The sequence below is a fragment of the Adlercreutzia sp. CNCM I-6215 genome (assembly GCF_977072315.1).
Genome location: NZ_CDRVMA010000016.1, coordinates 1 through 56,029, shown reverse-complemented (window position 1 = coordinate 56,029; position 56,029 = coordinate 1). Strand labels below are relative to the sequence as shown.

50 protein-coding genes and 1 riboswitch are annotated in these 56,029 nt (G+C 63.9%); of the genes, 27 read left to right on the top strand and 23 right to left on the bottom strand.

The genetic code is table 11. From position 1 onward, the window contains the following. Positions 1-271: 271 nt before the first annotated feature. Complete coding sequence (locus tag ACW4LP_RS11375; RefSeq protein WP_455803821.1) at positions 272-1,000, bottom strand: hypothetical protein; 729 nt, start codon at positions 998-1,000, stop codon at positions 272-274. Between the two features lie 610 nt (positions 1,001-1,610). Next, positions 1,611-1,820, bottom strand: a complete 210-nt coding sequence (locus tag ACW4LP_RS11370; RefSeq protein WP_114548885.1) for a hypothetical protein — start codon at positions 1,818-1,820, stop codon at positions 1,611-1,613. Between the two features lie 310 nt (positions 1,821-2,130). Next, positions 2,131-2,240, top strand: a riboswitch (glycine riboswitch). Between the two features lie 63 nt (positions 2,241-2,303). On the opposite strand from ACW4LP_RS11370, the gene ACW4LP_RS11365 reads away from it, so the two are divergent. Beyond that, positions 2,304-3,779 carry an alanine/glycine:cation symporter family protein gene (locus tag ACW4LP_RS11365; protein WP_225885490.1) on the top strand — a complete coding sequence of 492 codons (1,476 nt, stop codon included), beginning with the start codon at positions 2,304-2,306 and terminating at the stop codon, positions 3,777-3,779. Between the two features lie 252 nt (positions 3,780-4,031). Here the strand turns inward: ACW4LP_RS11365 and ACW4LP_RS11360 are convergent, their stop codons facing one another. Continuing rightward, on the bottom strand, positions 4,032-7,523 hold the full coding sequence (locus ACW4LP_RS11360) for an SNF2-related protein (RefSeq protein ID WP_161127621.1): 3,492 nt from the start codon (positions 7,521-7,523) through the stop codon (positions 4,032-4,034). Between the two features lie 464 nt (positions 7,524-7,987). Here ACW4LP_RS11360 and ACW4LP_RS11355 point away from each other — a divergent pair, with 464 nt between their 5' ends. Then, a complete protein-coding gene (locus ACW4LP_RS11355; RefSeq protein WP_161127620.1) occupies positions 7,988-8,458 on the top strand; it encodes a hypothetical protein in 471 nt (156 codons plus the stop codon). Between the two features lie 91 nt (positions 8,459-8,549). Here ACW4LP_RS11355 and ACW4LP_RS11350 read toward each other — a convergent pair whose 3' ends face one another. The 3 genes from ACW4LP_RS11350 to ACW4LP_RS11340 are packed head-to-tail and all read right to left on the bottom strand — an operon-like array spanning position 8,550 to position 13,016. After that, the gene (locus ACW4LP_RS11350; RefSeq protein WP_161127619.1) at positions 8,550-10,334 is read right to left on the bottom strand and encodes an ABC transporter ATP-binding protein; all 1,785 of its coding nucleotides are present in this window, start codon (positions 10,332-10,334) and stop codon (positions 8,550-8,552) included. A 2-nt stretch (positions 10,335-10,336) separates the two neighbouring features. Beyond that, positions 10,337-12,604, bottom strand: a complete 2,268-nt coding sequence (locus tag ACW4LP_RS11345) for a HelD family protein (RefSeq protein WP_161127618.1) — start codon at positions 12,602-12,604, stop codon at positions 10,337-10,339. Continuing rightward, positions 12,597-13,016, bottom strand: a complete 420-nt coding sequence (locus tag ACW4LP_RS11340) for a peptide deformylase (RefSeq protein WP_161127617.1) — start codon at positions 13,014-13,016, stop codon at positions 12,597-12,599. The genes ACW4LP_RS11345 and ACW4LP_RS11340 overlap by 8 nt, the downstream gene beginning before the upstream one ends. A 241-nt stretch (positions 13,017-13,257) precedes the next feature. Here ACW4LP_RS11340 and ACW4LP_RS11335 point away from each other — a divergent pair, with 241 nt between their 5' ends. Beyond that, positions 13,258-14,250 (top strand): hypothetical protein, encoded by a 993-nt coding sequence (locus ACW4LP_RS11335; RefSeq protein WP_237974487.1) that lies wholly within the window; start codon positions 13,258-13,260, stop codon positions 14,248-14,250. Between the two features lie 5 nt (positions 14,251-14,255). On the opposite strand, the gene ACW4LP_RS11330 is transcribed toward ACW4LP_RS11335, so the two are convergent. Then, positions 14,256-15,074 carry an MBL fold metallo-hydrolase gene (locus tag ACW4LP_RS11330; protein WP_161127615.1) on the bottom strand — a complete coding sequence of 273 codons (819 nt, stop codon included), beginning with the start codon at positions 15,072-15,074 and terminating at the stop codon, positions 14,256-14,258. 354 nt (positions 15,075-15,428) lie between these two features. On the opposite strand from ACW4LP_RS11330, the gene ACW4LP_RS11325 reads away from it, so the two are divergent. Beyond that, the gene (locus ACW4LP_RS11325; RefSeq protein ID WP_161127614.1) at positions 15,429-16,691 is read left to right on the top strand and encodes a RidA family protein; all 1,263 of its coding nucleotides are present in this window, start codon (positions 15,429-15,431) and stop codon (positions 16,689-16,691) included. A gap of 67 nt (positions 16,692-16,758) precedes the next feature. Here the strand turns inward: ACW4LP_RS11325 and ACW4LP_RS11320 are convergent, their stop codons facing one another. Together ACW4LP_RS11320 and ACW4LP_RS11315 are read right to left on the bottom strand one after the other, a co-directional pair. After that, positions 16,759-19,074, bottom strand: coding sequence for an ATP-binding response regulator (locus ACW4LP_RS11320; protein WP_161127613.1), 2,316 nt, complete (start codon positions 19,072-19,074; stop codon positions 16,759-16,761). Between the two features lie 219 nt (positions 19,075-19,293). Further along, positions 19,294-19,749, bottom strand: coding sequence for a hypothetical protein (locus tag ACW4LP_RS11315; RefSeq protein ID WP_161127612.1), 456 nt, complete (start codon positions 19,747-19,749; stop codon positions 19,294-19,296). Between the two features lie 193 nt (positions 19,750-19,942). On the opposite strand from ACW4LP_RS11315, the gene ACW4LP_RS11310 reads away from it, so the two are divergent. Together ACW4LP_RS11310 and ACW4LP_RS11305 are read left to right on the top strand one after the other, a co-directional pair. Next, positions 19,943-20,461, top strand: coding sequence for an MGMT family protein (locus tag ACW4LP_RS11310; RefSeq protein WP_114539542.1), 519 nt, complete (start codon positions 19,943-19,945; stop codon positions 20,459-20,461). A 208-nt stretch (positions 20,462-20,669) separates the two neighbouring features. Further along, on the top strand, positions 20,670-20,987 hold the full coding sequence (locus ACW4LP_RS11305; RefSeq protein ID WP_114539541.1) for a hypothetical protein: 318 nt from the start codon (positions 20,670-20,672) through the stop codon (positions 20,985-20,987). Between the two features lie 79 nt (positions 20,988-21,066). Here the strand turns inward: ACW4LP_RS11305 and ACW4LP_RS11300 are convergent, their stop codons facing one another. Beyond that, on the bottom strand, positions 21,067-21,396 hold the full coding sequence (locus ACW4LP_RS11300; protein ID WP_161127611.1) for a type II toxin-antitoxin system RelE/ParE family toxin: 330 nt from the start codon (positions 21,394-21,396) through the stop codon (positions 21,067-21,069). After that, entirely contained in the window at positions 21,396-21,683 is a 288-nt protein-coding gene (locus tag ACW4LP_RS11295) for a type II toxin-antitoxin system prevent-host-death family antitoxin (RefSeq protein ID WP_161127610.1), read from the bottom strand. Before ACW4LP_RS11295 ends, ACW4LP_RS11300 begins: the two co-directional genes overlap by 1 nt. Positions 21,684-21,959: 276 nt before the next feature. On the opposite strand from ACW4LP_RS11295, the gene ACW4LP_RS11290 reads away from it, so the two are divergent. From ACW4LP_RS11290 to ACW4LP_RS11280, 3 genes are all read left to right on the top strand, one after another. Further along, the gene (locus ACW4LP_RS11290; protein WP_452040645.1) at positions 21,960-23,672 is read left to right on the top strand and encodes an FAD-binding protein; all 1,713 of its coding nucleotides are present in this window, start codon (positions 21,960-21,962) and stop codon (positions 23,670-23,672) included. Next, entirely contained in the window at positions 23,672-24,079 is a 408-nt protein-coding gene (locus ACW4LP_RS11285; RefSeq protein WP_161127608.1) for a cytochrome c3 family protein, read from the top strand. The genes ACW4LP_RS11290 and ACW4LP_RS11285 overlap by 1 nt, the downstream gene beginning before the upstream one ends. A gap of 152 nt (positions 24,080-24,231) precedes the next feature. Beyond that, positions 24,232-25,044 (top strand): MerR family transcriptional regulator, encoded by an 813-nt coding sequence (locus tag ACW4LP_RS11280; protein ID WP_161127607.1) that lies wholly within the window; start codon positions 24,232-24,234, stop codon positions 25,042-25,044. Here ACW4LP_RS11280 and hypB read toward each other — a convergent pair. Further along, on the bottom strand, positions 25,041-25,721 hold the full coding sequence (hypB, locus tag ACW4LP_RS11275; RefSeq protein ID WP_288219413.1) for a hydrogenase nickel incorporation protein HypB: 681 nt from the start codon (positions 25,719-25,721) through the stop codon (positions 25,041-25,043). The two genes, ACW4LP_RS11280 and hypB, sit on opposite strands and share 4 nt — an antisense overlap. Before the next feature lie 345 nt (positions 25,722-26,066). On the opposite strand from hypB, the gene ACW4LP_RS11270 reads away from it, so the two are divergent. Then, on the top strand, positions 26,067-26,615 hold the full coding sequence (locus ACW4LP_RS11270) for a phosphatase PAP2 family protein (RefSeq protein ID WP_177720323.1): 549 nt from the start codon (positions 26,067-26,069) through the stop codon (positions 26,613-26,615). A 51-nt stretch (positions 26,616-26,666) separates the two neighbouring features. Here ACW4LP_RS11270 and ACW4LP_RS11265 read toward each other — a convergent pair whose 3' ends face one another. The 4 genes from ACW4LP_RS11265 to ACW4LP_RS11250 all read right to left on the bottom strand — a co-directional run bounded on the left by ACW4LP_RS11265 (position 26,667) and on the right by ACW4LP_RS11250 (position 30,300). Then, entirely contained in the window at positions 26,667-27,122 is a 456-nt protein-coding gene (locus ACW4LP_RS11265; RefSeq protein ID WP_161127605.1) for a hypothetical protein, read from the bottom strand. 258 nt (positions 27,123-27,380) lie between these two features. Continuing rightward, entirely contained in the window at positions 27,381-28,577 is a 1,197-nt protein-coding gene (locus ACW4LP_RS11260; protein WP_452039402.1) for a DNA-deoxyinosine glycosylase, read from the bottom strand. A gap of 68 nt (positions 28,578-28,645) precedes the next feature. Beyond that, entirely contained in the window at positions 28,646-29,773 is a 1,128-nt protein-coding gene (locus ACW4LP_RS11255) for a DUF5808 domain-containing protein (RefSeq protein WP_177720321.1), read from the bottom strand. Next, the gene (locus ACW4LP_RS11250; protein ID WP_177720319.1) at positions 29,770-30,300 is read right to left on the bottom strand and encodes a GntR family transcriptional regulator; all 531 of its coding nucleotides are present in this window, start codon (positions 30,298-30,300) and stop codon (positions 29,770-29,772) included. Before ACW4LP_RS11250 ends, ACW4LP_RS11255 begins: the two co-directional genes overlap by 4 nt. A gap of 192 nt (positions 30,301-30,492) precedes the next feature. On the opposite strand from ACW4LP_RS11250, the gene ACW4LP_RS11245 reads away from it, so the two are divergent. From ACW4LP_RS11245 to ACW4LP_RS11225, 5 genes are all read left to right on the top strand, one after another. Beyond that, on the top strand, positions 30,493-31,008 hold the full coding sequence (locus ACW4LP_RS11245; RefSeq protein ID WP_452039401.1) for a hypothetical protein: 516 nt from the start codon (positions 30,493-30,495) through the stop codon (positions 31,006-31,008). A gap of 87 nt (positions 31,009-31,095) precedes the next feature. Next, positions 31,096-31,476: a fluoride efflux transporter CrcB gene (gene crcB / locus ACW4LP_RS11240; protein WP_418389592.1), complete on the top strand. Its 381-nt coding sequence runs from the start codon at positions 31,096-31,098 to the stop codon at positions 31,474-31,476. Positions 31,477-31,716: 240 nt separating this feature from the next. Then, the gene (locus ACW4LP_RS11235; protein WP_114539533.1) at positions 31,717-32,145 is read left to right on the top strand and encodes an MOSC domain-containing protein; all 429 of its coding nucleotides are present in this window, start codon (positions 31,717-31,719) and stop codon (positions 32,143-32,145) included. A 630-nt stretch (positions 32,146-32,775) separates the two neighbouring features. Beyond that, positions 32,776-33,951: an SLC13 family permease gene (locus ACW4LP_RS11230; RefSeq protein WP_417000227.1), complete on the top strand. Its 1,176-nt coding sequence runs from the start codon at positions 32,776-32,778 to the stop codon at positions 33,949-33,951. Positions 33,952-34,037: 86 nt separating this feature from the next. After that, positions 34,038-35,369: a helix-turn-helix domain-containing protein gene (locus tag ACW4LP_RS11225; RefSeq protein WP_114539353.1), complete on the top strand. Its 1,332-nt coding sequence runs from the start codon at positions 34,038-34,040 to the stop codon at positions 35,367-35,369. Positions 35,370-35,470: 101 nt separating this feature from the next. On the opposite strand, the gene ACW4LP_RS11220 is transcribed toward ACW4LP_RS11225, so the two are convergent. Beyond that, the gene (locus tag ACW4LP_RS11220) at positions 35,471-37,012 is read right to left on the bottom strand and encodes a helix-turn-helix transcriptional regulator (protein WP_302222530.1); all 1,542 of its coding nucleotides are present in this window, start codon (positions 37,010-37,012) and stop codon (positions 35,471-35,473) included. Positions 37,013-37,266: 254 nt separating this feature from the next. Here ACW4LP_RS11220 and ACW4LP_RS11215 point away from each other — a divergent pair, with 254 nt between their 5' ends. The 3 genes from ACW4LP_RS11215 to ACW4LP_RS11205 all read left to right on the top strand — a co-directional run bounded on the left by ACW4LP_RS11215 (position 37,267) and on the right by ACW4LP_RS11205 (position 40,616). Beyond that, the gene (locus tag ACW4LP_RS11215; protein WP_452040648.1) at positions 37,267-38,979 is read left to right on the top strand and encodes an FAD-binding protein; all 1,713 of its coding nucleotides are present in this window, start codon (positions 37,267-37,269) and stop codon (positions 38,977-38,979) included. Between the two features lie 283 nt (positions 38,980-39,262). Next, positions 39,263-39,715: a hypothetical protein gene (locus ACW4LP_RS11210; protein WP_114548912.1), complete on the top strand. Its 453-nt coding sequence runs from the start codon at positions 39,263-39,265 to the stop codon at positions 39,713-39,715. A gap of 148 nt (positions 39,716-39,863) precedes the next feature. After that, positions 39,864-40,616 carry an SDR family NAD(P)-dependent oxidoreductase gene (locus ACW4LP_RS11205; protein WP_202427919.1) on the top strand — a complete coding sequence of 251 codons (753 nt, stop codon included), beginning with the start codon at positions 39,864-39,866 and terminating at the stop codon, positions 40,614-40,616. Positions 40,617-40,719: 103 nt separating this feature from the next. Here the strand turns inward: ACW4LP_RS11205 and ACW4LP_RS11200 are convergent, their stop codons facing one another. Together ACW4LP_RS11200 and ACW4LP_RS11195 are read right to left on the bottom strand one after the other, a co-directional pair. Continuing rightward, positions 40,720-42,204, bottom strand: coding sequence for a S10 family peptidase (locus ACW4LP_RS11200; protein ID WP_455803820.1), 1,485 nt, complete (start codon positions 42,202-42,204; stop codon positions 40,720-40,722). A gap of 215 nt (positions 42,205-42,419) precedes the next feature. Beyond that, positions 42,420-42,593 carry a hypothetical protein gene (locus tag ACW4LP_RS11195; RefSeq protein WP_181815541.1) on the bottom strand — a complete coding sequence of 58 codons (174 nt, stop codon included), beginning with the start codon at positions 42,591-42,593 and terminating at the stop codon, positions 42,420-42,422. A 20-nt stretch (positions 42,594-42,613) separates the two neighbouring features. Here ACW4LP_RS11195 and ACW4LP_RS11190 point away from each other — a divergent pair, with 20 nt between their 5' ends. Continuing rightward, positions 42,614-42,877, top strand: a complete 264-nt coding sequence (locus ACW4LP_RS11190) for a LysR substrate-binding domain-containing protein (protein WP_455803822.1) — start codon at positions 42,614-42,616, stop codon at positions 42,875-42,877. 97 nt (positions 42,878-42,974) lie between these two features. Then, positions 42,975-44,672 carry an FAD-dependent oxidoreductase gene (locus tag ACW4LP_RS11185; RefSeq protein WP_455803819.1) on the top strand — a complete coding sequence of 566 codons (1,698 nt, stop codon included), beginning with the start codon at positions 42,975-42,977 and terminating at the stop codon, positions 44,670-44,672. Between the two features lie 18 nt (positions 44,673-44,690). On the opposite strand, the gene ACW4LP_RS11180 is transcribed toward ACW4LP_RS11185, so the two are convergent. After that, positions 44,691-45,485, bottom strand: coding sequence for a ZIP family metal transporter (locus ACW4LP_RS11180; protein ID WP_181815542.1), 795 nt, complete (start codon positions 45,483-45,485; stop codon positions 44,691-44,693). A gap of 229 nt (positions 45,486-45,714) precedes the next feature. On the opposite strand from ACW4LP_RS11180, the gene ACW4LP_RS11175 reads away from it, so the two are divergent. After that, entirely contained in the window at positions 45,715-45,936 is a 222-nt protein-coding gene (locus ACW4LP_RS11175) for a 4Fe-4S binding protein (RefSeq protein WP_181815543.1), read from the top strand. Here the strand turns inward: ACW4LP_RS11175 and ACW4LP_RS11170 are convergent. Next, positions 45,933-46,976 (bottom strand): deoxyguanosinetriphosphate triphosphohydrolase, encoded by a 1,044-nt coding sequence (locus ACW4LP_RS11170; RefSeq protein WP_114548916.1) that lies wholly within the window; start codon positions 46,974-46,976, stop codon positions 45,933-45,935. The two genes, ACW4LP_RS11175 and ACW4LP_RS11170, sit on opposite strands and share 4 nt — an antisense overlap. A gap of 213 nt (positions 46,977-47,189) precedes the next feature. On the opposite strand from ACW4LP_RS11170, the gene ACW4LP_RS11165 reads away from it, so the two are divergent. From ACW4LP_RS11165 to ACW4LP_RS11155, 3 genes are all read left to right on the top strand, one after another. Further along, on the top strand, positions 47,190-47,816 hold the full coding sequence (locus ACW4LP_RS11165; protein WP_455803818.1) for a putative ABC transporter permease: 627 nt from the start codon (positions 47,190-47,192) through the stop codon (positions 47,814-47,816). Between the two features lie 132 nt (positions 47,817-47,948). Beyond that, the gene (locus ACW4LP_RS11160) at positions 47,949-49,859 is read left to right on the top strand and encodes a fructose-1,6-bisphosphatase (RefSeq protein ID WP_114548918.1); all 1,911 of its coding nucleotides are present in this window, start codon (positions 47,949-47,951) and stop codon (positions 49,857-49,859) included. A 225-nt stretch (positions 49,860-50,084) separates the two neighbouring features. Then, positions 50,085-51,629, top strand: a complete 1,545-nt coding sequence (locus ACW4LP_RS11155) for an APC family permease (protein WP_161128329.1) — start codon at positions 50,085-50,087, stop codon at positions 51,627-51,629. A gap of 79 nt (positions 51,630-51,708) precedes the next feature. Here the strand turns inward: ACW4LP_RS11155 and ACW4LP_RS11150 are convergent, their stop codons facing one another. Then, positions 51,709-52,236, bottom strand: a complete 528-nt coding sequence (locus ACW4LP_RS11150) for an adenine phosphoribosyltransferase (RefSeq protein ID WP_114548920.1) — start codon at positions 52,234-52,236, stop codon at positions 51,709-51,711. Between the two features lie 129 nt (positions 52,237-52,365). Beyond that, positions 52,366-52,677 carry a rhodanese-like domain-containing protein gene (locus ACW4LP_RS11145; RefSeq protein ID WP_206604146.1) on the bottom strand — a complete coding sequence of 104 codons (312 nt, stop codon included), beginning with the start codon at positions 52,675-52,677 and terminating at the stop codon, positions 52,366-52,368. Positions 52,678-52,799: 122 nt separating this feature from the next. On the opposite strand from ACW4LP_RS11145, the gene ACW4LP_RS11140 reads away from it, so the two are divergent. The 3 genes from ACW4LP_RS11140 (at position 52,800) to ACW4LP_RS11130 (ending at position 55,781) form a co-directional block, all read left to right on the top strand. After that, on the top strand, positions 52,800-53,153 hold the full coding sequence (locus ACW4LP_RS11140) for a GIY-YIG nuclease family protein (protein WP_114548922.1): 354 nt from the start codon (positions 52,800-52,802) through the stop codon (positions 53,151-53,153). A 156-nt stretch (positions 53,154-53,309) separates the two neighbouring features. After that, on the top strand, positions 53,310-55,088 hold the full coding sequence (locus ACW4LP_RS11135; protein ID WP_455803817.1) for a bifunctional aspartate transaminase/aspartate 4-decarboxylase: 1,779 nt from the start codon (positions 53,310-53,312) through the stop codon (positions 55,086-55,088). 285 nt (positions 55,089-55,373) lie between these two features. After that, entirely contained in the window at positions 55,374-55,781 is a 408-nt protein-coding gene (locus ACW4LP_RS11130; protein WP_114548924.1) for a DUF2442 domain-containing protein, read from the top strand. Positions 55,782-56,029 lie beyond the last annotated feature (248 nt).

Here is a 56,029-nt window from a genome sequence, read left to right as displayed (position 1 = left end):
GGGAGGGCGGCAGGACCGTCTACGATACGATAGACAACCGCAGGAGGCGGTTGGGGCTGGCGGCGTAGGCCGCTGTCCAAGTAACTGTCCGCACCCCCTCGGGGGTGCGGAATCGGCGAACCGGCAAGTTTTCATTTCGCACGCAACGTTCTGACCAGGCACTTTCCAAGCGCTCCTCCGACCAGCTTCCTTCGGTGCACGATTCAGACGCTTACAACTCAAGATCTCATGCAAAAAACGACCCGGATGCTGCCTAACCGCGCAAGAGGACCTAGCCTTCATCCACCAGGTAGTCGCGGATCATGGGCATGTCGAAATCTACGAAGCCCCTTCGCCTGGCTCCGATTACTTCCTGCTCGATGAGGCGCGCGCGGATTTTGGTCGCGTTGTTCTCGGTGATACCCATGCGGCCGGCTATGTCGGAAACGCGGTGGGGACCTTCGCCTTCCGTCATCGCGACGAGGAATTCCAACTCCCGCTCACTCAAGCTGTTCACCGTCGGCTCGAGCACCATGCGGTACATGTCGTTTCGGGCGAGAACCACAGCCTGCTCCATATCTTCTAAGGTGATGGTTTCCCTCTCGGGATGCTGCCGCCAGGCATGGTAGCCAAGAAGCTGTATGAGGAAGGCATAGCCCTCCGAAGCATCGGCAGCCACCTTGAGCGCAGGGGCGGCGATTCCCCTTCCGGCACCTTCCACCGTCTCCTTAATGGCGTAAGAAGTGTCGGTTGCAGAAATCTGGTCCATCGTATGCTTGAACGCCCTGCGCAGAAACGAGATCGCATCCACATCGATAAGCGTCGAGACGTTGTGCGGCAGACCAGCCAAAAGCAATGCGACGTCCCGGCGCTCGCGAACGAAATGTTGGAACGAATCGATGAGAACCGGAAGCTCATCGGATTGTGCCGATGCCTCGTCGACGGTGATGAGAAGGCCGGCATCCTTCTCGTTGAGCTCGCTGACGGCCTTCGTCATGTCCGCGCGCCACGTAGAAGGCACTTCCTCCCTCGTTCGCGTGAACCCTACGCCATGGACATGTATTTCTGAGAGCCACGAGTTCGTCTCAGGGGCAAGGATGTGCGACGCCTTCTGACGAAGTTGGACGATTATCTCCGAGAGCATCCCATCGCGATCGGTCACATTGACGCTAATCCATCCCCTCATCTCAGCCCGTTCGGCAATGGCCGTGAGGAGCACCGTCTTGCCCGTTCCTCAAGCACCCACAAAGATAGTTGCCCTGTTAGGGTCGCCCGGCGCGTTATCCAGCCCCTCGAGAATGTCAGCGATGAGCCCGTCTCGTCCAGCAAGTTTGGGGGGCACACATCCGAAGGTCGGGGTGAATGGGTTGCATGTAGATGTCGCCTTATCCCGCTTCATTTCACAATCTTTCACTTCGTTTCACAAGTTTTCACTTTCATAGCATACAGCACGAGAGAAAGTTTCTTGGCATTCATGCGAGTCTTCTGCCAAGCACAAGACTATGCTCAAGCGCAAAACAGACGAGCCCCTCGTCAACGAAAAGGGCAATTTGCGCACGAGATCTTGAGTTATAAGCGCCAGCGAAAGTCCGTTTCGCCAGCCGCCGGCCACCTTTTCCGTCGATCTTGGCCTATTCCGCCAGTCGCTTGAAGCGGACGGTTTGCTGTTTCATGGATATCTTGCCCACTTCCCACCCGTGGGGCACAAGCTCCTTCTTGTAGTTGAGGAACGAATGATCCAAAGGAACGCCGGCGATGGTGCCAATCTCGTCGAATGTGAGCACCAGCTCGTCGCCTTCTTGCTTTTCCACGTATTCCCACAGCTTATCGTACTTGCTCATGGCGATCTCTTTCCTTGGCTTTGCCGCTTTCGTCGCCCCAGTCTAACACGGGCACCGCGGCCGGATCCCGTTCGTAGGCATCTCGCAACCACCGCGAGGACACCACCTTTCGCGGGCGCTACGGAGCATTGCGGGGGCAACGCGTAACGTTGAGCGAAATAGTTGTTGATCGACGCCGCGTCAGGGCGTATAGTGGCCGAGTCAATATTTCTGTGAGGCCTTCGGAATGCTGTGGCGCTCGCGCGATGAGGCAAAGCGGCTCGCCCGCAACGCCGCAACAGCACAAGCGCAGCATAAGCAAACCGGGGGCGGAGAAAACTCTGGAGAACTCTTAAGTGAGTGCCGAAGGTGCAAGGCTTGCGCGCGGACGACCTCCGCAGGCAAGCTGAATCTCTCAGGCAAACGGACAGAGCGATGACGCGACCTCTTCGGCCGCCCACGCATGAGCTCCCCCGAGTTTTCTCGCGAGAAGAAGGGAATGCCGTGGAAGAGGCGCTGCTTGGTATCGTTACCACCATCAACAACTACCTGTCCAACTACATCCTGATCATCCTGCTGCTCGGCATGGGCATCTGGTTCACCGTGCGCACCAAGGCGATCCAGTTCCGCTGCTTCGGCGAGGGCTGGCGCCGCGTGTTCGGCAACTTCAGCCTGCGCGGCGGCAACCAGGGCGGCGGCATGACGTCGTTCCAGGCGCTGTCCACCGCTATCGCGGCCCAGGTGGGCACGGGCAACATCGTGGGCGCCTGCGGTGCCATCATCGTGGGCGGCCCGGGCGCCATCTTCTGGATGTGGATCATCGCCCTGCTCGGCATGGCCACCAACTACGCCGAGGCGGTCATGGCCCAGAAGACCCGCGTAGTCGACGAGGACGGTACCGTGCACGGCGGTCCAGTCTACTACATCACCACGGCCTTCAAGGGCAACGGGGGCAAGTTCCTCGCCGGGTTCTTCGCCGTGGCCATCATTCTGGCGCTCGGCTTCATGGGCTGCATGGTGCAAAGCAACTCCATCGCCGAGACCATGAACACCGCCTTCGGCATCCCCACCTGGGTCATGGGCCTCATCGTGGTCATCCTGGCCGGCACCGTGTTCATCGGCGGCGTGTCGCGTTTGGCCGCCGTCACCGAAAAGATCGTGCCCATCATGGCCGTGCTCTACGTGCTCGGGTCGCTCGTCGTGCTCATCATGAACGCCGCCAACATTCCGGCCACCTTCGCGCTCATCTTCCAGTGCGCCTTCAACCCCGACGCCACCGTGGGCGGCGCCACCTTCGGCATCATCGCCGCCATCAGCCAGGGCGCCAAGCGCGGCCTGTTCTCCAACGAGGCCGGCATGGGCTCCACTCCGCACGCTCACGCGCTCGCTGAGGTGAAGGATCCGCACGAGCAGGGCGTCGTGGCCATGATCGGCGTGTTCGTGGACACCATCATCGTCGTCACCATGACCGCGCTCGTGGTGCTGTCGGTGCTCTACGTGGGCGACGGCACGCTGGCCACCGGCGACTACGCGACGCTGACCGCCGAGACCATCACCAAGACCAACATCGCTCAGCTGGCCTTCGGGCAGTTCTTCGGCGCGAATGTGGGCGCCTGGTTCGTGGCCATCTGCCTGCTGTTCTTCGCCTTCTCTACCATCCTTTCGTGGAACCTCTTCGCGAAGCTGAACGTGGAATGGCTCTTCGGCAAGAAGGCGGTGCTGCCCTTCACCATCATCGCGCTGGCCTTCATCTTCATGGGCTCGCTGCTCTCCAACGACCTGGTGTGGGAGCTCGCTGACATGTTCAACCAGCTGATGGTCATTCCCAATGCCATCGCGCTGTTCGCGCTGTCCGGCGCGGTGCTCGCCATCGCCAACGCCAAGCACGACAAGCGCGCGCTGGACGCGGCCGAGGAGCGCCTGGAAGACCAGGAGCGCGCCGCCATCAATGCCATGGTGGAAGAGGACAAGCGGAAGTAGCGCTTTCCCGGCTGGCGCTTAGCCGAGACAAGGGATCTCATCCACACGGGGCGGCCTTCGGGCCGCCCCTTCTGGTTTGGCGGCCGCGAGGCGGCCAGACGCAAGTCGGCCGAACCTGCCAGAACGTGCAGGATTTTTCGATAGGAAGAGTCTTCGTGCTGGAATAGTGCAGGATTTTCCGATTGAGAGAGTCATTCTCGGGCTTTCCGAGCGAGCAGGCTCTCCCAATCGGAAAATCCTGCACGAAACCCGCTAGTCCGCCTCCCCGAGAAGCTCCGCAAGGCGCTCGCGGGTGAGTCCGGCGAGCGCCTCGCCGGCCGTGGCGGCGATCACGGAATCGGCCAGGTCGCGCTTGGCCTCCTGCAAGGCGACGATGCGCTCCTCGATGGTTCCCTTCGCCACCACCTTGTACACGTCCACCTCGCGGTTCTGCCCGATGCGATGGGCACGGTCGGTCGCCTGGTCGGTGGCGGCCGCGTTCCACCAGGGGTCGGCGTGCACTACCACCGAAGCGCCCGTGAGGTTCAGCCCCGTGCCGCCGGCCTTCAGCGACACAAGGAACACGGGTGTCTCATTGGCGTTGAACTCGTTCACAAGACGCACGCGCTCGCGCTTCGGCGTGGCGCCTGTTATGGCGAAATGCCCGATACCGCGACGATCAAGCTCGGCGGAAAGCACGTCCAAGTAGCTCGTGAACTGCGAGAATACGAGCACCTTGCGCCCGGCTTCCATGGCCTCGTCCACCAATTCCATGATGGCGCCCAGCTTCTCGGCGCCGCCCTTGTAGTTTTCGAACACGAGCGCCGGATCAAGCGCGATCTGGCGCAGGCGCGTCAGTTCGGCCAGCACCTCGACGGCGCTCTTCTCCGCATCGGGAATGTGCCCGCGGCGATTGGCCCGCGAGGCGTTCTGCCGCTTCTGGGCGTTCAGATCCTCGCGCAGGCGCTGCTCGGCGCCGTCGTAGAGCCGACGCTGCTCGCAGCCGAGCGGCACATAGCGGATACTCTCGAGCTTGGCGGGCAGATCGGTGAGCACGTCGGCCTTGCGGCGGCGCAGCACAAACGGCTCGATGAGCGCGCGCAGGCGAGCCGCCGCCTCTTCATCCTCGCCGATAATGCCCAGCTCGTAGCGCTCGCGGAACCGCTCGTAGCTGCCGAGGAACCCCGGCATGAGGAAGTCGAAAATGCTCCACAGCTCCGAGAGGCGGTTCTCCACCGGCGTGCCCGTGAGCGCGAAGCGCAAGGGCGCCCGCAAGCGCTTCACGGCCCGGGTGGTCTTGGTGGCGTGGTTCTTGATGTACTGGGCCTCGTCGAGCACCACCAAGCCCCATTCGACACGCGCGAGCTGCGCGCCATCGATGCGCACGCGGTCGTAGGAGGCCACGATCACGCACGGGACATCGGCGCTCGAAGCGCCAGCGATTCGCTCGCCAGCCGTTCGCGCGTCCTCGCCCGCATCGTCCCCGCACCCGAGAACGCGCCCTTCGTCTATCCCCTGCGTCGCACGGAATAGTAGCACCTCGCGGTGCGCTCGGGAGCCCTCCAACGCGCAGACCGGCACGTCGAGCGCGAACCGGGCGAACTCGTCGGCCCAGTTGAACACGAGCGAGGCGGGGCAGGCCACGAGCACCGGACCGCCCAGCTGCCCCGAATCGCGCAAGCTCTTCACCAGGGCAATCATCTGCAGCGTCTTGCCGAGGCCCATCTCGTCGGCCAGAATGCCGCCGAAGCCGAGCGATGCCAGGCGCGCCAGCCAGCGGAAACCCTCTACCTGGTAGGGCCGCAGCGTACCCGCGAGAGATGCGGGCGCCGCCACAGGCTCGCCCGGACCGTCCAGGCAGCGAAGGTAATCTTCGAAGGCGCGGTCCCGCACGGCGTCGCCATATTCCCGATCCAGGTAGAACGCCTGGTAGGTCGGTAGCTCGGCGCCGCCATCCAGCAACTCGTCGGCCGACACGCCCAAGTCCCGCATCATGTCGCCGAGCGCCGCCACGTCCCCCTCGCCCAAAGCGGCGATGCGCCCGTCGCTCATGCGGTGGAAGCGCTTGCGGCGCCGGTAGGCTGAAAGCATCGCCCGCAGCTCATCGGCGGAAAGATCGCTCTCGCGCACATCCATCTGAATGAGGTTCGCCCGCAGGGAAAGGCCCAATGACACCCGCGGCGGCCGCTCCACGATGAGCCGATCGAACGCCGGCGTGGTAAACACCTCGCCTAGGGCGCGGAACTGCACGAGACCGCCGTAGAGCAGATCGCCGGCCAATTCGGTCTGGCGCAGGGGCAAGGTCATGGACCCGTCGAAGAACTGCGCGGCCACGGCCACACCCGCATCTTCCAAATCCTGGTCGCGGAAGGCCTGACTCGAAGCCGGGCGCAGCTCCGGCTCCTCGGCGGAATCGGCGGGGCTTTCCAGCACTACCTCCCGCTCGCCGTAAAACGCCTTCACCACCAGGCGGATGAGCGCGGCCTCCTTCTTCCCCGTCACATCGAAGTAGAAGGCGAGTGTGCCGGCCACGGGACGCAGCGCCTCCCAGGTCTCGGGCAACTCCACCGAAAGCGTCTCCTCCAGCACCGGCAGCGCGCGCCGACAGAAAGCCTCGGCATCGCGCTCGGCGATGAAGACCGGGGCTTCCCCTGCGGAGCCGTCGGCGGTCAGGCCCGCCTCGCGCAACCAGGCAAAGGCCCGCGCGTCGGCGCCCGTCGCTCGCGCGGCCACGCCGTCGGACAGCACGAAGGCCTCCTCCAGCCCGCGCACCACGAGCACCCGTTCGGAAAGCGCCAGCTCAAAGCCGCCCTCGGCAGGGACGAACCGCAGTGTCAGCGCCGGAACATCCCTGGTGACAACCCAAAGGCCGTCTCCGTTGCCCTGCTTCTCATCGCCCTCCCTCGCACCAGGCTCCACCGTGCCCCGGTTCGCAACCGCTAGCGGCGCCTCCCATCCCCCAAACGTAAATTCAGCGCCCTCCCCCATGGCGCCGAGCATGCCGGCCAACTCCGCCTCGCGCAGGCGCACCTCGCGCTTGCTCCCCGCCGTGCGGAACATCGAGCCGCCGAACAGGCGCTCATCGGGAAACAGCTCCGCCACCTTGCGAGCCACGGCCCGGGAAGGCCCGTCGAAGGCTTCGAGCCGATGGGCGAAGGCGAGCTTCTTTCCGTAAGAGAAATGCTCCCCGCGCTGCACGCGATGGGCAAAGGCCTCGAGGTCGCGCACCACATAGGTTCCGCGAGGGCCTTCCACGGTCAGATCCATCGACCAGAAGCGCCCGTCGTAGGCAAGATGCACGGCGAGATGCACGGTGCCCGCAGCTGCGTCCACGGCGAGTGCGCCGACGCGCACGGGCGTCGCGTCGGATCGAGCCGCCAGGCACTGCGCCAGCGCCTCGCTCGTCGTCCGACCCGGCGAAACGGCGGCACGGACATCACCTATCTCTTCGAAAGACTTGGGTTGTGCAAAATAGGCGACCGTCAGCGCCACACAGTGCTTGCACATGCCGTCGAAGCGCGCGGCGGCAGGACAATCGCAATCGTAGTCGATAATGCGGGACTCGAAATCGGCGAACACGACATCAACGTTGAAGTAATCGGCAATGCCCGAGGCCGACGCCACCCGACCGGTGACCACCGACACGTCATCGCTGCGCCGAACGCGCCGATCCACGATAGATGCGGCATTGGCGGCAATGCCCACACCCCGCGACACGGCGCGTGGGTCAGCGTATTCAGCCAGCTTGATACCGCCCAGACCCACCGCACCTCCTTTTCCCAATTACCGAATGCAAAGTCTTGAGGGTACCACAACTCGCCCCCTCACACAGCGGACGCGAGGCCTTTGCTCTCGCGCATTCAAAAGCCACCCAGCAAAAAGAAAGCACGGATTCGCTCCCGCGTTCGCGTCATATCTTTTATCATGCGCGACTTCGAAATCCAGCAATCCTGGCTAGTTTTTCGAGGTTTTCGACAAGCGCTTCCCTCAGAGAGCCAGAAATGGCCCCATCTTCCTTGTTTGCTGACCATTTCCCAGCGAGAATTAGCACAATACGTTACTTTCGCAGAGGAGCCTTCAGGAGACACGTCGAAACCCTCGAAAAACTTGCCAGATTTACGCTTCGAAGCTTGCTCGCGGGAAATACGGCTCTGGGTATGAGGGGGATGACGCAACGAATGGTAGACTGCCTTTGTCACTCAATTCCCAACACCACCCCGAGGAGAGTCATGGGCCTTTTCATCCTGCCTCGCACCAACGCCGCCGCGCATCGGCATCCCCAACGCACGTGCCTTGCCGCGCTCGCCCTCGCCTGTCTCCTGACAGCGAACGCCGGCACTCTGGCCGGCTGCGCATCGAGCCACCCCATCACGAAGTCCGGCGAGCAGTGCGCTTCCTGCCACAGCGATGGCCGCGCCGCCGTGGAGGGCACCGGCTCGGCCAGTGCGACGGAGACGGGCCTCACCTTCGCCGTGGAAAGCGGAGCCGGGGAAGTCTACCTCTGCACCGCCGCCTTGACCGAGGACGGCACCGTCATCCCCTCCCGCGACCGCACGCTGTCTGCCGACGAGCTCGGCGCCGTCACGGTGAGCCGCCCGGGGCTCTATGCCCTGTGCACCGGGGATATCGCCTCCCCTTCCGCCACCGTCCTCATAAACGCCACCGGATCCGGCCCCGCCGACGCCGTCGTAAAGCTGTAGGCCCAGACTTCGGTGACAAAACAAGCCCCTTCCGCGCACGTTTTGTGTCACCAGCGCTCGGCAGGTCGAACCACTGGATGAAACCCGGCGCCTACTCCCCCGCGAAGGCGCCGGTTTGGCGGTTCCAGAGGCGGGCGTAGTCGCCGCCCTTGGCCACGAGCTCGGCGTGGGGGCCGTCCTCCACGATGCGCCCCTGGGACAGCACGACGATGCGGTCGAGGCTCGCCACCGTGGACAGGCGATGGGCGACCACGATGGCAGTGCGGCCTTCCATGAGGCGAGCGAGCGCCTCCTGCACGGCCGCCTCGCTTTCGGAATCAAGTGCGCTCGTGGCCTCGTCCAGCACGAGGATGGGGCAATTGGCGAGCATCGCCCGGGCGATGGCGATACGCTGGCGCTGACCGCCCGACAGCTTGATGCCGCGCTCGCCGGTGATGGTGTCGAACCCCTGGGGCAAATCCTCGATGAACTCGAGCGCGTTGGCCGCCCGGGCCGCCTCGCGAATCTCCTCTATCGTGGCGTCGGGCCGCCCGTAGGCGATGTTCTCGGCAATGGAGCGGTGGAACAGCAGCGCCTCCTGAGGCACATAGGCGATCTGCCGGCGCAATGACTGCTGGGTCACGTCGGCCACGTTCTGGCCGTCCACCAGAATCTCACCCTCCTGGATGTCGGCCAAGCGCAGCAGCAGCTTCGTGAGCGTGGTCTTCCCCGCCCCGCTCATGCCCACGAGCCCCACGCGCTGCCCGGCGGGAATCTGCAGGTTGAAATCGCAGAACACCTGGGTCTTCACATCGCCGTCGGTGTACCAGAAGTTGATGTCCTTGAAGTTGATGTCGCCCAGTTCCACATCGAGCGGTTGCGCGCCGGGCTTGTCGGCCACCAGGCGCGGCTCATCGAGCACCGCCGTCATGCCGCTCGCGTCGCCGAAGGCCTGGTTGATACGCTGCAGGCCCGTGTTGATGAAGTTGAACTGGTTCGTCACCGTGTTCGTGTAGGTGAACATGAGGATGACGGTGCCCGGCGTGATGCCGAACCAGGCGTTGCCGCCGGAGATGAACACCGTCACCACGGACATGATGACCACGGTGATGGCCGCCGTGGTGATGCCGCGGGCGAGCGAGGCCCGCATGCGCTTCGAATCGCGCGCCACCACCTCGCGATTCGCCGTGTCGAACAGCCCCCGCTCGTAGTCCTCGCGCCCGTAGGTCTTCACGGCCAGGATGTTCGTGACCGCATCCGATAGTTCGCCGGACAGCTGGTTCTGGGCGCTGGCGGCCTTCTCGTTCAGATGCAGGATGCGCTTGTACATGAGGTAGCTGATGACCGCGTACACCGTGAGCATCGCCATGAGCACCGCCGCATAGGCCGGCACCACCGGGAACAGGATGAGGCACGTGAAGGTGATAGAGCAGAGAATCGGCAAAAACGGGAAGTTCATCACCTGAAGCAGCTGGGTGTAGCCGGCCATGAATTTCGAGGTCTGGCTGACGAGCGTGCCACCGAAGCGGTTGGAATGGAACGACAGCGACTGGTTGCACAAACAATCGAAGGCCATGGTGGCCAAATCGTAGTTCACGGCGATCTGCAGCTTCCACAACGTGTAGTCCTGAAGCTTGCTGCAGGTCTGTCCCGCCAGATTGATGCCGATGAGCGCCGCGATGTAGGGGCCGAACACGTCGAACACGGCCTCGGGAGCCACCGGGTCGGCGCTGATGCGATCGACGATGAGGCTCATCACGTAGGGGTTGCCGTAGGTGAGAAAGCCGCAGAACCCGATCGTCGAGGCGACGAGCGCCACGAACAGTCCCAGATGATTGCGGGTTGCCAGCCAGTAGTAGTGCAAGCTGCGCATCGTAAGCGATTGCTTCTTCGACATAGCTATCCTAAAAGTTCCGTCAGGTCGCCGTTGGATAGTAGGGTGAGGTGGCGGGTGGCGCGGCTGATGGTGGTGTAGAGGCGGCGGCGGGCGATGTCGCTGTTCGGGAAGGTGCGGGCCGAGGCGTCGGGGATGATGACGCGGTCGAACTCGAGCCCCTTCGCCAGCTTCAGCGGCACCACGACGATCCCCGTTTCCGGCAGGCTGTCGCCCTCGCCGAGGACAACGACGCCCTGCCCCGCATTGGCATCACTTGCGGCCGAGGGGCGACCAAGGTCGCCCCCTACGGGGGGCTGGCCGCTCCCTGCGGTGACGCCGTCCAGCGCCTTCGCGAGGCGTTTGGCGTCGTTCTTCCAGGGGACGATCACCGCCGTTAAGCCGCCGGCGTCGCACGCGACGCGCACTGCTTCCACCAACGCGGCCTTCCACTCGTCGGCGTTCTCGCACACCACGATCTCCGGAGCCGGCGCCTCGCGCTGCACCGAGGCCACCTCCATGGCCTCGCCTTCGGGCAGAAGGCGCGCGAACAGGTCGGTGATGGCCGGGGTGGACCGGTAGCTCGTCATGAGGCGGCACTGCGACACCTCGCCGCGCATCTCCTCGAACACCGCCCGCATCTCGTCCCACGTGGCCGTGCCCTCGAAGATAGCCTGGTTCGGATCGCCCAGAAGCAGGAAGTGCGCCCGACGGAAGTAGCGGGCGAGCACCGCCAACTGGCCTTGGGAGTAGTCCTGGGCCTCGTCGATCATGACGTAGCGCGCCTCGGGGTTGCCAAGACCGGTCAGCGCCATCTTCAGGTAGACCCACTCCACCGAAGTCAGCCCCTCGCGGCCGAGCAGGCGCACGGCCACCCGATCGATGTCAAGCCACTCCATGGCGTCCATGGCGCGCAGGGCATCGGCGTGCTTCTCTTCCAAATACACGAGGGCCAGCGTGCGGGCCTCCTCGTCGCTCTGGGGGTCGAAGACCTCTCCGAACAGGCGCAGCTGCTCGTCCACGGGAAGCGAGGCGATCTCATCATGCGTATCCTCCAGCGCCGCCAGCGACTTCAGCCGCGCCGTCAAGCGAGCGGACAGCTCCTCGGCCATGAGCGTCGCGCGGTGCGGGCCGGCCGGCAGGTTCGCGAACTTCGCCGACACCTTCTCCACCGCATCCACGCCGAGCAGGCGCACGCCGGCGCTCGTGATGTCGCGGAAGTCGCTGCGTGCGAACTCGAAGGAGGCCACCGCCGCATCAATGGCCCGCAGGCGCTCAAGCGATACGTCGCTCTCACCCACGCCGCGCCCGGCGGGAAGAAGCGGCGCCAGGAACTCCTCCCAGGTGAAGATCTCCGGATTGCGCTCGCCGAGGTCGGGCAGCACGCGGTCGATGTAGCGGCCGAAGACCGGATTCGGCGAGATGAGGAAGACCTGAGTCGGGTCCAGGGCGCCGCGATGCTGGTAGAACAGATACGCGATGCGCTGCATGAGCACCGAGGTCTTGCCCGAGCCGGCGATACCCGCCACTTGAAGCACCGGCACGTCCTCGTGGCGCACGACGGCGTTCTGTTCACGCTGGATAGTGGCGGTGATGGCCTGCATATGGGCCGAGCGCCCGCGGGAAAGCGACGCGAGCAGCAGCTTGTCCTCGATGGCCACATCCGAATCGAAGTAGGTGATGAGACGGTCTTCTTCTATTTCGAACTGGCGGCGCAGCTGCAAGTCCACGTGGATGGTGCGCCCATCGGCCACATAGGAGGTGGGGCCCATGGTCTGGTTGTAGTACACCTCAGCCACGGGGCTGCGCCAGTCCACGACCAGGCGCCGATAGTTCTCGTCCGAGATACCGGCCGAGCCGATGTAGAGTTCTTTGGCCGGCGCCCCTTCCTTGAACTGCAGCGCGATCTTCGCGAAGTAGGGCTCGCGCAAGAGCACTTCCACGGCGCGCAGGCGCTCGGCCTGCACGGAGTTGGCCATGTCGTGGGCCTCGATGATGTTGTTCATGGCCACGATGTCGGCGTGGGTCTCCAGGATGTCGTCCCAGGTGGCGAAGTTCACGGCCAGCTCCTCGGCCATGGACTTCTTGTCCTCGGCGGCATCACGCGCCACGGCCTCCATGGCGGCTATCGCATCGCGGCCGATCTTCTCCAGCTTGCCGTAGGTCTCGCTCAGGTGCGCCTGTTCGGCGGCGAAGACGGGATCCGCGGCCTCCTGCCCGGTCGCGGCCGAGGGGCGACCAAGGTCGCCCCCTACGGAAGGGGCGCCGGCGCTCTGTTGCCCTTCCCTAGACAAGGATGCCCTCGCAGTGGTCGATCATGTGCTGCACGGCCTGGGCGGCGTTGCCCTCGATCTTCTTCTTGCGCTCCACAAGCTCGCCGTCGACCAGCACCTCGTAGCTCACGCGCACCCAGTCGTAGCGCGTGACGGCCGTCGGCTCATCGCGCGAGAGGCATGCCTCCACAGCGGTGTAGGGTTTCAGCTTCTGGGTGACGCGCGGGTTGTACATGACCTGCGGGCGGCCGGCCTCGTTCAGATAGGCGACAATGCGCTTTGTCTCGCCGATCTGGTTGGCGGCCAGGCACACGGCCTCGTCGCTGGCAAGCAGCGTCTCCACCAAATCGTCGGCAATGGCGGCGTCGGCGGCCGTGGCGGCATCGCAGGGCTTCGACAGGATTTCCTCGTCGGTGATAATCTCTCTGATCACAGGGGCTCCTTTGCGTTTGCGACGGCGCAGGCCTTGCGCCCGCATCGCCGCGCTCGTGAAAAATGCGACTAAAGAGTATACACCACCGACGGCGCTTCAAGGCAACCATCGGCCAGACGAAGCGATCTGAAACAAACTCATGACGTAGCGCCCACGAGCCGGCGCGCGAAGCGCGGGCATAAGGTATGCTGAAACCGAGCCATCGTCGCTCGCCGAACCGCCAACGCTTAAGGAGGTCGCCATGGCCGCGAAAAGCCATCGGGCGCTGAAAATCACCAGCATCGTCATCGGCGCCATCGTCGCCGTCGCGCTTATCGCGGTGGTCGCCCTGAACATTTATATGCGCGTCGCCTTCGCCCCCTTCTTCGACCGCGCGGAATCCCCCTTCGACATCCCGGGCATCAACACCGGTTTCGTCCCCCAGGACCTCGACCACGTGGAAGCCGACGACTCGTGGCTGTTCAGCGGGTATATGGCCGACCACTCGCCCTCGCCGATTTACCGCCGCGCCGCCGACGGCACCATCACGAAGTTCTACGTCACCCTGCCCGACGGCTCGGCCTACGACGGCCACGGCTCGGCCATCACCACCAACGAGCAGTACGCCTATCTGGCCTGCGAGGAGGGCTACCTCGTCATCCCCATGGATAGCCTGCTGTTCGCCGAAGACGGCGCCTGCGTGCAAGCCGCCGAGAAAGTGGGCGTCGATTTCTCCCCCGCCTTCATGAACATCGAGCAGGGTCAGCTCTTGCTCGGGAACTTCTACTACCCGAACGACTACGAGACACCTGAGAACCACCACATCACCACGCCGGACGGTACCGAGAACCCCGCCGTCATGTACGCCTTCGCCGCCGATCCCACCCGTCCAGGCCGCTTCGCCACGGTGCCCGACAACGTGTTCTCCATCCCCGGCATGGTCCAGGGCACCTGCACGACCGACGACGGGCGCATCGTGCTGTCGGTCTCCTACGGCATCGCGCCCTCGCACCTGCTCGCTTACAACGTGAACCTCGCCGCACCGGACGGCACCTTCACGACGAACGCCGGCGACGAGGTGGAGCTGTTCTGTCTGGATTCTCGCAACCTGACAGACGACCTCGTCGGATCGCCCATGCAGGAGGGCATCGAATCCCATGACGGGCGCATCTACACCACCGACGAGTCGGCCTCCAACAAGTATATCTTCGGCAAACTCTGCGGCGCCGGCCGCGTGTACGCCGTGCAGCTGTAGAAACGCTACCCGATGGTCACGAGGCGGTTTTGGAAGGCGACGGAGACGGTCGTGGAAAGGCCGTGCTCGGCGATGACGGCCTCGAAGGTCTCGCGCGGGAGCCGGTAGGTGTTGTTCTCCTGGGAGACGTGCATGGCCGCCACCGCGCGCAGGTTCTCGTGGGCCAGGTTGTCCAGAGCCTCGCGGGCCTGATCGTTGGAGAGGTGTCCGCGCGCCGACGCGATGCGCTGCTTGATGACGTAAGGGTAGGGGCCCACCTCCAGCATGCGGGCGTCATGGTTGCTCTCCAGCGCCAGAAGGCGCACGCCGGAAAGCGCCTCCCAGGCCTTATCGGTCACGATGCCGGTATCGGTCATGTAGCCGAGGGAATCGCAACCTTCCGATGCACCCGTCAACTCGTCGAACCGGAACCCGTAGGAGTCGGCCGCATCGTGGGACGTGCGGAAGGGACGCACGGCCAGGCCGGCCGCCTCCAGCACATCGCCCCCGCCGAAGGGCTCGAACGCGGCGCCCACGCTAGCCACAGCATCGCGCAGCGGCGCCGAGGCCGCGAACACCGCCTCGCTGGCATGCACCGCAGGACGCGCCCCCGCCTTCGCCAGCCCCCGTAGAACCACGCCAAGTCCCTTGGTATGATCGCCGTGATCGTGGGTGACCACCACCGCGCGCAGCCGGCCCAAATCGAACCCAGCCTCCTCAGCCCGGGCGAAGAAATCGCGCTTACAAATGCCGCAGTCGATAAGCACCCCCTCGCCCGTCGCCGCGTTCTCCACAATAGCAGCGTTCCCACCGCTGCCGCTGGCCAGTATGTGCAGTCGAAGCATTAAGGATTTCTTTCATTTGAATTGCCATTGAAATGAAAGGTAATTCTAAACATCCTCCCTTTTCAATTCAAGGATTCGGCCCCAGGGAGCCTCTTATCCCAAACACCGTCCTTCAATGCTTCGTCGCACCTCCATCGCCAAAAACCCACAACTGGCATATTTTTGTTCACATGCTCAAATTTTACATACATGACCAGAGCTTTCGAAAAAGTTCTATTTGTCAAGATCATCGCAATTTCCCATCGACACCGTAGCAATAAGCCTTTTCTGTTGACAACGACTCTTTTCGTCATGTTTAATGCACTTGCACAATTTGTGCATCGCTGCTGATTCTTACCTTTGAAAGGGGTACCAATGAGCGATCCGAACGTGGTAGTGGCCCGCAACACCGACCAGGCGCCCGTGAGCGACCTGTATTCCCAGACGGTGGCGTTCTCCCACTACAACAACCTCTCCGCCCAGCTGCCCATCGACCCGGCGACGGGCGCCATCGTGGCGGGAGGGGCCGCCGAGCAGGCCGAGCAGTGCTTCAAGAACATCCAGGCCGTCGTGGAGAGCATCGGCCACGACATGAACGACATCATCCGTGTGTCCATCTTCCTGGCCGACATCATGGATCTGAACGCGGTGGAGAAGGTGCAGGCCTCCTTCTTCCCCACCTATCAGCCCGCCCGCACCGTGGTGGCCGTCGACGCCCTGCCCCAGGGCGCGCTCGTGTTCATCGAGGCGCTCGTCGATAACGGCGAGGGCACCCAGTCGGTGCCGCAGGCCGGCGACTTGGTGAAGCTCACCAACAACACCCACGCTGCCCCCTACGACGCCGGCTCCACCCAGACCGTGGCGTTCTCCCACTACAACAACATCACCATGCAGCTGCCGCTCGATCCCGGCACGGGCCGCCCCATCCTGGGCGACGTGGCCGCCCAGACCGCGCAGTGCTTGCGCAACGTGAAGGCCATCCTCACTTCCGTGGACGTGCCCTTCGACGACATCGTGAAGGTGACCATCTTCGTGAAGAACCTGGCCGACGCAAGCGTGGTTGACGAGGTGTACAAGACCTTCTTCCCCGATTCCGGCATCGCCCGCGCTGTGAACTACCTGCCGGCCCGTACCGTGGTGCCGGTGAAGGATCTGCCTTACCACTGCGACGTAGCCGTCGAGGCCGTGGTCTCCCATGGCGACGGCACGCCGCCCCAGGCCATCGAGGACCGTCACGGCCTCATCATCGAGGCGTGCAACACCGACGCCGCCCCGAAGTGCCCGTACGCCACCCAGTCTGTGGCCTTCTCGCACTACAACAACATCTCCGGTCAGCTGCCCCTCGACCTTGACGGCAAGCTCATCGCCGGCGGCGTGGCCGAGCAGACCGCCCAGTGCCTGGCCTACGTGAAGGCCATCATCGAGTCGGTGGATCACGCGGTGGAAGACATCGTGAAGGTGAACGTGTATCTGGCCGACATCGCCGACCTCGCCGCCATGAATGAGGCCTACGTCGCCTTCTTCGGCGACCACAAACCGGCCCGCAAAGTCGTGGGATGCGGCGAGCTGCCCTTCGGCGCCCGCGTCATGATCGACGCCATCGCCGGCAACTGGGAGGGCACCCCGCCGGTGGCCTAAGCCCCCGGCGAGCTCGCAAAAAGATCGCACGCAAAAACGGCCCGGGGAATTCTCCGGGCCGTTTTTGCTATTTCTCCGGGATGTGCTCGGCCAGAAGCGCCATCAGCTCGTGGATGTTCAGCGGCTTGGTGGTCAGCGCTGTCATGCCGGCGTCGCGGGCGCGGCGCTGGCCCTCCTCGAAGGCGTCGGCCGTCTCGGCGATGATGGGCAGCGTGGCCGCGTCCGGTCGATCCAGGGCGCGAATCTCGCGGGTGGCCTCGTCGCCGTCCATGCGGGGCATGCGCATGTCCATGAGCACGGCGTCGTAGTAGAACGGCTCCACCGAGGCCACCTTGCGCACGGCCGCATCGCCGTCGCGGGCCTCTTCGGGCTTAAAGCCGTAATCTTTAAGGATCTCCACCAGAATCTCGCGGGACAGATCGTCGTCGTCCACCACGAGCACCTTGCACCCGGTAAAGTCGCGCTGGCACCGCTCGGCCGCCTCGGCCTTCTCGCGGGCCTCGGCCAGCTCGTCGGCGTCGGCCACGCGCAAAGGTAGCGTGATCGCGAACGTCGAGCCGCGGCCCACGACGCTTTCCACCGCTATCTCGCCGCCCATAAGGTCGACGAGACTCTTGGTGATGGTCATGCCCAGGCCCGTGCCCTCGGTCTTGTTGGCATAGCCGAGGCCATCGCGCTCGAAGGGCAAAAAGATTCGATCGAGGAATTCCGGCGTCATGCCGCAGCCGGTGTCGCTTACCGTCATCCGGTAGGAGCCGAAACCGCGGGGCGCGTCGGGAAGCTCGGTGAGCGTCACGGTGACGAGTCCCCCAGCGGGCGTGAACTTCACCGCATTGCCCACGGTGTTCACGAGGATCTGGTTCAGGCGCAAGGGATCAGTGACCACCTGCGGATGGGCCAGGCTGTCCACGTCGATGGTCAGATCGATGCCGACGGCCTCCGCCTTCTCGTCGAACATGTCCTGCACCTCGATCACGGCATCCGGCAGGCTGACGATGTCCTCGTTGAAGGACATCTTGCCGCTCTCGATGCGGCTCACATCCAGAATGTCGTTCACCAGGCTCAACAAGTGGTCGCTGGACAACATGATCTTGCGCAGGCAGTCGCGCACGCGATCAGTGTCGTTCAGGTGGTCCAGCGCGATGGACGCGAAGCCCGAGATGGAATTCATGGGCGTGCGGAAATCGTGGGACATGTTGGTGAGGAAGGTCGATTTCGCCTGGCTCGCATGCTCGGCCAGATCGAGCGCGTTCTGCAGCGCCACCTTCTGGCGCAGCTGCTCGCGCATCTCGCCGGTGACGTTGCGGGCGGCCAAGATGACCTTCGAGTCGCGCTGGGGCAGACGGATGATGCGCAGCTCCACGTACTGCTCCTCGTCGCCGAACAGCCGCCGATAGCCCACGGAGAAATCAGTCTCCCCCGCCTCCAGCCGACGCCACAAGGCCTCGCCGCCGATTTCCGCGCGCACCCGGGCGCGGTCCTCGACTACCACGAAGGTGTCGACGTAGCGCTCCATGGCGGCGGGATAATCGCCCTCCGCGACACTGGCCAGGGCGAATTCCGCCGTCGTGTCCTCGCCGCGCCGGTATACCTCAAGCTCCTGCGTCTCCAAATCGACCAAGTACAGCGCGAAGTTCTCCGCTCCCAAGCTGTCGATGACATCGATGTACTGCTCGCTGCGCTCCTCCGCCAACTTCGTGCGTGTGAAATCCTCCAGAAAGCCGAAGGCGAATCGCTCGGAGCGGTCAGTGTGATCGAGGCTCATGCGCAGCCACCGGCCGTTGGGAAGGCGCCCCTCCTGATAGAAGGCCTCGCGTCGCTCGAGGAAGGCCTCCATCTTCTGGCGCACCTCGTCGCTCAAGGTACTGCCGAAGGTGAGGCCGACGAACTCGGTCAGGCTGATATAGTTGCTGTCCACGCCGCTTTGCTCGCGGGCCTGCTCCGTCAAAAGCATCTGGCGGTAGCGCATGTCGTAGAAGAACAGGCCGGCGGCGGCCTTCTCCATGGAACGCTGGGCGGGCAGGATCCAGTCCGTCACATCGTGGATGGTGAACCCGCACAGCCCCTCGGAAATGGGGAACACCTCGGCGCGGAAGAACTGCTGGAGCATCTCGGAGGGTGCCTCGAACTCCGAAGCGCGGCCCTTGTACGCCGCCTCGTAGAAGTGGTCGAGCCAGATGGGATCGCCGCCCCATAGGGCGTAGGCCTCCTCGCCGAGCAGGTCCTCCGTCACATGGCCGGTCAGAGCGGCCGCCGCGGCGTTGATATAGCGATAGGCGAAATCATAGGGACGCCCCTGATCGTCAAGCAGCACTTCGGCGACACCGAAAGGCAGCGTGCTGCGCCCGAATGTCGTCTCCCAGGCTCTCAACAGTTCATCCACGGCAAAACTCCCCTTGACCGACTTGTTGAAAAAATCCCATACGTTGCACGATTACAGTGTACCACTTTCTGAGCCAAAAGGTCATTTTATAGGAAATCTTACCCGTATAAAGATGGTTTCGCAAAACTCCCTTTCTTTGGTCACGTGCACAAAAAGGCCCTCCGCAACTGGCGAAGGACCTTACGATGGTCGTTATTGACAGACGTTTCAGCAGGTCGTCTAAGCCTCTGGCTCGGCTGCCTGGTTCTCGTCGCGCTGAACCTCGCTGGCCGCAGGCGGAATCTCGCCGCGCTTGAAGCGCATGACGTCGCCGTCCTGCTGCATCACGAGCTCCTCGCCTTCGAGCGTCGCCTCAGCCGAGCTGCCGTCGAAGGTGAGTTCCACCGTGGTGGCGTCCTTGGCGGTCCAGGAGCCGTCCATGTTGGTGCCCAGCGCGCTGAGCACGGCAGAACCGCCCTCGTTCAATTGCAGGTAAACGGAAAGTCCCATCTCCTGGGCCTGGGCCAGCGTCTCCTCGGTGGCCTCCTGGCCATCGACGGTGCCACTCGTCAAAATCCAATCCCCCTGGAAGTTCGCGGCATCGTTGCCCGCCGGCGCACCGGCACATCCTGCCAGCGCCACGCACAGCGCGAAGGCGCATGCTGCCGCCCCGATGATCTTCGCCTTAAGCTTCATTCCCGCTCCTTTGATCGCATTCTTCGACGCCCATCGCGTCCCTTGCAGCCAGCGCGGTCATCTTATACGTAAGCGGCAGCATCAGCAATACTCATCTCCCATACGTTGGGCAACTGAGAAGAAGGGCTTTTACATCGCCCGCTCGTCTGCTATGGTGGCCCCAATCAGCGAAGAGCGCACCGAAGGAGACCTCATGGGAGACTACGCCAACCGGGTGTTCGCCGTCGTGCGGCGCATACCGCGCGGAAAGGTGGCCACCTACGGACAGGTGGCACGGCTCATCGGCGCCCCGCGCACGGCGCGCTACGTCGGTTATGCCCTGCACGCCAACCCAGAGCCCGGCACCGATCCGGGCTGCATCCCCTGCCATCGGGTCGTATTCAAGGACGGACGCATGGCCACCGGTTTCGCGTTCGGAGGCCCCGACGAGCAGCGAGGCATGCTCGCCGCCGAGGGGATCGCCTTCGACGAAGAGGGCCGCGTGCTCATGGAAGAGTTCCAGTGGGACGGCCGTCCGGAAAGCGCAGGGGCGCCAGGAAATGCACACGTGACCGGCGACTCGGGCGCGGCCGACACCGCCGATGCGACCGATTACCCCACCGCGCCGCCCCCGGACTTCGACTGGGAAGCCGAACTGGCCGAGCACCCGCTGCACCATTGCGAGACCTGCGCCGCGCCGCGCCCCGACTGCAAAAAGGAACGCCACGCCTAGGTTCCCATTCGTTCCGAGGCGGGCGCCGGTGCGCACATTCGCCATTTGGCAACGGGTCTCCCCTGGCTCGATGACCGTTTCCTGCCAAAAGGTGCCACCGTGCCCGGCGCGGATTACCATGGGTCTTCGGAACCGCCGACTCCTTCGCCTTCCCGAAAGAACCGACGGCATCCTGTCGCACATCCCAACGCATCAAGGAGGCGTCATCATGGAAGATAAAGAGTTGCTCGAGAAGATCATCGCGAAGCAGAGCGTCATCATTCCGGCCATGGAAAAGACCGGCGAGACGAAGGACATCCCCGAGAAGTTGCGCCACGCCATGGCCGCGGCCGAGGAATGGGCCGACGTCATCGAGAAGAAAGAGGGCCGCGACAAGGAAGCCCGTCGCTGGCCGGTGAAGCAGTTCGCCGAAGAGGCCCACGAGCACATCGCCCTGTTCGATCACGAGACGCGCCAGCAGATCCAAGAGTACTGCGAGCTGGTGGCCCGCCTCCCCTACGATGACGACGCCCCGCTCGGGGTGTAACTGCGCAGTGTCAGCTATTGTCGAGGAGGCCGCTCGATATCGAGAGGCCTCTTCGCATTTTGCACCTTTACGGATCCAACTAATCCTCGTCTTCCTCCCAATCGATAAGGGCGAAGTCGTCGATGTCCTGCCGCGTGTGGATGACGCGGCGAACCGTGAGGAATTCCTCGTCGTAGGTGTAGAACACCCGATAGTTGCCGACAAGCCATGAGCGAATATCTCGGCGGCCCAGCGCCTCATCGATGAAGGGGCGGCCAAGCGTGGGCATGGCGCACAGTTCTTTTACGGCCGCCTTGATGCTCGTGTAGGTTTGCCGCGCAGCGGCAGGATTTCGACACACTTCGCCCACGTAGATGATGATCGATTCCAGATCGAAGGCCGCGCGGGGGCGGTAAATCGGCTCCCGCATCAGACGCCCCAAACTTCGAAGATTCGCTCCATGGTCTCATCGAGGGATGCCTGGGAGATCGTCTCCTTGCGATACTTCTCCTCTATCTCCGCCTCACGGAGCTTCTGGACGTAGCGCTCATGCTGACGCTGCTCCTCGTAGGCAACGCAATCGATCACGACAAGGCTCGCCTTCCCGTTCTTCGTCATGAAAATGGGCTGCTGCGTTTCTTGAGCCTGGGCACAGACGTCGTTGAGATCGGTTCGCAGATCGCTAATAGGGCGAATAAGGGGCACGGCAGCGGGCATAGAATCACCTCTATAAATAAGTAACTTATTTATAGAGGTTTTTACCACAGATGAGTATCGAATTCAACGCCATTCCAAAAGCGTTATCCAACTTACTCATTCCCGTATCCCCATGACACCAATTCCGCTTCATATCTTGAGCAGGCAAAACTATCTTTTTGGAAAAATCCTCTTGACCCTCAACTAGGTTGAGGGTTTAACCTCGGGTTGTGTCGATTTTGTGCATGGTATTAGGAGAAGATGCGCAAAATACCAATCGCGAGAAGGAGGGAATCTATGACCCTAAGCAAGCTATCGCGGCGCGACTTCCTCAAAGGCGCGGGAGCCACCGGCATGGTCGGGGCCCTGGCGCTCGGCGGGGCCGGCGTGGCCTTCGCCGAGGAAGGCACAGCATCTGGCGAGGCAGCCGCAACGGCCAACCCGTACTCCCAGGCCTTGGGAGAGGACGCATCGCTTTTGCCGATGCGCCACGCCGAATGCCCCGGCCCCCACGGACCGGTGGCCTTCGAAGACCGCACCATCGGCGATGACGAAATCGTATCCACCGCCGACACCGAGGTGCTCGTCATCGGCGCCGGCATCGGCGGCATCATGGCGAGTCTCAAAGCCGCCGAGGAGGGTGCGAAGGTCCTCATGATCGAGAAGATGACCGAGGGCCGCTCCGCCTGGGAGAGCTTCGGTGCCACCCAGGCCACCTTCCAGAAGGAGCAGGGCATCGTCATCGATGACGCCCAGCTCATCGACGAGATCCTGCGGGCGAGCGACTGGCGCGCCGATCCGGAGGTCGTCACGTCCTACGTGAAGCACTCCGGCGAGGTGGCCGATTTCTGGCAGGCCATGTTCGACAAGACGGGCACCGGCTGGCAGATCTACAAGTTCGACCAGGCGCCGAACTACAACGGCTTCCCCGTGATCGACTCCTACGTCAACTTCAAGATGCCGGAGGGCATCTCGAAGACGTGGCTCTTCGGCCTGCACGTGTGCGAGGATCTGCTGAAGGCGCTGTCGATGTACGACAACGCCGAGGTGCGCTACGAATGCCCCGCCGTGCAGCTGGTGAAAGAGGCCAACCGCGTGACGGGTGCCATTGCGAAAACCGCCGACGGCTACATCCGCATCAACGCGAGCAAAGGCGCCCTTCTGGCCACCGGCGGCTACGATGCCAACCCCGAGATGATGCAGGCCTGGGTGCGCCCCGAGGACTACGAGTACTCCTCCTGGTGGAATCCTTCCTGGGGAACCACCGGCGACGGCCACATGATGGGCCTGGCCGTAGGCGCCGAGATGGACTCGCTGCCCCAGCCGGTTATGAACTTCAGCAACGCCACGCCCTCCACCTTCGTGGAGAAGCGTGTGTACTTCCCCGGCGCGATGAACTGGGGCATCATGGTCACCGAAGAGGGCAAACGCTTCACCAACGAGAACAATCCGCGCCAGTATGCGGGCAACGCCATGAACTTGCAGATCCGCCGCGGGCACACCTGCTTCTGCATCTTCGATCAGGCCATGATCCAAAGCTCGCTGGACAAGGGCGGCGAGGCGGCCGCCGGACAGCTCGATCGCGATGAGGCCAAGGGGCACCTGTTCCGCGGTTCCTCCATCGCCGAGGTGGCGCAGAAGGCCGGCATCGACGGCGGCGCCCTGGAGACTACCATCAACGAGTACAACCAGCTGTTCGCCGATGCCGTCGAGCGCGATCCGGAGTACTACCGCTACACGGGCAACAACCAGGCCTTCACCGGTGGCACCTACTATGCGCTGCTCACGACGAACGTCATCTTGGCCACGGTGGGCGGCCTGGCCATCAACGGAAGCGCCCAGGTGCTCGACACGACGGGCGCCCCCATCGAGGGTCTTTACGCCACGGGCAACGCCTCGGGCAGCTTCTACTCGGGCAATTATCCGCGCCACATTCCCGGCACGTCCGTGGGACGCGCCGCCACCTTCGGATACGTGGCCGCCGATCATATGGTGAACGGAGGCAACTAATGGCTAAGAAGAATCTGAACGCAAAGGCGCTGATCGCGCTTTCCACCGTCGCCCTCGTGGCAGCCTTGGCCCAAGCAGGCTGCGCGCCGACCACCAATGCAGGCGGGACCGACATGGCCGATACGGGTGCTGCCACCGAGCAGACCGCGGCCGACCCGACCGATCCCACCGGCCCCTACGTGTCCGACGAGGCGTGTCTGGCCTGCCACGGCGGCTCCTTTGAGGCCAACGCGGCCAACACCGAGAAGTACGGGCAGTGGAATCCCCACTCTTCCATCCATGGAGGCTACAACTCCTGCGACAATTGCCATGAGAAGGGCCAGGAAGTCACGCGGAACTGGTGCGCCAACTGCCACACGTACTCGGCGGAAGGCTCCGACTACCACGAGGACTCTCTGTTCCTGTAAGCGCTCAATCCTTTGAGCCCCTCCGGAAAACCCCGGTCAGGCTTCTAGTCGGCCGGGGTTTTCCATGCCCTCGGTTTTTCCTGCGCCGCGCGCTCCCGAGGAAACGAGCTATCATAGAAATTCATCCACCAGCATCTTTGGGGAGGTAGACCATGTACCGGATGAAGCAATTCGCCGCCATGACCGGCATGACCCAATCGAAGATCCGCTTCTACGAGAAGCACGGGCTCGTGCTGTCCGACCGCATGGAGAACGGCTACCGCGTGTTCACCCCCGAGGACGCCTTTCGCTCGAACGCCTTCCGCGTGCTTTTGCAGTACGGTTTCAGCATCAGCGAGGCCATCGAGATGCTGGACGCCAAGCAGGACACCGCCGAGTTCCGTGAATCGCTGCAGGAGCAGCGCCAGAAGCTGGAACACGAGCGCATCCTGCTCGATTATCGCCAGCGGCGCATCGAAAGCGTGCTGGACGTGCTGGAGACCGACGGCAAGGTGGATTTCAAGCTCGTGCACATCCCCGATCAGCTGTACGTGAACGCCTCCCACGGCCGCGACTTCACCGTTTCCATGGAGAACGAGAAGGTGCTCGCCGAGTACTACGATCTGCTCAGCATCACGAGCTGCGCGCGCATCATCACGCGAGAAAATCTGCTGGACAGCAGCCCTTCGGTAGATCCTGATTACATCAACACCGTATCCGTGGGCGAGGAGCATTTCCTCTCCCCCTATGCCCGCGAGCACGTCAAGCGCCTGCGCCTCGGCCGGTGCCTGCGATTCCGCCGCATGGTCACCCGCGAGGAGTCTATTCAGAAGGAGACGTTCGACGGACTGTTCGAGCACCTCGACGCCCATGGCCTGACCATCTGCGGGGACATCCTCATCATGCCGACGTTCCTCAACCTAGACGGCGAGGGCAGCGACATCGAGGTTCTCTACGTGCCTGTTGAAGAGACCGCGGGCGCCTAACCCTGCACCTTCTCGGCGCGCTGGGCTTGCATCCAGTCGGCGAGCTCGGCCATGCCCTCGCCGGTGCGGGCGCTCGTGACGAAGATGTCGAGCGCGGGGTTCAAAAGGCGCGCCTGCTCTTTCAGGCGATCCATGTCGAAATCCTCGTTCAAGGGCAGGTAATCGCACTTCGTGACGATGAGCGCGTCCACAGCGGCGAACATGGGCGGGTACTTCATGACCTTGTCCCAGCCCTCGGGGACACTCAGCAGCATGACGCGGGTGTGGGCGCCGGTATCGAAGTCGGCTGGGCACACGAGGTTGCCGATGTTCTCAAGGAACAGGTAGTCGAAGCGGTCGCCGTCGAAGGCCTCGAAGGCCATGGTGACCATGCCCATCTCCACATGGCACACCCCGCGGGTGTTCAGCTCCACGGAGGCGACGCCGGCCTCCTTGATCTTGAGGGCGTCCACGTCGGATTCCAGGTCGGCCTCGATGACGCCGAGGGCCTCGACGCCCCGGGCACGCAGCTCGCGGATGAGCGCGAGCAAAAGCGTCGTCTTGCCGGCCCCTGGGCTCGCCATGACGTCCACGAAGAACGTGCCCTCCTGGGCGCGCTCGGCGCGGAAGGCGTCAGCCGCCTCGTCGTTGGCCGCCAGGATGTTCTTCTTCACTTCGATGACGCGCGTCTGATCCATGATGCCTCCTTCGCCGGCGCCGAGCCCTGCCGCCCGGCGCCTTCCAAATACTGTTCAGTTCCATAGTAACGGGCGCAGCGCCCTTTGGGCAATGCAGAAAGGGAATCGGCTATGCGGATTGCCGAATGCGCATCGCCGCGTTCGCGCATGGGCAAGCAAGCGCGCGGATTACCTGGAAAACCATGGATATCGCAGCCGGTGAAGCGCTTCGGGACGATCGGCATTGCGTTTTTGAGAGCGCGACGGGTTGCCCGCCGGCGCCGCTTCCTGTAGCCTTGTGCCTGAAAGGAGCGCGGGGCGAGCCTTTCCCGAATCCCTCTCTTTAAGACACTCGCCTCCCCTGCCGTGAACGAACTTGCCATCCTGGATGCCATCCAGCTCATCCACACACCCTGGCTCGACGCCCTTGTTGCCGCCTATACGAGCACGAGCGACGTCGGCCAGATTTGGATCCTGCTCGGCATCGTGCTCGCCATCATTCCAAAGACGCGCAAGCTGGGCGCGGCCGTCCTCGTCGCCGTTCTCATCGGCGCCATTGTCACGAGCGGCATTCTAAAGCCCCTGATCATACGCCCGCGACCGTGCGACGTGAACCCGCTCGTGCCCATGATCGTCGACCGACCCCACGGCTCGTCGTTCCCCTCGGGGCACGCCACCGCCGCCTTTGCCGCGTTCGGGGCGCTGCTGTTCTCGAAGGGGCCCAAGCCCCTCGTCATCGTCGTCGGCATCGGCGCGCTGCTCATGGCGCTCACGCGGCTGTACTGCTACGTGCACTACCCCACGGATGTGCTGGCGGGGACCGTCGTCGGGCTGCTCGCGGGATTCGCCGCCGCCAAAATCGTCGAAGCGGCAAGCCGCAAACTTCAGGAACGGCGATCGCAATCGCACACCTAGGCGCCGACGCGCGAAACGGGCACGCGAGGAATCACCTTGAGGCCGAAGCCCCTATCCCTCTCGCACCTTCCCGGTCACGGGGCAGGTGATATACCCGTCGCGATGAAAGTAGTGCACGAGAAAGCCCACGCCGGCAAGCGCGAGCGCGATGCCGAGACCGGTGTAGAAGAAGGCGATGAACCAACCCGGCACCAGGTGGAAGGAGCGCAGGGCGATGCCGCCGCCCATCATGACGGCCATAATGAGGTAGCCGCGCACGTCGAAGAACTTCAGCACGTGCATCTTCTCCTCGCCGTAGCTGCGGATGCGGGCGGCATGCTTGCCCACCAGCTTGGAGAACATCATGTGGAAGACGACGAACGCGGCGGGAATGCCGATGAGCAGAAGCCACAGGTTGCCGTTGCCGGCCGCGATGGCCTCGATGCCCATGCGGGCGACTTGGCTTCCGGCAATGAGCCACACGGCCGCCGCGATGAGCAGCAGGTACTTCGAGCGAACTTTGAACATGGCGAGTTTTCCTTTGATTGAATGCCGCCGCGGCGCGTTCGCCCCTTTTGGGGAGGGTGCCGCGCGGTCACTAGTTTTTCCTGGGCACCATAGCACCCTCGCCCGCCCACTTCCATAAGGCACATGGTCTCGACAGCAAAATTTCAACTTGCGGAAACCTTATAGGGGCCACACGCATCCGCGTCAGTCGAAATGCGATGCGGGGCAGCAGTTCGGCCCGATCCCCGCGTATTCTGCGATGGCTAATCCTGGCAAGTTCTAGACGAGCGGCTCGATGTAGGCAATCGGGGCGACCACGAAGCGTCCGCAGTGTGCGGCACCGTCTTTGGCGGCAAGACCCGGCTTCGGCACGATCATCGTGACGGTGAGGTCGGCGCGCACGGTGTCTTTCACCGCGCGGCCCGTCTGGGCCGAAAGTCCGCTCGGCACGTCGGCGGCCACCACGAACGTGCCTCGGTCGCGGGCAGCGTTGAGAGCGCGGATCCAGCCGTCGAAGGGCGCCTTCACCGTCTCGTGGGCGAACCCAGTGCCCAAAAGGGCATCGATGGCGAGCGAGGCGCCGTTAAGCAGGGCCGACACCTCCGCGTCCGTCGGCGCGAGAACCACCTGGCTGTGCGCGCTCAGGGACACCGTCGCCCGCAGGGCGGCCGCACGCGCCGGCTCAGCCGTAAGCGCCGCAGGCTCCACCGCTGTCACGAGACAGACGGGGATGCCCCAGCGGTCCAGGTACTCCCCGGCCACCCAGCCGTCACCGCCGTTGTTGCCGTTTCCGCAAAAGATGACTATTTCCTTCGCGCCTTCCATCCCTTCCAGCGCCTTACACGCCTCGAAAGCAAGGAAGCGGCCGGCGCGGCGCATGAGCGCGTCGAGCGGCGTGCCCGCCTCCGCGATGGCCCGCTCGAGCGCCACCACCTGGGACACCTCAAGCACGGGAGGCTTAAAGGGGGTCGTCGCATCGGCTACGGGACGATAGGCTTCCACAAGCCGCGGCAGAGACCAGGCCGCGTTGGCCGGGCTCGGCGAGGGCAGCACCTCGGCGGCCAAGCCACTGGCAGCCTCGCATAGCTTCGCGTAGTAGCGCCCCGCCGCCGCACCCGTGCAGAACACCCGGCGCACCGGCGCCTTTTCCAAAACGCGCGACAGATCGTTGGGGTGGGGGTTGGCGATGGAGGCGTCCGAGGCGCCCCGGATGTCGCAGCTTTCCAGCACGTCCCACAGCGCGATGTGATGGCGCAGCAGCAGATCGGCGCGCTCGGCGTTGTCCTCGGGCACCGGCTCGTCGAACAGCGCAGCGAGCACGCGCCAGAACCGGTTCTGCGGATGCCCGTAGAAAAACGCCGCCTCGCGCGATTTCGGCGAGGGCATCGTGCCCAGCACGAGCACCTCCGAGCGCTCGTCAAACACCGGCGGAATACCGTGCTCGATGTGCTGCAGCGGCTGGGCGCAATCTTTCATGGCAGCCTCCCTTTGCTCCTCGCGCGATGGCCCCGGCGGGACGCGAACGGCCGCTTGCGCCCGACCCCTTAGGTGAGCAGAAACGACGCCGCGATGAATCCCGCGATCACCAGAGCGAAGCCTACCACAAAAGCCCACGCTGCGGGTCGCCCCAAATTGATCGTCCAGCCGATACCGAAGCGCTCAGGCAGAAACAGCGCCGGGTCGTCGGGGTTCACGTAGAAGATGCCGCCCTTCCAATATCGGTCGTTGTCGCGCGGCATGGCGCCGCCGCGCCCGTCGGCGCTCACCCGGGCGAGCAGGCGGCTGCCGTTCTGGCCGTACACGAGACTCACCGCGGTGCTCGCCACCAGTATGACCGCCACCACGACCCCGATGGGCACGAGAGCCTGGGCCATGGAAAGCACGCCGAGAAACGTCAGCTGGATAACGGGCCCCAGCAAGCTCACGAACAGGCCCATGCCGACGAGCATCACGCTCTGAGCGCGGGCGAACATGCCGTAGGCCCAGGCGCTCGCCGCCGGCATGGCGGGATCGCTGCCCTTTTTCGATCGCAGAATCACCCAATGGGCCACGGTGAGGCACACGGCGATGAGCGCCACGAACAGCACGGGAAACGCAACGATGCCCGGCGACTTGTCGGCCCACTCGGTCACCTTCCCCGCCAAATCCATGTGCAGGGGCACCTTGCCGGGCATGGCGGGATAGCCCACGATGCCCATGGCCAGCGTAATGAGGATTACGGGCACGTACAGCAGATCCCAAGCAAGGGAGAGAGGCTTCGGGAAGGGCTCGTCGCCGATAAATCCCGCGCTGCGGCGCCCCTCGGCCACCCAGCCCTGAGCCTTTTTGTAGCGCTGCACCTTCGCGCGGAAATACAGCATGAGGGCGTAGCCGCCCACGCACAGGACGAGGGCGGCCACGACCAGCGTCGCGACGAAGGCATGCTCGGGATCGAGCGCAAGGGCTGCCGCGCACGCAATCGTTGCCGCCGCCGCAAGCGCCAGCATGATCGCAAGATAGGCGCGTTTCAGGCGGCGCAGATAAGGATCGCGCGCCGCATCGTCGGGCACCGTGACGGCAAAGCACTCGCGCTTCGGCATGAGGTAGGGCGTGAGCGCCATGAGCACGCCCATGAGGGGAACGACGAGGGTCAAAAGCCCGAGAAGAGGAATTACGGGAGACGTCACGCTCATTGGGGCACCACCGCCTCGCCCGCGGCTGCAGCCGCACCTGCCACCGACGACGTGCCTGCACCCGCGGCCGCCACCGACGACCCATCGGCAGCCTTCTTCTTCCGCGTCGGGCGCGGGGCGGGCTCGGCATCTTCCATCACCCCGTAGGCGCGTGCGGCCTGGGCAGCGGCCGCTTCCAGAAACTGGCCGCGCGCGCCGCCCCGGGCTCGGAAGGCCAAGGCCAGCTTGAAGAGGTCGTCCTCCATCTTCACTTGGGCCGATGCGTCGGCGTCGGCGCGATCGGCGGCAGCCGGATCGGCGATCACCGCCCCGGCGCGACCGCGCATGCGCACGTAGCCCTCGTCGCGCAGCACCGCGTAGGCCTTGTTCACCGTGTGCAGGTTGATGCCCAAGTCACTCGCTAGGGAGCGCACTGAGGGCAGCGACTGGCCCGGCTCCAGCTGGCCGGTGGCGATGCCGGCCACAATCTGGTTGCGTATCTGCAGGTAGAGCGGCTCGGCGGCCGCGGCGTCGACGGCGATGAGCATGGGGGCGTCCTTTCCGAGCGGCCCGTAGCGGCGCGCTACGGGCCATTGACTTCTTGTTCTACTCGGAGTATAACATAAACTGTTCTAGTTGTCATAGAACAAAATACGGGCGATCGGCTTCTCGTCGCCCCGCGAAAGCCGCCGCGGCCACCCGAAGCCCTGCCCGCTCGTTCCCGACGAAAGGACTCCGCTATGAAACGCGCCCTTGTCTTTCTCGCCATCACCTTCGGCATCACCTACGCCTACGACTTTCTCGTGGTGTACCCCATCGCCCAAGGCACCGCCCCCTACGCGAGCGAGTTCCTCTCGCCCGACCTCGCCTACATGGTCTCCGTGGCGCTCACCATGCTCTTCCCCGCCCTGGGCGTGGTGCTCACGCGCCTCGTGACGCGCGAGGGATTCCAAATGTGCGCCTGGTGCACCGTGCTCGCCATCTTCCTCAGCTACGTGACCATCCGCACCGGCTCCACGTTTGCCGCGGCCATCGGGCACGGGGCCGCGAACGGCACGACTAACGGCGTGACGCTGTTCTCGCTTTCGGGCGGCAACCCCTTCGTGGGGCCCTTGTGCACGGGCATCGTGGGCGGCCTGCCGCTTCTGGTCGTAGCCGCGACCATGCTGTGGAACATGCGCCGCCGCGAGAAGGCCGGCACCCTGCGCATGCCCGAAGCGGGCCTCCCCGACGGCGTGCGCCACACCCGCCGCTAGAGGGGCGCGCTCCCCCAATGGCGCAGCGCGTTCTCCCCCGATAGCGTATACTGGGCGCGCGATGGACTCGGGAAAGGAGAGCGAGCGATGATGGGCCTGTTGTGCGTGGGAGCGGGCGGCGCGCTGGGCGCCATGGGGCGCTACGGCCTGGGACTCATCCCGCTGGGAGGCGAGCTGCCGCTCATGACGCTGCTCATCAACTTCCTGGGGTCGGTGGCCATAGGGGCCATCGTGGAGACCTCCGAGCTGGCCGCCGGCGCCCTTTCCCGCGAGGCGGTGCTGTTTTTGAAGGTGGGCCTATGCGGCGGGTTCACGACGTTCTCCACCTTCTCGCTGGAGACCCTCGAGCTCATCGAGGGCGGTCAATACGCCATCGCTGGCGCCTACGCCCTGGTCAGCGTCGTTTTGTGCGTCGCCGGCGTGCTGGTCGGAAAGGTGCTCGCTCGCGCGCTCATGCCGACAGGCTAGACGCCAGAAGAGCCGCGTCGGGTGCCTTGGCTAAGACTGCTAAAAATTCTAAAGGCTCTAAAACTGGTAAAGGAGCATTCGCTTCTACTATCCCCGCTTGCAAATAGTCTAGGGGTTCGCTAGAATTTGGGCGCGCCGGCATTCCCCCTTCAGCGTCGTGCAGCGGGTCGGGGGCCAAGTCCTATGCACCGGGTGGGTCGAGAGTGGCGCACGACCCATCGCCAGCGAGAAAGGTGCATCATGGGCGTGATCAAAGCCGTATGCACGAGCGATATCAAGGGAATCCAGAAAACCGAGCAAGCCGTCATCGAGCTTAGGCCCAACTGGGGCATCGAGGGCGACGCCCACGCTGCGCCGTGGCACCGCCAGGTGAGCCTTCTGCCCTACGAGCAGATCGAGGCATTCAAGAACCGCGGCGCCGAAGTGGGCCATGGGGCGTTCGGCGAGAACATCATCGTCGAGGGCTTCGACCTGAAAAGCCTCCCCATCGGCACGCGCTTCGTCTGCAACGACGTGGTGCTGGAACTGACCCAAATCGGCAAGCAGTGCCACGCCCACTGCGCCATCTACCACCAGATGGGCGACTGCATCATGCCCCGGGAGGGTGTCTTCTGCAAGGTGCTCGCCGGCGGCACCATCGCCCCCGGCGACCTTATCGAGATCGCATAGCAGGTCGCGAAGAGGCAGACAGCGGGGACGCGCAGAATCTAACGTCCCCGTAACTGGCCAAGTAACTCTGCCAGTTTTTCAATAATTGGCAAGGCAACTTGACCAGTTTTGTGAAGGTTAAACTGCGCGGCCACTCGGCGTAGGGGGTAACGAACTCGTCGATGGCCTCTTCCGAGACGCCTGCTTCGAAGCGGCGGCCGGGCCGCCGCTTTCCGCATCGTTTTCCCTATTGTCGCGGGCACTCTCGTCAAAAGCAACTGCATGTTCGTCATGGCCCATAAAAGATAGGCATAAGAGCACTCACTCACGTTCTCGGTCGACGAACCACCTCGAAATTGCAGCAAATCACCGGTTATGAGCCTTAGGAGACAGATCCTTCAGTGACCCGGAATAGTCTCGATGCGCGCGAAGCTTTGACCAGGTGTTTTCCAAAAACTTCTTCCGAAGACCGAACGCAACGCAGAGTTCAGACGCTTATAACTCGAGATCTCGTGCAAAAAAGGCCTCCCTCGAGAGCAAAGCCCTTCCCGGGTGGCTCGGGGCTACTGCTCATCCCGGTAACGGCGCTCTTTGTTTGTGCGACATTGGGGTACACTACGGGCACTGTCCTGTTTCGAGAAAGAGCGTCCCTTGCGTATCTCCGCCACCACTCCTGCTGCCTTTCTACGCGAGCACGCTGTGCTCGTCGTGGCGGCGGTGGCGGCTGCGGCTTCCGCACCGGCGGTGCCGCCCGACGAGGCTTATCTGGGGTATTTCGATTGGAAGACACTTGGATGCCTGTTCTGCGTGCTGGCCGTGGCGAGCGCGCTGCGGCTCATGGGCGCTTTCGACCGGGCGGCCCGCGCCGTCATCGCACGGTTTCGCAGACCTGGGCCCCTCGCGCTGGCCCTCGTGCTCACAACGGCCGTGCTCTCGTGCGTGGCAACCAACGACATGGCCCTCATCATGATGCTGCCGCTTTCGGCGGCCACCCTTATGGGCGCGAACCTCCCCCGTCTCGTGGCTCCCGTGTTCGTGCTGCAGAGCCTGGCTGCGAACCTCTGCGGCATGATCGTTCCCTTCGGCAACCCGCAAAACCTCTACCTCTATTCCTATTACGGGCTCGGCCTCGGCGATTTCCTGACCGCTATGGCACTGCCCTTCGCGCTGTCGACCGCCGGCATCGTCGCCTGCACCTGGTGGCTGTGCGGTCAGTCGAACGGCAGCTGTGGCCGAGACGATACGCGCAGTCTCGCCGTGCCGATGCCGCTCAGCCGACGGCGCCTGGCAATCTACGGAACGCTTGTCGCCCTCACCCTGCTGGCCGTATTCCGCATCGTGCCCGTCGCCGCCGCCGTCGCCGTCGTAGCCGCCGCGCTCGCCGCCCTCGACCGGCGCGCCTTGGCTGCCGTGGACTGGGGCCTACTCGCCACCTTCGCCTGCTTCTTCGTGTTCGCGGGCAACCTGGCGCGCGTGCCAGAGGTGTCCGCATGGCTCTCGCCCCTCATGGCCGATCACGGCCTGCTCGTGAGCGCCGGCTTAAGCCAGATCATCAGCAACGTGCCCGCCGCTGTGCTGCTCTCCCATTTCACGGGCGCATGGCAGCCCCTGCTCGTCGGCGTGAACATCGGAGGCGCCGGCACCCTTGTTGGCTCACTTGCGAGCCTCATCACGCTGCAGCACTTCACCAGCGTGCGCAAAATCTTCCCCCGAGCGACCGCGTTGCCCGAGCTATCCACTGGTCGCTTCCTCGCCCTGTTCAGCGTGCTGAACTTTGGTTTCCTGGCCATTCTCTTGATTGCTTGCGGGATGGCGTCTTCCTTCTAGAAAAATCTTTCGATTTCGAAAGATTTTTCTAGAATTACTAATTCCGTGATAATATTTCGCAATCGAAAGATTTTTTGGAGGAGCCCATGTTCAGCATTACCGTTGCCGAAGCCAGCGCAAAGCTCGGCGTGAGCCCCGCCCGTGTTCGCCAGCTCATCAGAAGCGGCGTGTTAGCCGCCGAACAAGTTGCGGGCATTTGGCTCATAGACGAAAAGAGCGTCGAGGCACGCCGCGAGCACAACCCCGGTCGCGGCCGACCAAGCGCGCGCCTGAGCCAGCCAAACATCTCCCGTTACCTGCTCATGAACCGCGACCATGAGGTGCTCGCTTTCCGTTTCGACGCCTCGACGGGAGAATTTCTCGATGCCGATGAGATCATCGACGCCAAACGCGCTCCCCTTTCCATCATGTCCCCGCGGGGAACAAAAGCCTCGAAAACCGCACTTTCCTACTGGTGGTGTCATCGTGCCATTCCGAAGGCGCGCCACGGCATCGAAGCGAAGCTGGTCGAGCTCGGCGTTGCCGACACCTATGATCTCCCCTTCAAAAGTATGGGGCTCTCCCTTTCCGACCAGTACTGGATCAAGCCCTATGGAAGCGAGATTCGCTGGAGCGACGTCAACTACTTCGAGAACGATTTCTCCGAAGCGCCGGTCGAAGAATGGATGGCCGACGTGGGCCTCGACTCCCCCGACAACACCTCCGACGGCGTTCTTTCCAAACGCTGGGTGTGCCGCAATGGCGAGCGATGCTTGCTCAAGGGAGGTACGCTGCTCGATCAGGAACCCTACAACGAGGTTATCGCCACGGAGCTTTTCTCGCGCCTGCTGTCTGACGGAGACTACGTTCCCTACACGCTGATCGAATGGGGCGGCGCGCCGGTCAGCTCGTGCCCGAACTTCGTCGGCCCCACCGAGGAGTTCATCCCCGCCTACTACGTGAACGAGGTTCTCCCTCAGGTCCCCCACCGCGACAGCTACCGTCATTACGTGGAATGCTGCGTCGCGCTGGGCGTGGAGGACATCGAAACAGCCCTCGGAAAGATGATCCTCTGCGACGACATCATGGCCAACACCGATCGTCACTGGCGCAACTTCGGTCTCATCCGCGATGTGGAAACCCTCGAGTACCGCGCTGCCCCGTTGTTCGACACCGGCTCGAGCCTCTGGTGCCGCGTGCCCACGCGAGAGCTGGCTTACACGCCCTTCGTGGTGAATATGCGTCCCTTCTACGAAGACGCCGACCGGCAGCTGCGTCTCATAGGCGACACCTCTTGGCTCGATCTGGACAAACTCGCGGGATTCCCCGAATGGGCCAGCGATTTTCTCGACGAGAACCCTTCAATGTACGACCGCACCGATTTCATCTACGAAGGGTTGCAGAAGCGCATCGATTTCTTGCATCTGCTGTTCGGCTAGAAGCAACACACGACCAAGCACCGCCCTGCCCATCGCGCCCAGAAAACGCCCACAAAGACATCTCCGTAAAGGCATCGAGAGAAGAGGCAGCTCCGAGCCTTCTATTTCCTTGCCGCCTCGGTAGCTAAATCGATAAGTTCCTCTTTCGAGTGAATGCCGAGTTTTCCATAGATGTGCCTGATATGCGTTGCCACCGTGTTCTTGGAGATGAACAGCTTCTCGCGGATATAGGGACGACTGTAACCACGGGCTAGGAGAAAGGCAATTTCCGTCTCGCGATCAGACAGGCCGAATTTCTTCTGCAGCAGTTCGCACCCCACCATGAGTGAGTGCTCAAGCGCATCCGAACCCGCCTCAGCCATCGGCCGCACTTCAATCGGTTCGCGCTGGGGCGCCACAATGCCAACGAGGGCCACGAGGCAGATGAGCGCCGACAGAAAGGCAACCTCAGAAGACGCCGCGGCGGGACCAGCGCATGCGCTCCCCGCAAGGTTGCCAAAAAGCACACCCAGCTGCACGGAGCCATTGAGAAGCCCCACGCCCAAGGCCACAGGCGCCTTTCCTTGCTTGGCAAGAGTGATCGCAAACAAATACACCAGCACCTGAATGAGCGAATCAAGAGTATCCCCGATGGCGTTGGAGACAAATCCGGCCCACAGACCGGAAGACCCATGCAGTACAAGCGTTATGATCACGCACGGAACCGCCCAGCGGAACAACCCCGTGAAACTCACCCTTCTCGAAAAGAATACGATGGCAATGCCCAAAGCTACGCTGGCAAGGCTGGAAATGAGCATGGAGACATCAAGATCGATGAGCGCATGCATACTGTCGCGGACATCGGCCAAAGCGGCCTGCCACCCGATGGCGAGATACAGCACCACGAGAACAACCGCGACGCGTCCAAGATAGAAGCCCCACGATTCTGCAATTCCGAAGCGTCGGGATAGAGACGCGCCGGCACCCGACGAAGCTGAAGCGGCGCCCGACGCTTCAGCTTCCTTGAGGTAGGGCGACATCCCCCCAACGCCTGACGCCGCCTCTTCGACGCCGCACCGTTTAGCCCCCTCACGCAAGCAAAGGAGAAGCAAGACGCCGGACATCAACGGCAGCGACGCCGTCGCCACTACGCCCACAACCCCCTCCAGCAGAGGGTATACCACAACGCACGGCACGATAACTAGCGACGAGAGAGGCACTACCGCTTCCAGCTCCTCCACATCCAGCACCATGAGCGCACGGGCCCACAGCAGGCTGAGCAACGCATAGCCCACGCCTGTCATGGCCCCTCCCAGCCACGCAAGCCCCAACGCAAATGCACCCAGAGCCGAAACAATGGTTCCCGCTGCCAAAAGCAGCGCTGCCGCTATGGAAAATCTTCGCAAGCAGCGGGCCCCGAGCGGTCTTCGACTCAGCAACAAGCCGCCGACGAAAAATCCGAGCACGACAGCTACCGCCGAGAGGAGCCATGATTCATCGGAGTTGATGGACTGACCGCTTCGATAGGGAAACACCGCTGACGTTGCATAGGTGCAATACAGCCACGCCCAGACAAACCCAATGCCCATGTAGCGCAACTTGAGCGCCGCTTCAACACGACGCATCGAGTCAAATACGCTGTCCTTGGTTATTGCCTTTCCCATCGATTCCCTCCCCGAGCCTCTCATGTCATCGCACCCGCACTCCACAGGAGTCCCTCCTCAAAAGAGAAGTATAGCAACTCGCCTCCCTCAGGTTCAGAAAACCCCTGGTAGCGGTATCACCTCAGAGAGGTGATTTCTCGAATAACCGCGCGCAAGCGATGGCCTCTATCGCGCAGTTCCTCCATGATGACGCATTGCGACGGCCAATCACACCGCTCGTCGACGCAAGAGAGATCCACGATACAGGAGGGACTATGAGCAAAGAATCGATGAAGATGAACCGCCGCGACTTCCTCGGCCTTGGCGCCGTGGCCGCCGTGGGGGCCATGGGCTTGGCAGGATGCGCGCCCCAGACTTCGGCCGAGAAAGACCTCGGAGCAACTGGTGGCGCAGCCGCGACGCCCGAAGCCACGGCGGCCGCAGAAGACTGGCTTGGCGCAGAGCCCGAAGTCGCCGAGAGCGACATCGTCGAAACCCTCGACACCGACTTCCTCATCATTGGCGCCGGCACGGCCGGCCTTGCCGCTGCTGGCGCGGCGGCCGATTTGGGCCTCAACTTCATTGCCTGCGATAAGAGCAACCAGGTTCCCGAGACCCGCGAGTACCTCGGCGGCGTAGACACCGCTTACGCCAAGGCCAACAACGTGACCATCGACCGGCCGAAGCTCTTGAACGAGCTGACGCGCTACGCCTCCGGCAAGTGCAACCAGAAGCTCATCAAGCGCTGGATCGACGATTCGGCCGAATACATTGATTGGGTGACCGAGGTAATGAAAGACGCCGGCAAAGAGGTCATGCTGGACATGCCGCCCGAGCACGCCACGGGCGGTACCGACTACTATGTGCCCTATGTGCAGCACCTGTGGGAGCCCTCTTACGTCCCGCCCACGCGCAACGACGTCATCGCCGAGCGCTTGTCCGGCCAAGGTCACGACATTCTGTTCGAGCATAAGATGGTGAAGCTTGTTCACGCCGATGGCAAGGTGACAGGCGCTATCTTCGAAACCAAAGACGGTATGAAGCAGATCAATGCTAAAAACACCCTGCTCGCCACGGGCGGCTACGCGGCCAACCCCGTGATGATGACCGCCCTGCAGCCCTCCGCTGTAGCCTGCTGCACCGCCTCCAGCTTCAATCCCACTTGCACAGGCGACGGCATCAAGGCGGGGCTGTGGGCCGGAGCCTCTAAAGACAAGGACGCCGCCCCCATGGTCTTCGACCGTGGGGCCGTGGCTCCTGGCGTGGATGCCGGCTACGAGGGCGAAGGCGAAGGCGCCATGTTCCGTGGCAGCATCTTCCAAGAGAACATCGGCAGCCAGCCCTTCATGAAGGTGAATCGCCGCGGTCAACGCTTCGCCAACGAGTCTACCCCCTACGATTTCATCTGCTTCGCCGCCACCTACCAGCCCGGCGGGGTGTGGTGCCAGGTCTACGACAGCAACATGATGGACGATATGCTGCGCTTCGAAACCGTCGGCTGCTCGCGCGTGGTGCCCTACATCGAGATGGGCATGACCTACGACGAGTACACTGCCGCTTCCCAAGAGGCCGGCATCCTCATGAAAGCCGACACCATTGAAGAGTTGGCCGACATGCTCGGCTTCACCGGCCAGGACAAGGATAACTTCCTCGCCGAGGTGGAGCGTTACAACGGCTTCTACGACAACCAGGTGGACGAGGACTTCGGCAAGGAGGCCTACCGCCTCTCCGCCATCCGCCAGCCCCCCTTCTACGGTTGCTGGTTCGGCGGCTCGCTGCTCACCACGATCGACGGTCTGCGCATTAACGAGAACTGCCAGGTGCTCGATCCGGAGCTGAACGTCATCGAGGGCCTGTATGCCGCTGGTGACGTATCCGGCAGCTTCTTCTCGGGTAACTATCCCGAGTATGTCGTAGGCGTGGCCTGCGGCCGCAGCTCCGTTGAGGGCCGTCACGTGGCGAAGCTGCTCTCCGGCGCCGCTCAATAGCAGCCTGCGAGCACGGGAAGGCTCATTCGTCCATTTCGCCTTCCCGTGAGCCCGCTTCACCAACCGCCAACCATCGCCCCCGCCGCGCGTACGACCCTCCCCGTCGCGCGGCGGTGGACTTTCTGCAGGTTTTGGCTTGAAAAGCCGGACGCCATCCAGACCACCCTCCCTTTCCCTGAAATCGCCAGCAAACCGACACAGAATCGCCCTCGCGCCGCGAGTACGCGCGTGCTATAGTGAGCGCGTGGCTTCAAACACTGCTGAAACGACAAAAGGGGCCCTTATGATTACCACTGAAGTGGCATTTGCTCGTTCCACATGGCGCAAGTCCAAGGAGTTCAGCGCCGGCCTGCACGATCTCGCCCAACGCATGCCCATGGAGCTCGTGCGCCTCTACGTGACCGAGGGCGTGCGCACGCCACGGGTGCGCATCGATTACTACGACCGCATCGACGAACTGCGCGCCCTGCGCCGCGAGGCGCTGCTGGCCGAGATGCGCCATGTGGAAGCCCAGGCCGAGTGCTGGCTGGAAGAGCACCCCGACGAGGCGGCCCGCATCGCCGCCGAGCACCGCCGCACCCAGGCCACGCCGGAGATGCTTTTGGGCACCGCCGTCGTCAACGGCGACAGCCCCGCATTCGGCTTCACGCCCGAGACCTACCTGATCGCCCCCAGCCTTCGCGTCTACGAGCTGTTCATGTGGTGCGACGAGAACGAGCGCTGGGCGCGGAATTAGCAGCTGCCGACTTGCGCCCCGCCCCTGCCCTTGCCCCTCTCTGCCCTAGCCTTCGCTCTGAGCCTCTCGCTTTGTAACCGTCCCGAAACCAACGGGGCAGTTCCTCCGCGATATGATTATGCGAGTTTACCCTAGAGAAAGGACGCCCATGGGCATCGTAGAAGGAAAGGTGGCCATCGTCACCGGCGGCACGCGCGGCATCGGGTTCACTATCGTTCGCGAGTTTCTGAAGAACGGCGCGAAGGTGGCGCTGGCCGGCTCGCGCCAGGAGACCGTGGATGCGGCCTTGGCCAAGCTCGCTGAGGAGGGCTTCACCGACAACGTCATGGGCATCGCGCCCTCGCTGACCGACCCCGATTCCGTAGCGGCGGCTTTCGCCTCAGTGGTCGACCGCTTCGGCCGTTTGGACGTGCTATGCAACAACGCAGGCGTCAGCTCCCGCACGCCGCTCGTGGACTACACCTTGGAGGAGTTCAACAAGGTCATGTCCATCAACGTGACCGCCGTGTTCGTGTGCACCCAGGCGGCGGCGCGTATCATGATCGAGCAGGGCGAGGGCGGCTCCATCGTGAATACGAGCTCCATGGTGGGCAAGTACGGCCAGCCCTCGGGCTTCGCCTATCCCACGAGCAAGTTCGCCGTGAACGGGCTCACGCTGTCGCTCGCCCGCGAACTGGCCAAGCACAAGATCCGCGTGAACGCCGTGGCCCCGGGCGTCACCCACACCGACATGGTGGACGCGCTGCCCGACTCGGTCATCAAGCCGCTCATCGAGTCCATCCCGCTCGGCCGCATGGGCGAGCCAGAGGACATCGCCTGTGCCTGTCTGTACCTGGCCAGCGATATGTCCAGCTACGTGTCGGGCGCCGTGCTTCCCGTCGACGGCCTGTCGCGCCCGTAAGCACTTCGCAGAGCCATACAGAACGGCCGCCGTCCTTCAAAGGGCGGCGGCCGTTTTCATGCATCTGCAGTTCCAAGCATCCGCACAAGCAATACAGCGCGTTTTACGCCTCGTGCCTCTTCTCGTAGAAGGCGGCCAGCTCCGGTGCCATCTTCTCCAAGGTGGGCAGGTCCTCGTAGGCCATGTGCCCGTTCTCATGCACCTTGTACTCGATGCGGCTCGTGATGGACTCGGGCAAGAACATCTTCGAGATGGAGTGCTTCACGTTCCAGAACGGCGTGGCCGCATCGTGGATGCCGCCGAAGAACAGCACGCGGCAGAACGGGTTGCGACGCAGGGCCGTGCCCATATCGTAGGCGGTGTTCGGGCACACGGGGCTGCCCATGGTGCCGGGGGCCTGGTGCGTCCAGTTCCACTCCTCGTTCACCTTCATGGAAAGCAGCAGGTTGATCGGCGAGCCCTTGAAGCCCGTCTCCTGGACGAGCTTCATCCAGGCGGACTGGTCCGGCGTCATGATGGCGTCGCCGGAGGGATCCTCTCCGGCGAAGAACTCGTTGTCGCCTTGCACATCCATGTAGGCCGGCTCGGTGAAGCGCGTATCGTAGCGGCCGGTGAACAGGCCCTCGTCGGCCATGATGGTCTTGCGGAAGATGTCCAGCTCGATGCGCAGGTGCTTGCCCTCGATGAACTCGGCCGGAAGCCCGATGAGCTCGCTCATCTCGACGGCCAGCTCGTGCTCCTCTTCTGGGGTGATGGAGTCGCTCGCGATGAGGGCGCGACCGTACTTCTCATCGACGAACCTCCAGGCGCGGTCGAACCACTCGAACTGGTCGACGCCGGCGCCGGCCTTGCCGAAGTAGTTGGCCGTGGCGGCGTAGACCGGCAGCATGCCCATGTAGTACAGGTCGTTGCCCGAAAGCGTCGGCGCGTAATCGAGAATGGTGGACTGCTCGATGACGCCGGTCAGCGCGATGCCGCGCTCACCGAGCACGCGCATGAGTACCGAGTTGCGCATGGTGCCGTAGGACTCGCCGTACAGGTACAGAGGCGTGTTCCAACGCTCGTGAGTGGTGAGCCATTGGGCGATGCCGCGCATGAAGGCGTCAGCGTCGCCGTCGACGCCCCAGACCTTCTTCGGGTCGTAGCCCTCGGCCACCTTCGAGTAGCCAGTGCCCGTGGCGTCCAGGTACACCAGGTCGGTCGTGGGCAGAAGCGAGTAGGGATTGTCCTCGGGCTTCGTGGGGCAGGGCAGCTGCTTGATGGTATTGATGGGCACGCGACGCGGGCCCAAGCCGCCGATGTTGACCATGGCCGACGAGCCGCCCGGGCCGCCGTTCCAGCAGAAGGTGACGGGGCGATCGGACTTGTCGGCCGCATCGCTTACGTAGGAGAGAGCGAACATGTGCCCGATGAGCGTGCCGTCGTCGGTATGCAACGGCAGCATCTCGGCAGTGGCGGTGTATTTGATGGTCTGCTTGCCGTCAGTCCAGGTGAGCTGCTTGCTAGCCGGCTCGGGGACGGGCTGTTCCGGTTGTGTGCTCTTCCCGTCGTTCATGGTGACGGTGAAGGAGGGGCTGGTTTCTGCCATGATGGACTCCTTTGTCGCGAACGGACCGCGCCCCCGCCCCCAACGGGGGCGGCAGGGCGAACGGCGCCATCGACGAGCCTAAGGCCCGCCGCGCCGTTCCACCTCGGGAGCGCCCCGTTGTCACCCGGCCCGCGCCCAACCGTCGCCCAGCTGTGAACTGGGGCACCGCCCGCGCTGGCGGAGGTGCGCTGGAGCGCCTCCGGAAGACGCCCCGGTTACCGCACGGCCCGGGAGGGGCGCGGCCGGCGCAGGCGCTGCCCGATGGCGCGCGGGGTGAGGCCGCGCGGCAGGCTGGCGACGAGCATCGCGACCGCGATCAGGGCCATGCCGGCCAGACGGCACGGCGTGACCGCTTCGCCCAGAAACACCGCCCCCAGCACCGCGGCCACAAACGGCGACAGGGCGCACCCTGGCCACCGCCGGCATCCGCCCGCGGGCCGCCTACGCCGTCCACGACACCTCCGCCGCCTTCGCGCTGGTGGAGGCGGGGCTCGGCATCGCCCTCATGAACGACATCTACGCCCGCACCGCCGAGGCCGAGGTGGCCGTGGTGCCCCTGGCGCCGGCGCGCATCGTGGAGATCGGCATCGCCGCGCCGCCCGGGCGCCCCTCCCCGGCGCTCGCCGCCTTCGAGGCCTTCGCCGTCCCGCGCCTTCAACGTGAGGCCCGCTAGTGGCATGGACTTTGGCAGCAAGGACTACGAGCTGGTTTCGGCGGGGACGAGGCTCTGCTATGCTACGGGCAGGAGAAATCGCGAGAAGGGAGCTTCCATGAAAGTAGTCATCGTAGGAGGCGTGGCCGGCGGGGCCACTGCGGCGGCCCGATTGCGGCGGCTGGACGAGAGCGCCGAGATCGTCGTCTTCGAGCGGTCCGGCTACATCTCTTACGCCAACTGCGGGCTGCCCTACTACATCGGGGGCACCATCGCCGATAAGAGCGCCCTCACCCTGCAGACCCCCGAGAGCTTCCGCGCCCGCTTCAACGTGGATATGCGCACCCGCCACGAGGTGGAGGCCGTCGACGCAAAGCGCCATGTGGTGACCGTGCGCAACCTGGATACCGGCGAGGTGTTCGAGGAGCCCTACGACAAGCTCATCCTCTCGCCCGGCGCGCGACCCACCCAGCCGAAGCTTCCCGGCACGGGGCTCGACCGGCTTTTCACCCTGCGCACCGTCGAGGACACCTTCGCGATGAAGGACTTCATCAATGCGGAAAGCCCGCGCTCGGCCGTGGTGTGCGGCGGCGGGTTCATCGGCCTGGAAGTGGCCGAGAACCTGCGCGAGCTGGGGCTGGACGTGACCATCGTGCAGCGGCCGCGCCACCTCATGAGCCCCTTCGACGCCGACATGGCCGCCCTCATCCACCAGGAGATGCGCGCCCACGGGGTGCGTCTGGCGCTGGGGCGCTCCGTGGAGGGCTTCGAGGAGCGCGATGGCGGCGTCGACGTGCTCCTGGCCGGCGAAGAGCCGCTGCGCGCCGACATGGTGGTGCTCGCCATCGGCGTCACGCCCGATACGGCCCTTGCGGATGCGGCGGGGCTTCAAACGGGCATCAAGGGCAGCATCGTCGTGAACGACCGCATGGAGACCGGCATCGAGGACATCTACGCCGTGGGCGACGCCGTGCAGGTGAGCCACCTCGTCACCGGCGACGACGCGCTCATCTCGCTCGCCGGGCCGGCAAACAAGCAGGGGCGCGTAGCAGCCGACGTCATCTGCGGGCTCGACAGCCGCTTCGCCGGCGCCCAGGGCACGTCCGTCATCAAGGTGTTCGACCTGACGGCCGCCGCCACCGGGCTCTCCGAGGCCGCCTGCGAGCGCGCCGGCATCACGCACGACGCCGTGGTGCTCTCCCCCATGAGCCACGCCGGCTACTACCCCGGCGGCAAGGTCATGACATTGAAAGTGGTGTTCGAGCGCGAGACGTACCGCCTGCTCGGCGCCCAGGCCATCGGCTACGAGGGCGTCGACAAGCGCATCGACGTCCTGGCCACGGCCATTTTCGCGGGGCTTTCCGCGATCCAGCTCAAGGACCTCGACCTCGCCTACGCACCGCCCTACTCCTCCGCGAAAGACCCGGTGAACATGGCCGGCTTCATGGTGGAGAACCTCGCCTTGGGGCTTGTGTCCCAGTACCGCTGGGACGAGGTGGCGAAGCTGCCGCGCGACGGGTCGGTGCAGCTCATCGACATCCGCACGCCCGCCGAGTTCGAGCGCGGCTCCCTGCCCGGTTTCCGCAACATCCCCCTAGACGAACTGCGCGAGCGCTTAGACGAGCTGGATCCCGCGCTGCCCGTGCGCCTCGTCTGCCAAAGCGGCCTGCGCAGCTACGTGGCCGCCCGCATGTTGGCGGGCCACGGGTTTGCCGACGTGAGCCATTTGGCCGGGGGCCTGCGCTTCTATGACATCGTCACGGGCGATGCGCGCCTCATCGAACGCGCCACCCCCTGCGGCGCCGACGCCTGTTAGAAGCGTCCGCGACCTCCCCTACCCCAGCGCCACGTCCAGCACCATCATGAGGACGAAGCCGAAGGCGACGCCGATGGTGCCGATGTTGGTGTGGCGGCCCTGCTGGGTCTGGGGGATGAGCTCCTCGGTGACCACGTACATCATGGCGCCGGCGGCGAAGGCCAGAACCACCGGCAGAAGCGGGGTCACGAGCCCCGTGATGGCCACCATGATCGCCGCGCCTGCCGGCTCCACGGCGCCGCACAGCGTGCCTGCCAGAAACGCGCGCGGCCGCGAGAGGCCATTGGTGGCTAAGGGCAGCGACACGATGGCGCCTTCCGGCACGTTCTGAATGGCAATGCCGACAGAAAGCGCCGTCACCGACGCCAAGGTGATGGTGGGATCCCCCGCCAGAAAGCCCGCGAGCACCACTCCCACGGCCATGCCCTCGGGCAGGTTGTGGATAGCCAGCGCCGCCAGCATCATGGTGGGCTTCTTCAGCGTGGAAGCGGGGCCCTCCGGCTCGTCGGAGCCCACATGCAGATGGGGCGTGAAGTGGTCGATGACCAAAAGCAGCAGCATGCCGCCGAGAAAGCCCACGGCAGCCGGCGCCCACGCCGGCACGGGCCCTCCCTCGGCCGCCTCCAGCGCCGGCGTGATGAGGCTCCACACGCTGGCGGCGATCATGACGCCGGCCGCGAAGCCCAAAAGCGCCTTGGTGAAGCGCTCGGACATGCCATGGCGCGCGAACAGAACGAGCGCCGCCCCCAGGGTGTTCCCCAGAAACGGCACGAGGAGCGCCACGAGCACGCCTGCGACCAGGGGATTTTCCATCGTTGCATCCTTTCCAACTTTCTCGACGGCTTCTTGACGCCGTCGCGGAACAAGCATAGCGTACCGCCATCGATACAGTGGCATCAGCCTTCATGCGTTGTTGCCCTGTAGAGATAGAGCCCCGCGACCTGCTACACTGGCATCGACGCCGAAAGAGGATCCGCGACATGACGCCAACACGATTCGGGGCCGGCCGACGACAGCCGCAACGAGGAGCGAAGGAGAGACGGTGCGCCAGACCTACTACGTCATAGACAACCACCTGTGCTGTCGCTGCGGAGCCTGCCAGAAAGTGTGCCCCCACGGGGCCCTTACGACGGCGAGCCCCGTGCCCGTCATCGACCAGACACTTTGCCGCCATTGCGGGATGTGCTTCCGCGCCTGCCGCCTCGGCGCCGTCACACGCCCCTACGAGCTGTACCAGCTGAAGAAGGGCCGCCGCCTTCTCTAATACGAAAGGGCGTGGGGGATGAACAGGCGCTGGTAGGTGGCGGTGGCGTAGCGATCGGTCATGCCGGCGATGTAGTCGGTGACGGCGCGCAGATCGTCGCCTTCGGAGATGGCGCGGTAGTCCTCGGGCACCTCGTCGATATGCGCGGCGTAGTAGTCGAACAGATCCGCCAGCAAGTGCTTCGCCTTCTCCACCTCGGCCATGACCGAAGGCGCCGTGTACACGTTTTCGAACAGAAACGCCCGCAGCTCCATCATGGCGTCCCACACCTCGGGGCTCATGGCGATGTCCCCCGTCTCCGCCGAGGTGCGCACCATGTCGGTGACCAGCGTCTCGATGCGGGCCGAGTGGTTGGCGCCGAGCACCCGATGGGTCGTATCCGGCAGATCGGCCTCGCGCAGAATCCCTGCACGGATGGCGTCGTCGATGTCGTGGTTCACGTACGCAATGCGATCGGCGGTGCCCACGATGCGGCCCTCGCAGGTTTCGGCCTGCAGGTCGCCCGTATGGTTCAAGATGCCGTCGCGCACTTCAAAAGTGAGGTTCAGACCCGCGCCGCCGTTCTCGATGCGCTCCACCACGCGCACCGACTGCTCGTTGTGGCGGTAGAGCGCCGCGGCCTCGGACGTGCCGGGCGCGAGCCCCTTATGGCGCGCAAGGCACGCGGCCAGCGCCGCCTCGCCGGTATGGCCGAAGGGGGTGTGGCCCAGATCGTGGCCGAGCGAGATGGCCTCGGTCAGATCCTCGTTCAGCCCGAGCGCCCGCGTGATGGTGCGGGCAATCTGCGCCACTTCCAACGTGTGCGTGAGCCGCGTGCGGAAGTGGTCGCCCTCGGAAGCGAGGAACACTTGGGTCTTGTGGGAAAGCCGCCGAAACGATTTCGAGTGCAAGATCTTGTCGCGATCGCGCTGGTAGTCGGTGCGCAGCGCGTCAGGCTCGCTGGAGGAGCGGCGCCCCTCGGTGCCGTCGGCGAAGGCGGCCTCCTCGGAGAGCACCTCGTGCTCCCGCTGCTGCTGGTCTTCCCGATACACAACGCGCATACATCCTCCCTTCCACGGATGTTCCCAGTGTAGCAAATTCCAGAAAGCCCGTTCGGCAACAGGCAAGCAACGTTGAGTCAAAAGCTGAACGATGGAAGGCGATCGCGGCGTCGCGCGGGCGTTTCAGGGAGTACCCTTGAGCTATCGACCGTCCGAAGGGGTCGAAGGAGCCGAAGAGAAGAAGCAGCCATGGCGTTTCTCAGGATACATAAATTGACCGAAAAGGATGAGATAGGCTACTTCGCGCCGCGCACCTGGGATTTCTGGCGCGCGCTGGCCGTGTGCTTCTGCCTGTGCTGCATCTTGGGGCATTGGCTCGAAATGCCCTACTGCTGGCTCATGGACCACCTCTTCGGCATCGTGGCCGACGACTACGCCGTGTGGACCGACCCGTGGTACCACCCCTACTGGGTGTACGGCTTCGGCGCGGTATTCATGACGCTGCTCATCGAGCCTTTGAAGGAGCGGCTGATCCTGCACCGCAAAACGCTGTGGGGCGCGTTTCTGGAATCGTTCGTCATTGCTATTCTCGCGGCCATGGTGCTGGAGCTGGTCATGGGCTGGCTCATCAACCAGCCCGATCCCACGACCGGCGAATACCCCTTCTGGGACAACTCTCAACTGCCAGGCAACGTGTTCGGCCAGGCGTGGCTCGTGAACGACTTCTTCATCGGACTGGTGGCCATGATATATGTATGGGTCATCTTCCCGCTCGTCTGCGAGGGCTTCTCGCGGCTCTCCCCCAAGGCGGCCAACGTCGCCTTCGCCCTCATCATCGTCGGCTTCGCCGCCTGCGTGACCGCCTCCTACCTGGAGCTGAAGCTCTGGGAGAAGTACTAGGCAGCAATGCGGCTCGCCCGCCCTCTCGCATTCCGAAGCGCCAATTTTGCGCGCCCGCGCTGCACAGGCACGCCCAAGCAGATACAATAGGGCGATGCAACTGACGCGGGGCACGGACGCAAGGAGGCGTTTATGGAAGCAAGCGGGCGGACGTACACGGAGGCACTTTCCGAGCTGTACCCGACACGAGCCGACGTGGCGGCGGAAATCGCGGAGCTGGAGGGGCGCCTTACGCTGCCGCGCTCAACCGAGCTGTTCGCCTCGGACATCCACGGCGAGTACAACGCCTTCTCCCATGTGCTGCGCGGTGGCTCAGGCGCGATGCGCGCGCTCATCGAAGAGGTTTTCGGCAGCACGCTGAACGACGACGAGAAAGCCGCGCTGCTCGCACTCGCCTGCTATCCTGCCGAACATTGCGCTTACGCTTTGGGGCACGTCGAAGACGCCGACGCATGGCTTGCCGAAGCCGCCGCGCGCCTGGCCAAAATCGCTCGTCGGGCCGCCGGCGACCGCACCATCGACGAGGTGCGCGCGCTTCTGCCTGACGACCTCGCCATCGCCGAGGAGCTCGTCGCCGGGCGCAGCACGCCGGCCCGACAGCCCTATCGCGAGGCGATCATCGAAAGCCTCGTCGCCTCCGGCGAGGGCGCGGCCCTCCTGGAGGTGCTGGGCGCTCTCATCCAGCACCTCGTCGTCGACCAGCTCCACCTCATCGGCGACGTGTACGACCGCGGGCCGGCGCCCCAGCTCATCATGGACGAGCTCCTTTCCTACCCCAACGTCGATGTGCAGTGGGGCAACCACGACATCCTGTGGATGGGCGCCGCTGCCGGCAGCCCCGGCAGCGTGGCCAACGTTGTGCGCATCTGCGCCCGCTACGGCAACCTGTCCATTCTGGAGGACGCTTACGGCATCAACCTGCGCCCCTTGGCCACCTTCGCCGCCGACGCCTACGCGAACGACCCCTGCGCCGCCTTCGCCCTCAAGGGCAATCCGGGGCTTTCCGAGGCCGAGACGCGCCTCACCGAGAAGGTCCAGAAGGCCATGGCCGTTATCCAGTTCAAGGTGGAGGCGGCACTTATCGCGGAGAACCCCTCGTTCGGCCTGGACGATCGCAACCTTCTGCACCTGATCGACCGTAAGCGCGGAACGGTCGTCGTGGACGGCGTCGAGTACGAGCTGCTGGACACGACCTTCCCCACCGTCGACTGGGACGACCCCTACCGCCTCACCGAGGACGAGGCCGCTGTCATCGAGCAGCTGTGCGCCGCGTTCACCGGCAGCGAGCGCCTGCAGCGCCACATGCGCTTTTTCCTAGATCGGGGCAGCCTGTACAAGATCGAGAACGGCAACCTCATGCTGCACGCCTGCGTGCCCCTGGCCGACGACGGATCGCTTCTGGAAGTGACCCTGTTCGGCGAGACCTACCGGGGTCGCGCCCTCTACGACATGGTGGACGCCTCGGTGCGCGCGGCGTTCTCGGCCACCGACGAGGCCGAGCGCAAGCGCGGGCTCGACATGCTGTGGTACCTGTGGCTCGGCCCTGGCTCGCCCCTGTTCGCCAAGAGCAAGATGGCCACCTTCGAGCTGTACCTCATCGCCGACAAAGCGGCCCGCAAAGAGGTGAAGAACCCGTTCTACTCGCTGCTCGATGACGAAGCGGTCGTCGACGGCATCTTCCGCGACTTCGGCATGGATCCGGCCACCTCGCGCATCATCTGCGGGCACGTGCCGGTGAAGGTGAAGGACGGCGAGGACCCCGTGAAGGCGGGCGGACGGGTGCTCTGCATCGATGGCGGCTTCTCGGCGGCCTACCAGAAGACGACGGGACTGGCGGGCTTTACGCTCGTTTCGAACGCTGAGGGGCTGTTCCTCGATGCCAACGAGCCGCTCATCTCCCGCGACGCCGCCGTGGAAGGTACCGCCGACATCCATGCCGAGCGCCGCGTGCTTGCCGCCTACGACATGCCCCGCACGGTGGCCGACACCGACGAGGGAGCGCGCCTGCGCGAACGCATCGCGCTTTTGCGCACCTTGCTCTAGCTGCCCGCACGCCGGCTTCGATGAGCCCCTACTCGGGCAATTGAAGCCGGCACTGCAACGCCGCCCCAGGGGCGCCAAGACGCCGATTGCTTCGCGCGAAGAGCCGTCGTCACCGCGGGGCGGCCGTTTGTGCGCATGCACGAAACATCCCTCGCTAAACCACCCCCGATGGGCTACACTTCGTCCTTGTCGCATTTCTCATACAACGATTGGGGTGGTTTGAGCTTGTCTGCCAAAGATGCGCTCCCTCCGGGCAGCGAAGACTTCTTCCCGCCGGCTTCTCCTGATGGAACCGTCGGCAACCTCCGCAAGAGCAAAATCAGCGCTCTTGGCATTGCGTTTATGCTCTTCTGCCTGGTATCGGCCGGTGCCTTCGGCATCGAGGAGATCATTCCCTCCGCCGGCCCGGGCCTCACTCTTATCATTCTGATCGTGCTGCCCTTCGTTTGGGCGCGCCCCATCAGTCGCCTCGTTGCCGAGGCCAACGCCATTCTTCCGCGCGAGGGCGGCATCTACGCCTGGGCCAAGGAGACCTTCGGGGAATTCTGGGGCTTTCAGGCCGGCTGGTGGACCTCCATGGACACCTACATCTCATCGGGCGCCTACATCGCCATGGTCGGTGGCTACACCTCGCAGCTGCTCTCGCTGGACGATGCCGGCACCTTCGGCGTGAAGCTGCTCGTCGTGGCGAGCTTCACCGTCATCAACCTGGTGGGACTTGTGGAAGTCGAGCGCATCAGCTCGTTTTTCTCGGTGCTCATCATCCTCGTGTTCGGCATGGCCGTCGTGTTCGGCCTCGTCAACTGGCAGACCAACCCCTTCGACCCCATCCTTGCCAACCCCGAGGCCCCTATGAGCTGTTTGGTGGACTCGCTTTCCATCGGTATCTGGATGTACTGCGGCTACGAGTGCATTGCCGCCATGTCCGGCGAATACGAGGACTCGTCCCGCAATGTGGCAAAGGGCTTCCGCATCGCGCTGCCGCTCATCGCCTTGTCTTACGTGCTGCCCACCCTCGCCTGCCTTGCGGCCTACCCGGCCGGCTCTTGGACCCAATGGGGCATCGACGGCGGCTTCTCTTCCGACGTGCTGGGCTACGGCACGATCTTCTCGACGGTGCTTGGGCACTCCGGCGTCGTGCTGTTCCTTGTTATCGCCATTATGAGCCAGTGCACGATCTATAACACGTATCTGGCGAGCGGATCGCGCAGCTTCTGGGTGCTCTCTGAGGACAACCTGTTCCCTCGCTTCATCCGCAAAGTCGATCGCGCAGGTCGCAGCCCCTACATCGGCGTGCTCACCATTGCCGTCTCATCGCTTATCTTCTCGCAGTTCGACTTCACCACCATCATCGAGATGAACATCATCTTCATCTTGGCGCGCTACATGTTCCTCGGTTTCATCGTCTTGAAGCTGCGGAAAATGTACCCTGTGCAGGATCGCCCCGCCGACATGTTCGTCATCGGCGGCGGCAAGGTGGGCGTGCGCTTGTACTCGGCGCTGGCTTTCGGCATCGCCACGTTCACCCTGTGCTTGAACCCCGTCGCGAACTTCTTCGCCACCGTGGCGTTCCTCGTCTCGGGCGTTGTCGCCTACGTCATCTTCAAGAAGGTCTATGGCGGCCTTACCATGGAGAACCCCTCGGCGCACCCGATCGACCCGAAAACCGGTCTCGCGGTGGGCGACACCCGCCGCATCGGCCTGTTCGCGCTCATCATCGTAGGACTGTTCGCCCTCAACGTGCTGATGAACCTGTTGTTTTTGGGATAGGAAGAGCGGCTCTCTCGCTCTTCCTATCATCTGCCAGACGCTGCGCCGTAGCTGCCTCCGGGGGCCGCGCCCTAGCTGTCTAATCAACGGCAACGAGCGAGAATACCTCGGCGTCGGTCTCGGCGGCGATAACGGCGCGAGGGTCGAGGAAGGCGAGCTCCACGACAAACCCGAAGCCGACGAGGCGCGCGCCGCTTGCGCGGACGAGACGCACCATGGCCGTCGTGGTGCCGCCCGTGGCCACCAGATCGTCCACGATGAGCACCACGTCGTCGGAGGTGAGCGCGTCGGCGTGAATCTCCAGCACATCGGTGCCGTATTCCAGCGCATAGGACTCGCGTAGCACCGTGCGCGGCAGCTTGCCCGGCTTGCGGCAGGGCACGAACCCGGCCCCCAGGCGCAGCGCCACGGCCGCGCCCACGATGAACCCGCGGGCCTCGGCGCCCACCACCTTGGTAATGCCGCGATCGGCGAAATGGGCCGCCAAGTCGTCCACCATGGCGGCGAAGGCGTCGGCGTCAGCGAAGGCCGGCGTGAGGTCTTTGAACACGACCCCGGGCTTCGGATAGTTCGGAATGTCGACGATTAATTCCTCATAGGGGCGCATGGGGCATCCTTTCTCGCACCGCCTATTTTCGCTGAGACGCACTCGCCTGGCGAGGTTTCGGCCAACTTCGAAGCTTCACTGTAACCGTCGCGCTCCTCTCCTGTGGGGGCCGTAAGCCGAGCGATGGCCCTAGCGTTCTACGTCTCCGCGCCAGCTGCCGATGCCGCCGATGTTGCGCGCGGCGGTGTAGCCCATCTGCTTGAGGGCGCCGACCGCCTGCTGGCTGCGCGCCCCGCTCATGCAGTACACGAACAGCGGCGTGCTCTTGTCGGGCACCTCGCTCGCGATGGCGCTGATCTGCTGCAGCGGCACGTTCGCCGCACCGGGAATATGGCCGCCCGCGTATTCCCCCGGCGTGCGCACGTCGATCAGCCGCGCGCCGGGCGTCGCGCGGAACTCCTCCACGCCGGCGTTGATATCGGCCGGTTTCAGAAAATCCATCAGTCCCACCGCTGCATCCTCCTTGTGAAGTTATTTTTGTTTGCTGCCGCTTATGATACTCTGCGTTCTCGCCTATTCGCGTGCACTCTCGATCACTAAATTTCAACGGACAGGAGGCATCGATGAACAACCAGCGCAAACGCGAACTGAAAGAAGCGTATCGCACCAGTCGGCCGCCTATGGGCGTGCTGTCGTTTCGCTGCGTGCCTACGGGAGAGAGCTTCCTTCTGGCATCGCGCAACATCCCCGGCGACACCAACGGCGTCACGTTCAAGTTGAACTCGGATTACCATCCCAACCGGCATCTGCTGGAGCTTTGGCGGCGCTACGGTGAGGAGAACTTCCAGGTGGAAGTGCTGGAAGAGCTCGATTACCGCGACGAGTCGGATGATCCCGCCGACTACAAGGAGGAATTGGAGCAGCTGCGCGATTTATGCCTCGAGCGCGACGAGAGTGCCTCGCTTCTGTGGAAGTAACCGACTGCGTGCGGCTGAACGAGCGGCTTCGCGCAAGGTAAACAGCGGCGCCAAAACGAACCTTCGAGGTTCTCACTTTCCTTACAGGTGACGGCACGCGAGGAACATCGGCGTTCGCGCGCGGCACAATGGGGCCAACGCGAGAAAGGACGCCCCATGAGCACTTCCACCCCTTCGACTTCCCACGGTGCCGGCACCGGAAGCACCGCTTCTCCTGCCAACGGCCCGGCCAATCCGGTTGCCACCGCTAACGCCGCCGACGCTGCTGGTGACTCCCCCGCCGCCATCGAGGCCGGCATCAAGGCCAACGACGATCGCGCCTTCGAGGAATCCCTCGGGGCCATGTCGCCCTTCGAGGTGAAAAACCTCCTGGTGAAGATGGCCAAGAAGGGCGATGAGGGCACCACGCGCACCCTGCTGAACGCCGGGCGCGGCAACCCGAACTGGATAACCACGCTGCCCCGCGAGGCCTTCTTCCTGCTGGGAAGTTTCGCCATGGAAGAAGCGCGGCGCACCATGGACGAGCCGGACTACGACCTGGCCGGCATGCCCGCCGCCGACGGGGCCGCCGCGCGCTTCCTCGCCTTCCTCGACGAGCACGACCGCGAGAGGCCGGCGCAGTTCCTCAAGCGCGCCTGGGACTACCTGGATGCCGAGGGCCTGGCCGGCGACGAGCTCGTGCACGAGTGGACCGGCGGCATCGTCGGAGACGAGTACCCCATGCCCGACCGCATCCTGCGCTACACCCAAGAGATCGTCAACCGTTACCTGGTGAAGGCCCTGGACGACGGCCACGCGCCCGCGACCCCCTACGACCTGTTCGCCACCGAGGGCGGCACGGCGGCCATGTGCTACCTGTTCTACAGCCTGAAGTGCAACTTCCTCGTGAACCCGGGCGACCGCATCGCGCTCATGACCCCCATTTTCACGCCGTATCTGAACATCCCCATCCTGAACGACTACGACCTGGACGTCACCTACATCCAGGCGAACACCATCGATGCGGACGGGCTGCACACTTGGCAGTACCCCGACAGCGAGCTGGAGAAACTACGCGACCCGTCCATTAAGCTGTTGTGTCTCGTGAACCCGTCCAACCCGCCGTCGGTGGCCTTGGACGATGCCTCGCGGGCCAGGCTCGTCAGCCTCGTGAAGAACGAGCGGCCCGACCTCATCATCATCAGCGACGACGTCTACGGCACCTTCGTCCCCCACTATCGGTCGCTTCTGGACGATCTGCCCTACAACACCGCCTGCGTGTACTCGTTCTCGAAGTACTTCGGAGCCACCGGCTGGCGTCTCGCCGTCATCGCCACGGCTGCCGACAACGTCTTCGACGACCTCATCGCGAAGCTGCCCGAGGACAAGAAGAAGGCGCTCGCGAACCGCTACGCGTGCCTCACCGACCATATAGAGAAGGTGAAGTTCACCGACCGCATGGTGGCCGACTCGCGGCTCGTGGCCCTAAACGGCACGGCGGGACTCGGCACGCCCCAGCAGGTGATGATGTCGCTGTTCGCCCTGTACTGCCTGCTGGACGATCACGACGCATACCGCACGAAGATGCAGCAGCTCGTGCAGCACCGTCTAGGCCTTCTGTGGAAGAGCCTCGGCTGGACGCTGGAGCCCGACCCCGAGCGCGCCGGTTACTACTCCGTGATCGACCTGGGAATCTGGGCTACGCGCCTGTACGGTGCCGACTTCTTCGCGTGGCTGAAGGAAAACTACGACTCGCTGGACATCGTGGTGCGGCTCGCCCAGGATACCGGCGTCGTGCTCATGGCCGGCCACGGCTTCGACGCCCCGGAATGGTCGGTGCGCGTATCGCTGGCGAACCTGAACGCCGACGACTACATCGCCATCGGCCAGCGCCTCTCGGCCATGCTGGCCGACTACGCCGAGGTATGGAAGGCAGGGGGGCACCCGAACAAATAACGACAGTCGGTTAGCCCGCAAGATCAAGCTATGACAGACTAAGCGCATGGTTTCTTGCACTTTGGCAATCACCCCCCTACGCCCAAATGCGGATTTTGGTTGTCAAAAATTCGGATTTTGGTAGAAAATAATTCGGATTTTGGTAATTCCCCAGTTCAGCGAGGAAAGCTGCTGGGAGAGACGCTGCAGCGCTGAATGCTGTCAACGATCCCAAAAAACCTCGGCGACGCGTTGCTGCCGCACATGGGTTACAATGCTTTCAATCTCTTCGGATAGGAGCGGTCCATGTTTGTTTCCGATGGTTACGTATGCGCCAGCCAGCCCACTGCAACCTTGAGGGTCACCGACGCGCGCGATGTTGGCAACCTCTGCATGCTCGTTACCTTCAATACGGGAGAGACGCGCCTTCTCGATGCCACCGAGCTCACCAAGTTCGAGGCGTTCGCGCCTCTGGGAAACCAGAAGACCTTCTCATCGTTCTCCATCGATCATGGGGTACTGCAATGGCTCGATGGGGAGATCGATATCGCACCCGAGGGGCTCTACCTCCGCTCATTCGAGTATCCCGCCGAGATGATCGCACAAGCACGGCACAGAGCCATTTCGCGGCGCCCAAGCTCATTAAGCTTCGACTATGCATTGCGGGGGCTAGGACATGATGTTGCGCAGGTAGCCGTAGCCTTCGGCTTCTAGTTTGTCAGCGGGGATAAAGCGGAGGGCGCTGCCGTTGATGCAGGAGCGTTGGCCGCCCCTTCCCAGGCTCCGGTAGCCGGGCGACTCTTTTGCCATTCCCTCCGCATCGAACAGTCGCCTCCTCGAATTGCGCAAATACCTTTTTCGATGGGGGGTGCGGACAAAAAGTTGGACACTCCGGTGTCCGGATTGGAGTCCGCATGTACCCGTTGGAGACCAGGGAGCTCGCCGTGGAGGCCGTCGCGGCG

Coding starts and splice junctions, on each gene's coding strand:
- ACW4LP_RS11370 (WP_114548885.1), bottom strand. CDS start 1,820: ATGAGCAAGTACGATAAGCTGTGGGAATACGTGGAAAAGCAAGAAGGC.
- ACW4LP_RS11355 (WP_161127620.1), top strand. CDS start 7,988: ATGGGCCTTTTCATCCTGCCTCGCACCAACGCCGCCGCGCATCGGCAT.
- ACW4LP_RS11350 (WP_161127619.1), bottom strand. CDS start 10,334: ATGTCGAAGAAGCAATCGCTTACGATGCGCAGCTTGCACTACTACTGG.
- ACW4LP_RS11335 (WP_237974487.1), top strand. CDS start 13,258: ATGGCCGCGAAAAGCCATCGGGCGCTGAAAATCACCAGCATCGTCATC.
- ACW4LP_RS11330 (WP_161127615.1), bottom strand. CDS start 15,074: ATGCTTCGACTGCACATACTGGCCAGCGGCAGCGGTGGGAACGCTGCT.
- ACW4LP_RS11325 (WP_161127614.1), top strand. CDS start 15,429: ATGAGCGATCCGAACGTGGTAGTGGCCCGCAACACCGACCAGGCGCCC.
- ACW4LP_RS11315 (WP_161127612.1), bottom strand. CDS start 19,749: ATGAAGCTTAAGGCGAAGATCATCGGGGCGGCAGCATGCGCCTTCGCG.
- ACW4LP_RS11310 (WP_114539542.1), top strand. CDS start 19,943: ATGGGAGACTACGCCAACCGGGTGTTCGCCGTCGTGCGGCGCATACCG.
- ACW4LP_RS11305 (WP_114539541.1), top strand. CDS start 20,670: ATGGAAGATAAAGAGTTGCTCGAGAAGATCATCGCGAAGCAGAGCGTC.
- ACW4LP_RS11300 (WP_161127611.1), bottom strand. CDS start 21,396: ATGCGGGAGCCGATTTACCGCCCCCGCGCGGCCTTCGATCTGGAATCG.
- ACW4LP_RS11295 (WP_161127610.1), bottom strand. CDS start 21,683: ATGCCCGCTGCCGTGCCCCTTATTCGCCCTATTAGCGATCTGCGAACC.
- ACW4LP_RS11290 (WP_452040645.1), top strand. CDS start 21,960: ATGACCCTAAGCAAGCTATCGCGGCGCGACTTCCTCAAAGGCGCGGGA.
- ACW4LP_RS11285 (WP_161127608.1), top strand. CDS start 23,672: ATGGCTAAGAAGAATCTGAACGCAAAGGCGCTGATCGCGCTTTCCACC.
- ACW4LP_RS11280 (WP_161127607.1), top strand. CDS start 24,232: ATGTACCGGATGAAGCAATTCGCCGCCATGACCGGCATGACCCAATCG.
- hypB (WP_288219413.1), bottom strand. CDS start 25,721: ATGGATCAGACGCGCGTCATCGAAGTGAAGAAGAACATCCTGGCGGCC.
- ACW4LP_RS11265 (WP_161127605.1), bottom strand. CDS start 27,122: ATGTTCAAAGTTCGCTCGAAGTACCTGCTGCTCATCGCGGCGGCCGTG.
- ACW4LP_RS11260 (WP_452039402.1), bottom strand. CDS start 28,577: ATGAAAGATTGCGCCCAGCCGCTGCAGCACATCGAGCACGGTATTCCG.
- ACW4LP_RS11255 (WP_177720321.1), bottom strand. CDS start 29,773: ATGAGCGTGACGTCTCCCGTAATTCCTCTTCTCGGGCTTTTGACCCTC.
- ACW4LP_RS11250 (WP_177720319.1), bottom strand. CDS start 30,300: ATGCTCATCGCCGTCGACGCCGCGGCCGCCGAGCCGCTCTACCTGCAG.
- ACW4LP_RS11245 (WP_452039401.1), top strand. CDS start 30,493: ATGAAACGCGCCCTTGTCTTTCTCGCCATCACCTTCGGCATCACCTAC.
- crcB (WP_418389592.1), top strand. CDS start 31,096: ATGATGGGCCTGTTGTGCGTGGGAGCGGGCGGCGCGCTGGGCGCCATG.
- ACW4LP_RS11235 (WP_114539533.1), top strand. CDS start 31,717: ATGGGCGTGATCAAAGCCGTATGCACGAGCGATATCAAGGGAATCCAG.
- ACW4LP_RS11225 (WP_114539353.1), top strand. CDS start 34,038: ATGTTCAGCATTACCGTTGCCGAAGCCAGCGCAAAGCTCGGCGTGAGC.
- ACW4LP_RS11220 (WP_302222530.1), bottom strand. CDS start 37,012: ATGGGAAAGGCAATAACCAAGGACAGCGTATTTGACTCGATGCGTCGT.
- ACW4LP_RS11215 (WP_452040648.1), top strand. CDS start 37,267: ATGAGCAAAGAATCGATGAAGATGAACCGCCGCGACTTCCTCGGCCTT.
- ACW4LP_RS11210 (WP_114548912.1), top strand. CDS start 39,263: ATGATTACCACTGAAGTGGCATTTGCTCGTTCCACATGGCGCAAGTCC.
- ACW4LP_RS11205 (WP_202427919.1), top strand. CDS start 39,864: ATGGGCATCGTAGAAGGAAAGGTGGCCATCGTCACCGGCGGCACGCGC.
- ACW4LP_RS11200 (WP_455803820.1), bottom strand. CDS start 42,204: ATGGCAGAAACCAGCCCCTCCTTCACCGTCACCATGAACGACGGGAAG.
- ACW4LP_RS11185 (WP_455803819.1), top strand. CDS start 42,975: ATGAAAGTAGTCATCGTAGGAGGCGTGGCCGGCGGGGCCACTGCGGCG.
- ACW4LP_RS11180 (WP_181815542.1), bottom strand. CDS start 45,485: ATGGAAAATCCCCTGGTCGCAGGCGTGCTCGTGGCGCTCCTCGTGCCG.
- ACW4LP_RS11170 (WP_114548916.1), bottom strand. CDS start 46,976: ATGCGCGTTGTGTATCGGGAAGACCAGCAGCAGCGGGAGCACGAGGTG.
- ACW4LP_RS11160 (WP_114548918.1), top strand. CDS start 47,949: ATGGAAGCAAGCGGGCGGACGTACACGGAGGCACTTTCCGAGCTGTAC.
- ACW4LP_RS11150 (WP_114548920.1), bottom strand. CDS start 52,236: ATGCGCCCCTATGAGGAATTAATCGTCGACATTCCGAACTATCCGAAG.
- ACW4LP_RS11145 (WP_206604146.1), bottom strand. CDS start 52,677: ATGGATTTTCTGAAACCGGCCGATATCAACGCCGGCGTGGAGGAGTTC.
- ACW4LP_RS11140 (WP_114548922.1), top strand. CDS start 52,800: ATGAACAACCAGCGCAAACGCGAACTGAAAGAAGCGTATCGCACCAGT.
- ACW4LP_RS11135 (WP_455803817.1), top strand. CDS start 53,310: ATGAGCACTTCCACCCCTTCGACTTCCCACGGTGCCGGCACCGGAAGC.
- ACW4LP_RS11130 (WP_114548924.1), top strand. CDS start 55,374: ATGTTTGTTTCCGATGGTTACGTATGCGCCAGCCAGCCCACTGCAACC.